This window comes from Acetobacterium sp. KB-1 (genome assembly GCF_003260995.1).
Lineage (GTDB): Bacteria > Bacillota > Clostridia > Eubacteriales > Eubacteriaceae > Acetobacterium > Acetobacterium carbinolicum.
In genome coordinates this window covers 1,499,286-1,556,956 of record NZ_CP030040.1, presented here as the reverse complement: position 1 = coordinate 1,556,956, position 57,671 = coordinate 1,499,286, and the positions used below count along the sequence as shown (strand labels likewise).

52 protein-coding genes, 1 riboswitch and 1 other annotated feature (2 of these 54 cut by a window edge) are annotated in these 57,671 nt (G+C 42.7%); of the genes, 48 read left to right on the top strand and 4 right to left on the bottom strand.

Annotated elements, in window-relative coordinates:
• From DOZ58_RS07155 to DOZ58_RS07145, 3 genes are all read left to right on the top strand, one after another.
• A protein-coding gene (locus DOZ58_RS07155; protein ID WP_111887683.1) for a PolC-type DNA polymerase III crosses the window boundary here: on the top strand, positions 1 to 2,850 show its 3' portion. It extends 1,416 nt beyond the left edge of the window; the window shows 2,850 of its 4,266 coding nt (coding positions 1,417-4,266); its start codon lies off the left edge, out of view; the stop codon is at positions 2,848 to 2,850.
• A 127-nt stretch (positions 2,851 to 2,977) separates the two neighbouring features.
• A complete protein-coding gene (locus tag DOZ58_RS07150) occupies positions 2,978 to 3,649 on the top strand; it encodes a TetR/AcrR family transcriptional regulator (RefSeq protein WP_111887682.1) in 672 nt (223 codons plus the stop codon).
• Positions 3,650 to 4,094: 445 nt separating this feature from the next.
• The gene (locus DOZ58_RS07145) at positions 4,095 to 5,306 is read left to right on the top strand and encodes an MFS transporter (protein ID WP_242988630.1); all 1,212 of its coding nucleotides are present in this window, start codon (positions 4,095 to 4,097) and stop codon (positions 5,304 to 5,306) included.
• A 107-nt stretch (positions 5,307 to 5,413) separates the two neighbouring features.
• On the opposite strand, the gene DOZ58_RS07140 is transcribed toward DOZ58_RS07145, so the two are convergent.
• Positions 5,414 to 6,565 (bottom strand): 1-deoxy-D-xylulose-5-phosphate reductoisomerase, encoded by a 1,152-nt coding sequence (locus DOZ58_RS07140; RefSeq protein WP_204355507.1) that lies wholly within the window; start codon positions 6,563 to 6,565, stop codon positions 5,414 to 5,416.
• A gap of 374 nt (positions 6,566 to 6,939) precedes the next feature.
• On the opposite strand from DOZ58_RS07140, the gene DOZ58_RS07135 reads away from it, so the two are divergent.
• The 11 genes from DOZ58_RS07135 (at position 6,940) to DOZ58_RS07085 (ending at position 22,096) form a co-directional block, all read left to right on the top strand.
• Positions 6,940 to 8,088 (top strand): iron-containing alcohol dehydrogenase, encoded by a 1,149-nt coding sequence (locus DOZ58_RS07135; RefSeq protein ID WP_111887680.1) that lies wholly within the window; start codon positions 6,940 to 6,942, stop codon positions 8,086 to 8,088.
• A gap of 306 nt (positions 8,089 to 8,394) precedes the next feature.
• Complete coding sequence (locus DOZ58_RS07130) at positions 8,395 to 9,618, top strand: murein hydrolase activator EnvC (RefSeq protein ID WP_111887679.1); 1,224 nt, start codon at positions 8,395 to 8,397, stop codon at positions 9,616 to 9,618.
• Between the two features lie 398 nt (positions 9,619 to 10,016).
• Positions 10,017 to 10,706, top strand: coding sequence for a cell division ATP-binding protein FtsE (gene ftsE / locus DOZ58_RS07125; RefSeq protein ID WP_111887678.1), 690 nt, complete (start codon positions 10,017 to 10,019; stop codon positions 10,704 to 10,706).
• Positions 10,696 to 11,613 carry a permease-like cell division protein FtsX gene (gene ftsX / locus DOZ58_RS07120; RefSeq protein WP_111887677.1) on the top strand — a complete coding sequence of 306 codons (918 nt, stop codon included), beginning with the start codon at positions 10,696 to 10,698 and terminating at the stop codon, positions 11,611 to 11,613. The genes ftsE and ftsX overlap by 11 nt, the downstream gene beginning before the upstream one ends.
• Positions 11,614 to 11,649: 36 nt before the next feature.
• Positions 11,650 to 12,819 (top strand): murein hydrolase activator EnvC, encoded by a 1,170-nt coding sequence (locus DOZ58_RS07115; protein WP_111887676.1) that lies wholly within the window; start codon positions 11,650 to 11,652, stop codon positions 12,817 to 12,819.
• A gap of 103 nt (positions 12,820 to 12,922) precedes the next feature.
• Positions 12,923 to 14,122, top strand: coding sequence for a S41 family peptidase (locus DOZ58_RS07110; protein ID WP_111887675.1), 1,200 nt, complete (start codon positions 12,923 to 12,925; stop codon positions 14,120 to 14,122).
• A gap of 148 nt (positions 14,123 to 14,270) precedes the next feature.
• Positions 14,271 to 16,247 carry an excinuclease ABC subunit UvrB gene (gene uvrB, locus DOZ58_RS07105; RefSeq protein WP_305781830.1) on the top strand — a complete coding sequence of 659 codons (1,977 nt, stop codon included), beginning with the start codon at positions 14,271 to 14,273 and terminating at the stop codon, positions 16,245 to 16,247.
• Between the two features lie 21 nt (positions 16,248 to 16,268).
• Complete coding sequence (gene uvrA / locus DOZ58_RS07100; protein WP_111887674.1) at positions 16,269 to 19,076, top strand: excinuclease ABC subunit UvrA; 2,808 nt, start codon at positions 16,269 to 16,271, stop codon at positions 19,074 to 19,076.
• 454 nt (positions 19,077 to 19,530) lie between these two features.
• On the top strand, positions 19,531 to 19,755 hold the full coding sequence (locus DOZ58_RS07095) for a ferrous iron transport protein A (protein WP_111887673.1): 225 nt from the start codon (positions 19,531 to 19,533) through the stop codon (positions 19,753 to 19,755).
• Between the two features lie 86 nt (positions 19,756 to 19,841).
• Positions 19,842 to 21,863: a ferrous iron transport protein B gene (gene feoB, locus DOZ58_RS07090; RefSeq protein WP_111887672.1), complete on the top strand. Its 2,022-nt coding sequence runs from the start codon at positions 19,842 to 19,844 to the stop codon at positions 21,861 to 21,863.
• A 53-nt stretch (positions 21,864 to 21,916) separates the two neighbouring features.
• Complete coding sequence (locus DOZ58_RS07085; protein ID WP_111887671.1) at positions 21,917 to 22,096, top strand: FeoB-associated Cys-rich membrane protein; 180 nt, start codon at positions 21,917 to 21,919, stop codon at positions 22,094 to 22,096.
• A gap of 73 nt (positions 22,097 to 22,169) precedes the next feature.
• Here the strand turns inward: DOZ58_RS07085 and DOZ58_RS07080 are convergent, their stop codons facing one another.
• Positions 22,170 to 22,370 carry a cold-shock protein gene (locus DOZ58_RS07080; protein WP_014356887.1) on the bottom strand — a complete coding sequence of 67 codons (201 nt, stop codon included), beginning with the start codon at positions 22,368 to 22,370 and terminating at the stop codon, positions 22,170 to 22,172.
• 306 nt (positions 22,371 to 22,676) lie between these two features.
• The gene (locus tag DOZ58_RS07075) at positions 22,677 to 22,925 is read right to left on the bottom strand and encodes a hypothetical protein (protein ID WP_111887670.1); all 249 of its coding nucleotides are present in this window, start codon (positions 22,923 to 22,925) and stop codon (positions 22,677 to 22,679) included.
• 118 nt (positions 22,926 to 23,043) lie between these two features.
• On the opposite strand from DOZ58_RS07075, the gene uvrC reads away from it, so the two are divergent.
• The 6 genes from uvrC (at position 23,044) to DOZ58_RS07045 (ending at position 29,461) form a co-directional block, all read left to right on the top strand.
• A complete protein-coding gene (uvrC, locus tag DOZ58_RS07070) occupies positions 23,044 to 24,882 on the top strand; it encodes an excinuclease ABC subunit UvrC (protein ID WP_111887669.1) in 1,839 nt (612 codons plus the stop codon).
• 87 nt (positions 24,883 to 24,969) lie between these two features.
• Positions 24,970 to 25,923 (top strand): HPr(Ser) kinase/phosphatase, encoded by a 954-nt coding sequence (gene hprK, locus DOZ58_RS07065; protein ID WP_242988629.1) that lies wholly within the window; start codon positions 24,970 to 24,972, stop codon positions 25,921 to 25,923.
• Positions 25,924 to 25,981: 58 nt separating this feature from the next.
• Complete coding sequence (locus tag DOZ58_RS07060) at positions 25,982 to 26,749, top strand: phosphatase (RefSeq protein ID WP_111887667.1); 768 nt, start codon at positions 25,982 to 25,984, stop codon at positions 26,747 to 26,749.
• A 48-nt stretch (positions 26,750 to 26,797) separates the two neighbouring features.
• Positions 26,798 to 27,673, top strand: coding sequence for a DegV family protein (locus DOZ58_RS07055; protein WP_111887666.1), 876 nt, complete (start codon positions 26,798 to 26,800; stop codon positions 27,671 to 27,673).
• 60 nt (positions 27,674 to 27,733) lie between these two features.
• On the top strand, positions 27,734 to 28,804 hold the full coding sequence (prfA, locus tag DOZ58_RS07050; protein ID WP_111887665.1) for a peptide chain release factor 1: 1,071 nt from the start codon (positions 27,734 to 27,736) through the stop codon (positions 28,802 to 28,804).
• Between the two features lie 267 nt (positions 28,805 to 29,071).
• Entirely contained in the window at positions 29,072 to 29,461 is a 390-nt protein-coding gene (locus DOZ58_RS07045) for a 4Fe-4S binding protein (protein WP_111887664.1), read from the top strand.
• Positions 29,462 to 29,771: 310 nt separating this feature from the next.
• Here the strand turns inward: DOZ58_RS07045 and DOZ58_RS07040 are convergent, their stop codons facing one another.
• The gene (locus tag DOZ58_RS07040; protein ID WP_111887663.1) at positions 29,772 to 31,166 is read right to left on the bottom strand and encodes a glycine--tRNA ligase; all 1,395 of its coding nucleotides are present in this window, start codon (positions 31,164 to 31,166) and stop codon (positions 29,772 to 29,774) included.
• 63 nt (positions 31,167 to 31,229) lie between these two features.
• Positions 31,230 to 31,445 (bottom strand) — a binding site (T-box leader).
• Between the two features lie 443 nt (positions 31,446 to 31,888).
• On the opposite strand from DOZ58_RS07040, the gene DOZ58_RS07035 reads away from it, so the two are divergent.
• The 28 genes from DOZ58_RS07035 to flgK form a co-directional block, all read left to right on the top strand.
• The gene (locus tag DOZ58_RS07035) at positions 31,889 to 33,625 is read left to right on the top strand and encodes a Na/Pi cotransporter family protein (protein WP_111887662.1); all 1,737 of its coding nucleotides are present in this window, start codon (positions 31,889 to 31,891) and stop codon (positions 33,623 to 33,625) included.
• A 131-nt stretch (positions 33,626 to 33,756) separates the two neighbouring features.
• Positions 33,757 to 33,841: riboswitch (cyclic di-GMP riboswitch) on the top strand.
• A 304-nt stretch (positions 33,842 to 34,145) separates the two neighbouring features.
• Positions 34,146 to 35,624 (top strand): flagellar hook-length control protein FliK, encoded by a 1,479-nt coding sequence (locus tag DOZ58_RS07030; protein WP_111887661.1) that lies wholly within the window; start codon positions 34,146 to 34,148, stop codon positions 35,622 to 35,624.
• Positions 35,625 to 35,648: 24 nt separating this feature from the next.
• Positions 35,649 to 36,071 (top strand): flagellar hook assembly protein FlgD, encoded by a 423-nt coding sequence (locus tag DOZ58_RS07025; protein WP_111887660.1) that lies wholly within the window; start codon positions 35,649 to 35,651, stop codon positions 36,069 to 36,071.
• Positions 36,072 to 36,119: 48 nt separating this feature from the next.
• Entirely contained in the window at positions 36,120 to 36,527 is a 408-nt protein-coding gene (locus tag DOZ58_RS07020) for a TIGR02530 family flagellar biosynthesis protein (RefSeq protein WP_111887659.1), read from the top strand.
• Between the two features lie 72 nt (positions 36,528 to 36,599).
• On the top strand, positions 36,600 to 38,111 hold the full coding sequence (locus DOZ58_RS18880) for a flagellar hook-basal body complex protein (protein ID WP_242988628.1): 1,512 nt from the start codon (positions 36,600 to 36,602) through the stop codon (positions 38,109 to 38,111).
• A gap of 180 nt (positions 38,112 to 38,291) precedes the next feature.
• Positions 38,292 to 38,486: a flagellar FlbD family protein gene (locus tag DOZ58_RS07010; RefSeq protein WP_026395967.1), complete on the top strand. Its 195-nt coding sequence runs from the start codon at positions 38,292 to 38,294 to the stop codon at positions 38,484 to 38,486.
• Positions 38,487 to 38,516: 30 nt separating this feature from the next.
• Complete coding sequence (locus DOZ58_RS07005; protein ID WP_111887658.1) at positions 38,517 to 39,380, top strand: motility protein A; 864 nt, start codon at positions 38,517 to 38,519, stop codon at positions 39,378 to 39,380.
• A gap of 17 nt (positions 39,381 to 39,397) precedes the next feature.
• The gene (locus tag DOZ58_RS07000) at positions 39,398 to 40,144 is read left to right on the top strand and encodes a flagellar motor protein MotB (RefSeq protein ID WP_111887657.1); all 747 of its coding nucleotides are present in this window, start codon (positions 39,398 to 39,400) and stop codon (positions 40,142 to 40,144) included.
• A gap of 35 nt (positions 40,145 to 40,179) precedes the next feature.
• Positions 40,180 to 41,193 (top strand): flagellar motor switch protein FliM, encoded by a 1,014-nt coding sequence (locus tag DOZ58_RS06995; RefSeq protein ID WP_111887656.1) that lies wholly within the window; start codon positions 40,180 to 40,182, stop codon positions 41,191 to 41,193.
• Positions 41,190 to 42,311 (top strand): flagellar motor switch phosphatase FliY, encoded by a 1,122-nt coding sequence (gene fliY, locus DOZ58_RS06990; protein WP_111887655.1) that lies wholly within the window; start codon positions 41,190 to 41,192, stop codon positions 42,309 to 42,311. Before DOZ58_RS06995 ends, fliY begins: the two co-directional genes overlap by 4 nt.
• Before the next feature lie 50 nt (positions 42,312 to 42,361).
• Positions 42,362 to 42,724 (top strand): response regulator, encoded by a 363-nt coding sequence (locus DOZ58_RS06985; RefSeq protein WP_111887654.1) that lies wholly within the window; start codon positions 42,362 to 42,364, stop codon positions 42,722 to 42,724.
• A gap of 17 nt (positions 42,725 to 42,741) precedes the next feature.
• On the top strand, positions 42,742 to 43,098 hold the full coding sequence (locus DOZ58_RS06980; protein WP_162624462.1) for a flagellar biosynthetic protein FliO: 357 nt from the start codon (positions 42,742 to 42,744) through the stop codon (positions 43,096 to 43,098).
• Complete coding sequence (gene fliP, locus DOZ58_RS06975) at positions 43,091 to 43,882, top strand: flagellar type III secretion system pore protein FliP (RefSeq protein ID WP_242988627.1); 792 nt, start codon at positions 43,091 to 43,093, stop codon at positions 43,880 to 43,882. The genes DOZ58_RS06980 and fliP overlap by 8 nt, the downstream gene beginning before the upstream one ends.
• A gap of 17 nt (positions 43,883 to 43,899) precedes the next feature.
• Positions 43,900 to 44,166, top strand: coding sequence for a flagellar biosynthesis protein FliQ (gene fliQ / locus DOZ58_RS06970; RefSeq protein ID WP_111887652.1), 267 nt, complete (start codon positions 43,900 to 43,902; stop codon positions 44,164 to 44,166).
• Between the two features lie 95 nt (positions 44,167 to 44,261).
• On the top strand, positions 44,262 to 45,029 hold the full coding sequence (gene fliR / locus DOZ58_RS06965; protein ID WP_111887651.1) for a flagellar biosynthetic protein FliR: 768 nt from the start codon (positions 44,262 to 44,264) through the stop codon (positions 45,027 to 45,029).
• A 103-nt stretch (positions 45,030 to 45,132) separates the two neighbouring features.
• Positions 45,133 to 46,200: a flagellar biosynthesis protein FlhB gene (flhB, locus tag DOZ58_RS06960; protein WP_111887650.1), complete on the top strand. Its 1,068-nt coding sequence runs from the start codon at positions 45,133 to 45,135 to the stop codon at positions 46,198 to 46,200.
• Positions 46,197 to 48,257: a flagellar biosynthesis protein FlhA gene (flhA, locus tag DOZ58_RS06955; RefSeq protein WP_111887649.1), complete on the top strand. Its 2,061-nt coding sequence runs from the start codon at positions 46,197 to 46,199 to the stop codon at positions 48,255 to 48,257. Before flhB ends, flhA begins: the two co-directional genes overlap by 4 nt.
• A 36-nt stretch (positions 48,258 to 48,293) precedes the next feature.
• Positions 48,294 to 49,130 carry a sigma-70 family RNA polymerase sigma factor gene (locus DOZ58_RS06950; RefSeq protein WP_111887648.1) on the top strand — a complete coding sequence of 279 codons (837 nt, stop codon included), beginning with the start codon at positions 48,294 to 48,296 and terminating at the stop codon, positions 49,128 to 49,130.
• A gap of 14 nt (positions 49,131 to 49,144) precedes the next feature.
• On the top strand, positions 49,145 to 49,906 hold the full coding sequence (locus DOZ58_RS06945; protein ID WP_111887647.1) for a flagellar hook-basal body protein: 762 nt from the start codon (positions 49,145 to 49,147) through the stop codon (positions 49,904 to 49,906).
• 22 nt (positions 49,907 to 49,928) lie between these two features.
• Positions 49,929 to 50,630, top strand: coding sequence for a flagellar hook-basal body protein (locus DOZ58_RS06940; protein WP_111887646.1), 702 nt, complete (start codon positions 49,929 to 49,931; stop codon positions 50,628 to 50,630).
• Between the two features lie 58 nt (positions 50,631 to 50,688).
• On the top strand, positions 50,689 to 52,128 hold the full coding sequence (locus DOZ58_RS06935; RefSeq protein ID WP_111887645.1) for a DUF342 domain-containing protein: 1,440 nt from the start codon (positions 50,689 to 50,691) through the stop codon (positions 52,126 to 52,128).
• Positions 52,129 to 52,165: 37 nt separating this feature from the next.
• A complete protein-coding gene (locus DOZ58_RS06930) occupies positions 52,166 to 52,783 on the top strand; it encodes a chemotaxis protein CheC (RefSeq protein ID WP_111887644.1) in 618 nt (205 codons plus the stop codon).
• Positions 52,780 to 53,268, top strand: coding sequence for a chemotaxis protein CheD (locus tag DOZ58_RS06925; protein WP_111887643.1), 489 nt, complete (start codon positions 52,780 to 52,782; stop codon positions 53,266 to 53,268). The genes DOZ58_RS06930 and DOZ58_RS06925 overlap by 4 nt, the downstream gene beginning before the upstream one ends.
• A gap of 204 nt (positions 53,269 to 53,472) precedes the next feature.
• Positions 53,473 to 53,976, top strand: coding sequence for a chemotaxis protein CheW (locus tag DOZ58_RS06920; RefSeq protein ID WP_111887642.1), 504 nt, complete (start codon positions 53,473 to 53,475; stop codon positions 53,974 to 53,976).
• 14 nt (positions 53,977 to 53,990) lie between these two features.
• The gene (locus tag DOZ58_RS06915; protein WP_111887641.1) at positions 53,991 to 55,022 is read left to right on the top strand and encodes a chemotaxis response regulator protein-glutamate methylesterase; all 1,032 of its coding nucleotides are present in this window, start codon (positions 53,991 to 53,993) and stop codon (positions 55,020 to 55,022) included.
• 408 nt (positions 55,023 to 55,430) lie between these two features.
• Positions 55,431 to 55,736: a flagellar biosynthesis anti-sigma factor FlgM gene (locus DOZ58_RS06910; protein WP_111887640.1), complete on the top strand. Its 306-nt coding sequence runs from the start codon at positions 55,431 to 55,433 to the stop codon at positions 55,734 to 55,736.
• A 31-nt stretch (positions 55,737 to 55,767) separates the two neighbouring features.
• Positions 55,768 to 56,265, top strand: coding sequence for a flagellar export chaperone FlgN (gene flgN / locus DOZ58_RS06905; RefSeq protein ID WP_111887639.1), 498 nt, complete (start codon positions 55,768 to 55,770; stop codon positions 56,263 to 56,265).
• 114 nt (positions 56,266 to 56,379) lie between these two features.
• Positions 56,380 to 57,671: the 5' portion of a flagellar hook-associated protein FlgK gene (flgK, locus tag DOZ58_RS06900; RefSeq protein ID WP_111887638.1), read on the top strand. 319 nt of this gene lie beyond the right edge of the window; 1,292 of the gene's 1,611 nt are visible here — the first part of the coding sequence; it begins with the start codon at positions 56,380 to 56,382; its stop codon lies off the right edge, out of view.

Sequence of the window (57,671 nt, the reverse complement as noted above, 5' to 3'; positions counted from 1 at the left end):
GAAGAGCGGGAGGCGTTGGAGCAGTTTCTGGAGTTTGCTGGCGAGACCATTCTGGTGGCCCACAATGCTGCTTTTGATATGAGCTTTTTAAACAAAGCTTTAGCCGACCACGGCATCAACCGTGAAAATACGGCCGTTGATACCCTGGCGATGTCCCGGTGTCTGCTAACCCAGATTACCCGGCATAACTTAAAAAAACTTTGCTCTTATTTTAAAATTGCGATTCAAAATCATCACCGGGCCCTTGATGACGCCGCCGCCTCGGCCAAGGTGTTTGTTAAGCTTCTGGATCTGGCTGAGAAAAAAGGTTGTACCTCGATCCAGACCCTTAACACCCTGTCCAGTCGGGAACGAAGTATTCGCCTTAATGCCACAAATCATATTATTATTTATGCCAAAAATCAGGCAGGAATCAAGGATTTGTATCGCCTCGTTTCCGAATCACATCTGAATTATTTTTATAAAAAACCGCGTATTCCTAAGTCTTTACTGGCGGAAAACCGCGAAAACCTCTTGTTGGGCTCGGCCTGCGAAGCGGGAGAATTGTATTCAGCCCTGGTTCATAACAAGTCGCAGGATGAAATTCAGCAAATCGCCAGCTTTTATGACTATCTGGAAATCCAACCACTGGGAAACAATCAGTACCTGATTGACAATAACAGTGTGCCGGATCAGGAGGCTTTAAAAAAAATTAATCTGCGGATTATTGAGCTTGGCAAAAGTTTGAATAAGCCGGTAGTGGCGACGGGCGACGTCCATTTTGTCAATCAGGAAGATTCCCTTTACCGGGAAATTTTGATGACCGGTCAAGGTTTCAAGGATGCCAGCAAACAGCCGCCGCTTTATTATCGGACCACCCAGGAAATGCTTAATGAATTTGACTACCTGGATGAGAAAACCGCCCGCGAAGTGGTGATTGATAATCCCCGCATAATTGGTACGATGATTGAAGAAGTGCTACCGATTCCTGATGGCACCTATCCGCCAGTCATTGAAGGGTCCGACGAAGAAATCCGTGAAATGGTGGAAGGTCGGGCCAGAGAGCTTTTTGGTCAACCGCTGCCTGAACTGGTCGAAAAACGGATTAAAAAAGAATTGGATTCGATTATCGGAAACGGCTACTCGGTTCTTTATCTGATTGCCCAGAAGCTGGTTTACCATTCCATGGAAGACGGCTATCTGGTGGGCTCCCGGGGTTCGGTGGGGTCTTCCTTTGTGGCCACCCTGTGCGGAATTACGGAGGTGAATCCGCTAGCCCCTCACTACCGTTGCCCCAGTTGTAAACATTCCGAGTTTTTCAACAGCACCGAGGTTGGGGTGGGACCGGATTTAAAAGATGCCAATTGTCCCCATTGTGGTGCCAAGCTTGATAAAGATGGCTTCGATATTCCCTTTGAAACCTTCTTGGGCTTTGAAGGTGATAAAGAACCCGATATCGACCTTAATTTTTCCGGCGAGAACCAGGCTGAAGCGCATCGCTATACTGAGGTACTCTTTGGCAAGGGCAAGGTTTTTCGGGCCGGAACGATTTCCACCATTGCTGAAAAGACCGCCTTTGGGTTTGTCAAAAACTACTATGACGAAAAAGAAATCAAAGCGACCCGAGCCGAACTGGAACGGGTGATTTCGTGCTGTGCGGGAGTCAAAAAAACCACAGGTCAGCATCCCGGGGGGATTATGGTCGTGCCAACCTATAAGGATATCTATGATTTCTGCCCAGTACAACGTCCGGCAGATGATACCGAAAGCGATACCGTTACCACCCATTTTGCCTACGAGTCGATCAGTGGCCGTTTGCTAAAGCTAGATATTCTGGGCCATGATGATCCCACCATGCTCAAAATGCTTAAGGATTTTACCGGCATCGATCCGGTTGGGATTCCTCTGGACGACGAAAGAACGATGAGCTTATTCACCTCCACCAAAGCTCTGGATTTAAAAGATAATGATTTTGAGTCACCATTGGGGGTTTGTGGGATTCCTGAATTTGGGACCAGTTTTGTTCGGGAAATGCTTTTAGACACCAAACCGACAGCCTTTTCTGATCTGATCCGGATTTCCGGATTATCCCATGGAACCGATGTGTGGTTAAATAACGCTCAGGACTTGATAAGGGATAAGAAGGCTACCATCAAAGAGGCCATTTGTACCCGCGATGATATTATGATTTATCTGATTTATGCCGGGTTAGAAGCCAAAACCGCCTTTACGATTATGGAAGCGGTGCGTAAAGGGAAGGGACTAAAGCCAGAATGGGAAGATGACATGAAAAAGAACAAGGTGCCGGGGTGGTATATTGATTCTTGTAAAAAAATCAAGTACATGTTTCCCAAGGCTCATGCAGCCGCTTATGTTACAATGGCTTTTCGGATTGCCTGGTACAAGGTTTATTACCCGCTGGCCTATTATGCCACCTACTTTTCAGTACGGGCCAGTGAGTTTGATGCTCAGCTCACCAGTCAGGGAAAAGGTGTGATTGTGGATCGGATGAATCAGATTAAAGAACTGGGGACGAAGGCCTCCAACAAAGAAAAGTCACTCTTAACGGTGCTGGAGATTGCCCATGAAATGATGTGCCGCGGCTACAGCTTTAAAAATGTCGATGTCTACGAGTCCCATTTTAACCAGTTTCGGATCATTGGCGATACGTTGCTGCCACCACTCAACGCCCTGGAAGGGATTGGCGACAAGGCCGCCCAGCGCATTTATGAAGAAGCTCAACTTCGCCCCTACATGTCCCGGGAGGACTTGCAGAACCGCACCAAGATCAGCAAATCGGTCATTGAAACGCTGGAAAAACAGGGGTGCTTAAATCAGTTGCCGGCGTCAAATCAGATTGCTTTTTTCTAGTAAAGCGATATTGTCGGACTTAAGAAATAATAAAAGAATAAAGATAGCAGTTTTGCTGGAATCAGGGTTGGGCAAAATCTGTTTTTATGCTAAAATAAGTTAACTATTGGAGAGCGAGGAAAAAGATTTGGCTAACTACAAGACTGGGCTGGAAACTAAGCATAAAATTTATGTAACAGCAAAACAATTATTCTATGAGTATGGGTTTGTTAAAACAACTTTAGCAGATATTGCCAAAGCGTCGGGAACAAATAAGGCGATGGTGGCCTATTATTTTAATAACAAAAATAATCTGGCACTTGAGGTTTATAATGAATACATGGTGGCGAATAAAGTCAAAACGCAAAAAGCCATCGATGAAAAGTATCCCGGTTGTAATGCGGTGATAAAAACGGCAATCGAATATCGGGTTCAGAATCGTAACTGTCGCTTAAATCGCCATTTGAATCAATTTTATCATGAATTGTGCGATACTAATATATTGATGAAAACAGAAAGTGCCTCGGTTGGATTTGTCGAAAACATCAACCGGTCTTACAAACTGGGACTTGATCGGCTGGAAGTGAAGGCATTAGCCCTTGCAAACTTGGCCGTGGTTCATGGGCTCCACGTCTCCTGGGGGGGTGGGTATCTGGATTGCAGCAGCGAATATCTGGCCGAGTTGGAAATTCGTTTGCTGTTTCAGAGCCTGCGGTTTGATAATGATTTTATTGACCAGTGTATAAAAGAGTCGCGGGGAATGATTGGTGCAATTAACCTTAGGGTTGAAAAAAACTTTACAGTGGTAGTTGCAGCATAATAGCTTCAATACCGTAATTAAATAGGGAATGATGGTAAAAAGATCAGTTCGATTGCTAAAAACGGCAATTGTATTGATCTTTTTTTAATGTCAAAATCAGAAATGCTCAGATCGCACTACGCGTGTCAGCTTCTTTGTCGGCGTGTATGAACGGACAACAATAAATATGATTAATAATAGTTTAAACAAGGATAATCTCTTTGTAATGCTAACGTTTAAAAAGATAATAGATAAAAAAATACGATAATAATGGATTACATCAAGCGAATAAAGTCTTAATTATAGTAAAATAAAATAAATAACAAAAAATGCGAATAAAATGAGTGACAAATAAATCAGATGATGGTAATATAATCTCAACAAACCAAACGCGATTAATATTTGAAAGGCGGTCCAAATCGTATTGTACAAGCAGTCAAAAAACTATTTTTAAAGGAGTGAAAAAATGAGTGAACAAATGAGCGGACAAAAAAACAGTAATGTGTGGGTCCAGATAGCGGCCTTGTCGGTTGCCTTGCTGATGTACACAACCAGCATGACGACTCCAGCCCTGGGTGAAATCGCAAAAGCGTTTCCAGATGCGGCCCCAGAGACCATTAAGTTATTATCCACAATTCCTTCTCTGATGATGGTGGTCTTCGCATTGGTCGCTGGTAAACTAACCCAGTACATCAGCATCAAAAAGATTATCTCTATTGCTATGATCCTGATGTTCGTCGGCGGGATTCCATCTGCCTTTGTTGGCGATCTGCAATTTATGATCGTGATGCGATTTGTCTTCGGTGCTGGATATGGTTTAGTCTTCCCGATGGCATCGGCAGTTGTCGCAGACCTCTTTACTGGACAGCAGCAGAACAAACTGATGGGCTTCAGAAGTGCCGTTGGGGCGGCGGCAGGTGTCGTGTTCCAGATGATGGGCGGAATCCTGGCAGCCTATAACTGGCGCTATTCTTTTCTGGGTTTTCTACTCATCATCCCGATTGCCCTACTAATCTGGTTTAAATTACCGGATACGGGTGTTAAGAAACCAGAAAAAACGCCTGAATCCGGCATAAAAGAAAAGAAAGTGACATCAATTTCGTTTATTCTGGCGTTCGTCTGTTTATTGGTAAATGTTGTTCAATTCAGTTTTATGACCAATATTGCCATGGTTATTCAGTCTGATGGGCTTGGCAACGCAGCCCAAGCGGCCACCGTCTTAACGGTTTTTACGGGTGCTGCCTTTGTATTGGGACTTTTGTTTGGAAACACCGCAAAACTACTAAAACAATTCACGGTTCCATTTGCTGTCTTAACAGTGGGTCTGGCATTTGTCGTGTTAATATTTGCAAACAGTATGACAATGCTGATTGTTGGCGCAGTCATTTTTGGGATGGGTTTTGGTACCTTTAATCCGGCCATTACAATTGCGGTTGCAAAAAGCGCGGCAAAGCCCAAATACGCAGCGGTTGCGATCTCTATTTATGTCAGTGCAACCGGGATTGGACAATTTATCTCACCTTATGTACTGAAATTCACACGTGAAACCCTGAATTTAACGGCTACCCGGGCGGACTGGCAAATTGCCGCGGCAACCTTAATTGTTGGTAGTGTGGTTTCAATGGTATTGGTTGGGATGTATAGTAAAAAAAGCGATGAAGTCAAGCAGACGGTGTAACATCACCATGTAAAAAAAGACAACCGTAAAACGCGGCGCGAGATACGGTTGTCTTTTTTTGATTATGAGAAGAATAGAAAACAGTAACGCATTAAAGCTTGACTTCGTTAGATCCGTTTTGCTACTGCTCGGGCCCAGGCATCCACAGCCAGCACATCACCAAGGTCTGGATTTGAAATGACCGAGTGTTTTTCCATCACCAGCCGGTTAATTCGGGGAATATCTAAAAAAGTAATCCTCTGATTTAAAAATCGGGCCACCGATATCTCATTGGCGGCATTGAGGGCGCAAGCCATGGTTCCGCCAATATCAAGGGCGTCGTAGGCCAGTTGTAAACAGGGAAAAGTAATCAGATCCGGCGCTTCAAAGCTAAGTTCCCTAACCTTTCCAAAATCCAGAGCCTGGCGGTTATTAGCGATCCGATCCGGATAGAAAAAGGCGATTTGAATCGGCAGCGCCATGTCCGGCATTCCCAATTGGGCGATGGTGGAATGGTCGATGAACTCCACCATCGAATGAATGATACTCTGGGGATGCACCACCACATCAATTTGATCATTTTTCAGATTAAATAGCCATTTGGCTTCAATGACTTCCAAACCCTTATTCATCAGGGTTGCTGAATCAATGGTAATTTTTTTGCCCATCGACCAGTTAGGGTGTTTCAGAGCCTGGGCTAAGGTAACGGATTGCAGTTGTTCCCGTGTTTGGCCCCGGAAAGGCCCACCGGAAGCCGTGATGATGACCCGGTTTATTTCTTCATGCTTGTTTCCCATCAGACATTGAAAGATGGCACTGTGTTCACTGTCCACCGGTAGTAGTGAAACCCCTGCTGCTGCCACTGCATCGATGATGATCTGACCACCGGCTACCAGGGTTTCTTTATTGGCCAGGGCAATATCAATGCCGGCACTGATGGCAGCCAGGGTCGGCTTAAGCCCAATCATACCCGAAACCGCAGTGAGGAGCAGATCGTTTTCTGATGCCGTTGAAACCGCGATGAGCCCCTCTAAACCGGTGACCACTTCCACCTCCGAGCCCTTTTGCTTCATCCGTTTTTCCAGCAACAGTGCGGCGTCTCCATCCATCACACAAACCAGGCGGGGAGCATAGATATCAATTTGTTTTTCCAGCAAATCAATGCGGGTGTTCGTGGTTAAACCGACAATATTTAAAGTGTCACTGTTTTGTGAAACGACTTCCAGAGCCTGGGTTCCAATTGAACCAGTCGACCCAAGGATACTGATATTTTTCATAATTACCTCTTTCACACGCTTAATTCTACAAATAATTACTAAAATCATATAATATAATTCTTAAAAATAAAAGACAAATTAAGCAGATGGAATTGTATTAGAATGAAAGCAGTACCGACAATTATTACATCATGTTGTATGCATCAAGGCGGTCACGGTAAAGCCTGTCCGAGCTTGCCGCATACAACAGATTAATAATTGATCGTACGGGATCTTCAAATTGCTTGAAAGCCGTTTAGTATTAGTTGTGTTTGGTTTATTCCATGTCACTTACCAGTCATTTCAATAATGTATCTCAAACAAGAGAAAATTTCCATTTATTCAGCCATTTCTATGGCATATAATCATGTAAACGAATAAAATTTGGAGGTATTCTTATGGCAAAAACCTATTATTTTCCACCAGTCGTCATTATGGGACCGGGTGCAATTGAACTGATTACACCTGAGATCAAACGGCTGAACGTGAAAAAAGCTTTAGTTGTAACCGATAAAGTACTTGTAGAAGCCGGTATTGTAAAAGACGTACTTGATGTATTAGATGGAGCAAAAGTTCCTTATACTGTTTTTTCAGAAGTTAGACCCAATCCAACGGTTGCCAATGTAAACGCTGGTCTTTTAGTACTACAAGACAACGAATGTGATTTTGTAGTGAGCGTTGGTGGCGGATCACCTCAGGATACCGCCAAGGGGATTGCTATTCTGGCAACCAACCCCGGGGACCTCAGAGATTACGAAGGCGTTGGCAAAACAGCTAATAAATCATTGCCGATTGTGGCGATTAACACCACCGCCGGCACCGCCAGTGAAGCGACGATTAACTATGTCATCACCGACGAAGCGCGTAAACTGAAAATGGTTATTGTTGATCCTAACTGTTTGGCTACTGTCGCGGTCAATGACCCGGTTTTAATGCTGAAAATGCCAAAATCATTAACTGCAGCAACTGGTATGGATGCCTTAACCCATGCGATCGAAGGCTACACCACTGCCGGTGCCTCCCGATTTACGGATCTCTTTAATTTAGAAGCCATCAAAGCCATTTCCGGCAGCTTAAGACAAGCGGTTGAAGACGGTGACGATCTGGATGCCCGTGATGTCATGGCCTATGGTCAGTTTGTCACTGGTTTGGGCTTTTCCAACGCGGGGTTGGGAATCGTTCACTCCATGGCGCACCAGTTAGGCGGCTTCTATGACCTGCCTCATGGTGTTTGCAATGCCATTTTGCTTCCTTATGTAACGGCGTTTAATGCCGATGCCGTCGGTGATCGGTTAAAAGACGTGGCTCAGGCGATGGGTGTCGACACCAGCCGTCGGGAGCCAAAAGAAATTAATATCATGGCCATTGATGCCATCAAAAAACTGTCCAAAGATGTCGGTATACCGACGGGACTCAAAGAAATCGGTGTTAAAGAAGAGGACTTTGGCGAATTGGCAGATCTGGCCCTGGCCGATATCTGTACCGGTGGAAATCCCAAATGCCCAACCAAAGAAGATGTAATATCTATTTATAAAGCGGCTTTTTGAGACCTCTATTTTAGGGCAGTATAAGGCTTATACGCGTCAATGCGAATAATTCGTCTCAAACAGTCATAAAAAAGACATTAAAAAAGATATTCCTAATTTTGGGAGTGTCTTTTTTCTTTGGAATACTAAAATACGTCGCATTTATCTTCCTTTTATACAAAATACTTTCAAGTTATTTTATTATTTTTGTTTTAATTGAAACATGAATATGGTATAATACAACCGTTACAAAAACAATAAAAATTTAAAGTAAACGTAACAACAAATAGACAGGGTCACAATTTTAGATTGTGGGAAAGGGGAAAAATGAAAAAACATCGAATTATAGCAGGAATCGTAACGGGTTCCATGGTTTTGGCATTTTTAACAGCACCCGTCAATGCGGCTTCATTAACCGAGCAGTTAGCAGAAAGCAATGCTCGACAGGCAGCGGCAAGATATCAGGTTGACATGACTCAAAACACCATTAATGGGATTGAAGAAGAAATTACTAAGGTTAATGAAGAGGTTGATCGAATCAGTGGGGTGATTAGCACAATCAATGCCGAAATCGCAGCCATTGAAGTCAATATTGCTAAAAAGCAGGAAGAGCTGAAAATAGCTGAGGCCAAAAAGCTGGAGCAGGAAGAATCGATGAGCGATCGGGTTCGGGCGATGTACATGTACGGTAACGGCAGCGTCATGGAATTTATTTTCTCAGCTTCAGATTTCTCGGATTTTGTTACGAAATTAGATATGTCCCGCTACATCATGAGTGCGGACAAGGGCTCCCTGAATGCTCTGGATGAAACGAAAAAAGTGATCGATGAGAAAAAACTCGGTATTGAGGCAGATCGATTAAAAACTGTTGAGAAGAAAACGGAACAGGAAGTGGTTTTGACACAGCAGGAAGAGATACTGGCTCAAAAAGATCAATTATTGGCCCAAAATCAAGCTGCCCTCAACGAGTATAAAGCCATTGAAGAGGCTGAAGCAGCAACCTCTGCTGATATTGAAGGTCAATTACAAGCCTATTATGAACAACAGCGGGCTGCTGCCGAACAAGCCGCGGCCCAGGCGGCCCAAGCCCAAAGCAGTGGAGACGCTGAAAGCTCCGATGGTTCCACTGGCGGAGATAGCTCAGGTGGTGGTTCAACCGCACCCCCGGTTTATTCCAGCTCTTATGTCTGGCCGTGTTATGGAGAGATCACCAGTCCATTTGGCTGGAGAACCCATCCCATTTGGGGCGATACTCGTTTTCATGCCGGTATTGATATTGGTGCGTCTTCAGGTACTCCGGTAGCTGTTGCTGGTAACGGCACGGTGATCTCGGCTGGTTGGAACGGCGGTTACGGAAACTGTGTCATCGTGGATATCGGTAATGGCTTATCGGCGGTCTATGCCCATTTAAGTGCAATTTATGTCTCATCAGGTGAAACCGTCAGTGCCGGTCAGACCGTTGGTGCCGTTGGCAGTACCGGAGATTCAACCGGAGCGCATCTTCATTATGAAGTACGATTGTATGGGTCGCCAATCGACCCCCATATCTAAAGAAATCTTAATCAATTAAAATAAAAGGAGAAAAGATTTGTGAATTAACAGTCTTTTCTCTTTTATTTTGCAAAAAATTGAATGGTCGGTTGGAAGACGGGATAACATCATAAAAAAGACGAAAACAGATAAATTTAGATACATTTGTTACAAAAAATTTATTTTTTTAATGAAATTATTTGAAAAGTATGCTAAAATAAATTCAGTGATACACGAAGACTCCTCAGAAGGTCAAAAAAGCTCAAAACTTGACTGATATCCAGACGTCTCGGACATTCTCTAGTTAATTAATTATCTTAACTTATCAATAAACACTTAAGAAGAAAATAGGACCATGCATGTTAAAATGGCACGTCAAAGCGATTAAAATGATAAGTAATTTAGGAGTGGCTTAAAATATGATAGAATTTAAAAATGTAACCAAGGGTTATGATAAAAATAAGAGCGATGCCCTTAAAAATGTGAGTCTCTTTATTGATAAGGGTGAGTTCGTCTTTCTTGTGGGTAGAAGTGGTGCGGGGAAATCCACATTCATTAAACTTCTCTTAAGAGAGATTGAAGCGACCGAAGGATCGGTCTATATTAATAACTTTAATGTGTCAAAATTATCAAAAAAGGAAATTCCCTTTTTAAGACGAAAAATGGGAATTGTATTTCAGGACTTTCGTCTATTGGAAAACAAAAGTGTCTACGAAAATGTGGCCTATGCCATGGAAATTATTGGAAAATCTGAGAAGCAGATTCAAAAGCGGGTGCCCCTGGCTCTGGATATGGTGGGCTTATCCCATCGAATGAACCATTATCCCCATGAGTTATCCGGGGGTGAACAACAAAGAGTGGTCATCGCCCGGGCCATCATTAATAATCCATCTATTTTGATTTGCGATGAGCCCACCGGGAACCTTGACCCGGAAACATCGTATGAAATTATCAGTATTTTAGAAGAAATCAACCGCAGAGGGACGACCATTCTGGTTGTAACCCATGACCGGGAAATTGTGGATACCATGAAAAAACGGGTTTTGACATTGGAAGATGGTGTCCTTAAGGTAGATGATGCGACAGGCAGGTATGGATATGAAGTTTAGTAGCATCAAAACAATGCCTAAAAATGTTGTTCGAGACACGGTTAAAAGTATCGAGCGAAACAACCTGATGAGTGCCGCTTCGGTGCTTTCGGTGATCGCTGCTTTAATTATTCTGGGTATTTTTCTGATTTTAACCATCAATGTTCAGGAAGTGACCAAGGATGTGGAATCAAAACTGGAACTCAAGATATTTCTACAGTCAGACTTTACCGACACTCAGGGAAAAACGATTCAACAGGCCCTTGAAAAAAGTGATCTGATTGAAAGTGTTACCTATGAAAGCGCTGAGGAAGCGTTGGAAAAATTTACGGTTAGTCTGGAAGATTATGCACCACTGCTCAGTGGCTATAATTCTGAAAACAACCCGATGCCGGCCTCCTTTGTTGTTCGGGTAACCGACCCGGAGGATATGGACGAGGTTCAAAAACTGGCGATGTCGTTTAGTGGCAACGGCGTTGAATATGTCCGCTATGGACAGGAATATGTAGAAGCACTAGTAAGTTTTAACAAATTTACCAACACCTTGAGTCTTGTCGTGCTGGTGGTGCTGTCGATGATTTCTATTTTTATTATCTACAATACCATTAAATTAACGGTGTTTGCAAGACGTCGGGAAATTGGAATTATGAAATATGTGGGGGCTACCAACGCCTATATACGGGCACCTTTTATTCTGGAAGGAACCCTGCTTGGTTTAATGGGAGCCATTGTGGCATTCCTGATTATCCGAATTACCTACTATTATATATTAGGTTTAGTTGGCGGAAATCTCTTTCTACCGGTTGATGCCACCCTGGCGCCTCCGGACGCCGTGATGGGACAGCTGATGTTTTTCTTCCTGATTTATGGAGGATTTATTGGTGCAGTGGGCAGTATATTTGCAATTCGCAAATTCTTGGATGTATAAATGATTAGACTGGGTCAAAAACAGGAGGATTGTCGGATGACAAAAAAACAAATTATTTCAGGCATTGTGGGTGTAGTTGTCACACTGGGGATTCTAATATCACCAGCTAATGCAGCATCCCTGACCGAACAACTGGCGGAAAGCAATGAAAAACAGGCAGCAGCTCAATATCAAATCGATATGACACAAAATACCATTGCCGGAATTGAGACTGAAATTGGCAAAGCTAACGACGAAATGAGCCGAATTAACGGTGTCATTGATACAATCAATGCTGAAATTGCAACATTGGAAGCGAATATCGCCAAAACACAGCAGGAATTGGATATTGCCGAAGCCAAACGAAAAGAGCAGGAAGAGTCCATGAATGAGCGTGTGCGTACCATGTACATGTACGGAAATGGCAGTATGCTTGAATTTTTATTTACTTCCAATGACTTTGCCGATTTTGTTACCAAGGTTGACATGTCCCGTTACATTATTGAATCGGATAAGGGATCACTAAACGCTTTGGCGGAAACAAAAAAAGTTATCGATGAGAAAAAAGCAAAAATTGAAGCAGATCGTCTGTTGACAATTTCTAAAAAAGCCGAGCAGGAAGCAGCACTAGCGCAACAAGAAGAAATTAAGGCTCAAAAAGATAGTTTACTCGCTCAAAACCAGGCCATTGTAGCTGAATACCAGGCCATTGTAGCTGCCGAGGCTGCCAATGCAGCGAGTATCGAAGCTCAGGTACGGGAAATGATGGCCGCTCAGGCGGCCGCCTCCGGCGGTTCAACCACGGGAGGAAGCTCAAGCTTTGTGCCATCAAACGGAACCTATCAATGGCCCTGCCCGGGTTATTACCCGATCTATGATGATGATTACTTCGGTACCCGACTCCATCCAATCTGGGGCGATTATCGAACCCATTATGGGGTTGATATGGGCGCGCCATCGGGAACACCAATTATGGCCATGGGTAACGGATCGGTTATCTCAGCAGGCTGGAATGGCGGTTATGGAAACTGTGTGATCATAGATTTAGGTAATGGCCTACAAGCCATGTATGCCCATATGAGTGACTTTGCAGTATCATCAGGGCAAACGGTCAATAAAGGGGATGTGGTTGGTTACGTCGGCTCAACCGGGGATTCTACCGGTGCCCATTTACACTTTGGCGTTCTTTCCGGAGGATCATTTGTCGATCCTTTAGGATATTTTTAAGCGAACCGTTGTAGAATAGAACAAAAGAACAGGAGAAAAGAATCATGATTCTTTTCTCCTGTTCTTTTTGCAGTCAAAAAAATTTAGAATACAGGTGAAGACAATGGAAAATAAACAAAATAAAACAAAGCTTGTCGTGATAATAGTGGTGCTGATCATCACAAACATGATCACCTTTGCAGTAGCAACAACCAGTAATGTACTCCTGGGGAATAAGATGATTATAACTGTCGACAGCAACGAAACAGCGGCCGGTATTAAAAAACTTCTGGTGCTTAAGGAACAGATCGCCTCAGAATATTATCAGGACGTGAATAACACCACCCTGATTGATGGCGCCATTAAAGGGATGTTCGAGAGTTTGGGTGATCCCTATAGCACTTATTATACCTCTGAGGAATTCAGTAAATACATGGAAATGGCCACTGGCTCCTATGAAGGCATTGGGGTGGTGGTAGCAGAGGACGAACAGGGCTATACCTATGTGATTGCACCTCAGAAAGGCACCCCGGCAGATGATGCTGGGATTAAAACCGGTGACAAGATTATTAAGGTAGATGGTGAGGATGTCAGCACCATTGGAGCAGATGCGGTTGTCGCAAAGGTGAAGGGTCCGGCGGATAGTATGGTGAACATTACCATTGCCAGAGGTGAGGAAATCATTGAAATGGAATTGGTGCGAAAAACCATTGAAGCCGTAACCGTGAGATCCCGGGTGATTGGCGATAAAGGTTATATTCAAATCAGCGAGTTTACCGATAAAACAGCAGACGATTTCGAAACCCAGATTAATGAGCTGATGGCCCAAAACATTACCGGCCTGGTCATTGATTTACGTAGTAATCCCGGTGGCGGGGTAAAAGAAGCGGTGGAAATCGCTGACCGTATTCTGGGGCAAACCGTGGTTGTTTATACGGTTGACAAAAAAGGCAATAAGACAGATTACACCTCCGATGGGGAAGAACAGCTTAGTTTACCAATGGTGGCTCTGGTCGATGGAGGAACCGCCAGCTCGGCAGAAATATTAGCTGGTGCTCTGCAGGATACGGGAGCGGCACAATTAGTGGGAACCAAGACATTCGGCAAAGGAATTGTGCAGGAAGTCATCAGCCTCACTGATGGTGGCGGGTTTAAGGTAACAAATTCTGAATACTTCACGCCTAATGGCAATAATATTCACGAAAAAGGACTGGAACCGAATATTGTCATTGAGGCGACTGATTTTATGATGAATAATATTTTCACGGACGAAGAAGATGTCCAACTTCAAAAAGCCCTGGAAGTACTAGGCGTAACCAATTAATTTTTCAAGCATGCCATGATGGTATGCTTTTTCAATGCGATAAAAAATTTAAGATTTTATTAAATCAGAAGGATTATTGATTGCCATTAAAAAAAAGCTATGGTAAAATAATAGAACGAATGTTCATCATAATGATTGGAGAGTGCTGATGAAAGAAATGAAGCATGCTTTTAAGGTTGTCTCGGAATACGAACCCAAGGGCGATCAGGGACCGGCTATAAAAAAAATAGTGCAGGGGATCCAGGATGGTTTGCGATATCAGACCTTATTGGGGGTAACCGGGTCAGGAAAAACCTATACCATGGCCAAGGTTATCGAGGCGGTCCAAAAACCAACGCTTGTGATTGCCCATAATAAGACCCTGGCGGCCCAACTGACCAATGAATTCCGGAGTTTTTTTCCGGATAATGCAGTGGAGTATTTTGTTAGTTATTATGATTATTATCAGCCCGAAGCCTATGTACCTCATTCGGATCTGTTTATTGAAAAAGATTCATCGATTAATGATGAAATAGATAAATTACGTCACTCCGCCACGGCCGCCCTGTTTGAACGAAGGGATGTGATTGTGGTTGCCAGTGTATCCTGTATTTATGGACTGGGAAGTCCCTTTGATTATGAAAACATGATGCTTTCTTTGCGTCCGGGGATGGAAAAAGATCGGGATACGATCATCCGAAAACTGGTGGAAATCCAGTTCACCCGCAACGATATCGCCTTTGAGCGGAACAATTTTCGGGTCAGAGGGGATATTCTGGAGATCTTTCCATCGGCCTCATCAAACAAAGCCATCCGCCTGGAATTCTTCGGTGACGAAATTGAGCGCATTACGGAGATTGATACCTTAACCGGTGAGATATATGGGGAGCTCAACCATGTCTCGATTTTCCCGGCCTCTCACCACACGACCACCCCAGAAAATCTGGAACGGGCGATTTCGGGGATACAGAAAGAACTGCGGCTGCGCTATGACGAATATACACGTAACAATCGTTTAGTAGAAGCCCAGCGAATTCTTCAGCGGACGAATTACGATATTGAAATGCTCCGGGAAATGGGGTATTGCAACGGCATTGAAAATTACACCCGTTACATTAACGGATTGCCCCCGGGATCACCGCCTTATACCCTGATTGACTATTTTCCCAAGGACTTTCTAATCGTTGCCGATGAATCGCACGTATCCATTCCCCAGATTGGCGGGATGTACGCCGGGGATAAGGCCCGAAAAAGCAATCTGGTCGACTATGGTTTTCGTCTGCCTTCGGCCTATGATAACCGGCCGCTGAATTTTTCTGAATTCGAGAGTAAGATTAATCAGATCGTTTTCACCACCGCCACGCCCAGCAAATATGAAAAAGAACACAGTCAGAATACGGTTGAACTAATCATTCGACCCACTGGTCTGATTGATCCCGAGATAACGGTTCGCCCGGTTGCCGGTCAGATTGACGACCTGTTGGGAGAAATAAAACTAACAACCGACAAGGGGAATCGGGTATTGGTCACCACCTTAACGAAGAAAATGGCCGAGGATCTTACTGATTACCTGAAAGAAAATGGGATTCTGGTGAATTATCTGCATTCAGATGTGGATACGATTGAGCGGATGAAAATTCTCAGGGATTTACGCTTAGGCACCTTTGACGTGCTGGTGGGGATCAATCTGCTCCGGGAAGGGCTTGATTTACCGGAAGTTGGTCTGGTCGCGATTTTGGATGCCGATAAAGAAGGCTTCCTCAGATCAGAGACCTCCCTGATTCAAACCGTTGGTCGGGCCGCCCGTAACTTAGAAGGTCATGTCATTATGTATGCCGATAAGATCACCCCCTCCATGGATCGGGCGATTAGCGAAACGAATCGTCGCCGGGCCATTCAAACGGCCCATAATGAAGCCCATCACATTACCCCCAGCTCCGTTAAAAAAGATATCCATTCAATCATTGAGGCAACCAAGGTGGCTGAAGCGTCGGATACCTATGTAATTGGTGATGAAGCAGTGGATATTGATGTTAAAATTAAAGAGTTGGAACTGGAGATGCTGACCGCTGCGGAAGCCCTAGAATTTGAACGGGCTGCCAAACTAAGAGACGAAATCCACCATCTTAAAAATTATCGAAGATAAGTGACAAAAATAAGGAGAAACATGAAGTACATCGAAATAAAAGGTGCTAAGGAGCACAATTTAAAAAACATAAACCTAAAAATCCCCCGGGATCAGCTCGTCGTCTTTACTGGGCTCAGCGGATCGGGGAAGTCGTCGCTGGCCTTTGATACGATTTACGCCGAAGGACAGCGCCGTTACATGGAGTCCCTCTCCTCCTATGCCCGGCAGTTTTTGGGCCAGTCTCAAAAACCCAATGTGGAGAGCATTGACGGTTTGTCTCCGGCGATATCGATTGACCAGAAAACGACCAATCGTAATCCCCGCTCCACCGTTGGCACAGTTACCGAGATTTATGATTATCTGCGGTTGCTCTACGCCCGGATTGGGATTCCCCATTGCCCCAAATGCGGAAAAGTGGTGGAATCCCAGTCCGTCGATCAGATTGTTGATCGGATCATGACCCTTCCGGAAAAAACAAAATTCCAGATCCTGGCACCAGTTGTTAGGCGGGAAAAGGGGCAGCACAAAAAAACCATTGATCACATCAAAAAAGAAGGGTTCGTTCGGATCATTGTCGATGGCGAGCCGATGGAAGTCACCGACGAAATCAATCTGGATAAAAATAAGAAGCATACCATCGAAGTGGTGGTGGATCGTCTGGTCGCCAAGGATAACCTCGGAAAACGGCTCTCCGATTCATTAGAAATTGCCCTGAAACTTTCCGGTGGACTGGTCATTTGTGATGTGATCGGCGGTGAACAGGAGCTTTTCAGTGAAAAACTGGCCTGTGCCGATTGTGGCATTGCCATGGATGCCTTGGAACCGCGCACCTTTTCCTTTAATAATCCTTTTGGAATGTGTCCGGATTGCCATGGCTTGGGCTTTCATCAGGAAGTCGATCCGGATTTACTGATCCCCGATAAAAGCTTGTCTATTTCGAGTGGGGCGATCAAATTTTTTGGATTAAAAAGTGATTCCAAATACTATTATAATTTAATCAAGGCACTGGCCGAAAAGCATCAGTTTTCGATTGAGACACCGCTGGAAGAGGCCAGTGAGGCATTTTTGCATGCCCTCTTATACGGCAGTGATGAGGTGTTAGAAATTGCCTATGAAGGCAAGTTTTCGGGAACCTATAGCTCAACCTTTGAGGGGCTCATTAAAAATATGGAACGGCGCTATCTGGAAACCACCTCCGAACGGATGCGGTCGCTAATTGAGCGCTATATGTCAGAAACACCTTGTCCTACCTGTCACGGGAAGCGGCTAAACCCTGGCAGTCTGGCTGTTACCATTCATGACCGCAACATTATTGAAATCACAGATATGTCGATTGGTCTGTTGATTGATTTTTTCAAAAATCTGAAAATGAGCGAGCGGGAAATGCTAATTGGTGAGTCGATTTTTAGAGAAATAAATGCCCGGCTGAATTTTCTAAAAAATGTCGGGCTGGAATATTTAACCCTATCCCGGAACGCCGGCACCTTGTCTGGCGGTGAGTCCCAACGGATCCGCTTGGCCACCCAGATTGGCTCGGGTCTGGTGGGGGTTCTCTATGTCCTGGACGAACCCAGTATCGGACTGCATCAACGGGATAATCAAAGACTCTTAGAAACATTGCGGCGGTTAACCGATTTGGGAAATTCGCTGATTGTGGTCGAACATGACGAAGAAACCATGGAAGCCGCTGATTATATTGTCGATATTGGCCCCGGTCCCGGGGTTCACGGCGGCGAAATCGTTGCTCAGGGCAGTTTGGAAGAAATCATGGCGGTTCCCGAGTCTGTTACCGGTCAGTATTTCAGTGGTCGGCGGTTTATCCCAATCCCGGAAAAGCGACGGGAAGGCACTGGCGACACGATTAAAATTATTGGTGCCCGGGAAAATAATTTAAAAAATCTGGATGTTGATTTCCCACTGGGAAAATTTATCTGTGTGACCGGCGTTTCCGGATCGGGGAAAAGTACCCTGATCAATGAAATTTTATACAAGGGGATTTCTCAAAAGCTCTACCGCAGTTTGAGAAAACCGGGGAAATATACTCATATCCAGGGTGTCGAATTCATTGACAAGGTCATTGATATCGATCAGTCTCCAATTGGCCGAACCCCTCGCTCCAATCCGGCCACCTACACCGGCGTGTTTGATCTGGTTCGAGATCTTTTTGCCAAAACCCCGGAAGCCAAAGCCAGAGGTTATCAGAAGGGGCGGTTTAGTTTTAATGTCAAGGGTGGTCGCTGCGAAAAATGCAGCGGCGACGGGATCATCAAAATTGAAATGCACTTTCTGCCAGATGTCTATGTTCCCTGTGAGGTCTGTGGAGGCAAGCGCTATAATCGGGAAACACTGGAAGTCAAATACAAGGGCAAAAATATTGCCGATGTACTGGAGATGACCGTGGAAGAAGCCCTGGAATTTTTTAACAATATTCCCAAAATCAAAGATAAGCTCCAAACCTTATACGACGTGGGTCTCAGTTATGTGCGCCTGGGCCAGCCCTCAACTCAGCTATCGGGGGGAGAAGCCCAACGGGTTAAACTGGCGACGGAATTAAGCAAACGCAATACCGGGAAAACCCTCTATGTACTGGACGAGCCGACCACCGGTTTGCATATTGCCGATGTCCATCAACTGATTACCGTGATCCAGCGATTGGCTGACAGTGGCAGCACGGTAGTTGTCATTGAGCACCAGTTGGATATGATCAAGGTGGCCGACCACATTATCGATCTGGGTCCGGAAGGCGGCGACGGCGGCGGCACCATCATTGCCATTGGAACCCCGGAAGAAATCGCCCAGGTCCCTGAATCTTACACCGGCCAGTATCTCAAGAAAATCTTAAAGTGATAGAATAAAAGATACCTAGTACCGACCATTGTTACATCATGTTGTACGCATCAAGGCAGACCTGGCGATAGCCTGTCCGAGCTTGTGGCGAACAACCGATTAACAATTAGTCGGTACAGTATTTTCTGCCGATATTAAGTAGGGGCGATCCGTGATCGCCTGCACACTGCACAATTACAGTCAATTTGCAAAATTCTTTAAGCCAAAACGTATATGTCAAGAAAGCAGATTTCAGCTTTCTTTTTTGATGTGTTTAAATAAAACTTAAAGCCATAAAAAGTTTTAGTCTCTAATTGACAATGAGTTTCAATTAGAGTATAATAAAACTAACAAAAAAGAAAGTCATCATTAACAATTGGTTGGCACGGGAGTTTTTCAACAACCGCAGTCATCATTAGCTAATTTTGGCAGATTCCATTTATGAATTTAAACCATATGAATAGAAGGTGTGCTTATGTTTACTTTAAAAGATTTAAGACCAGGCCAAAAAGCCTGCGTTGGCTCGATCGCCGTTGAAGGATTAATGCGACGTAAACTTATGGATATGGGTGTAACACCAGGTGTAGAGATAGAAGTTAACAAAACGGCGCCATTTGGGGATCCCATCGAAGTTCGTTTAAGGGGATATTCCCTCAGCCTCCGAAAAAAAGATGCTGAAAATATTTTAATGGTTCAGTAATAAACCAGAAACCACCTGTATAGGTGGTTTCGTTGTTTATAATATTCATCAGGACAGTCTGACATCTATGGAAATGAGGAGTAAAAATGAAATATAAGATCGCATTGGTGGGCAACCCTAACTCAGGGAAGACCACACTTTTTAATTGTCTCACGGGCAGTAATCTCTATGTCGGAAATTGGCCCGGTGTAACGGTTGAAAAAAAAGAAGGAGACTTAAGAGACACCGATAAGGAGATTACTTTAGTGGATTTGCCGGGTATTTATTCGCTGGCGCCTTATTCCATGGATGAGATTGTGTCCCGTAATTTTTTGTTGGAAGAACGGCCGGATCTGATCATCAATATAATTGACGCCTCCAATATCGAGCGAAATCTTTATTTAAGCACCCAACTGATGGAGCTGAATTGTCCCATGGTCGGCGCTTTAAACATGATGGATGTGGTTAAAAAGACCGGGGTGGAAATTGACGTCGGAGAGATGGAAAAGATCTTTGGCTATCCTTTTATTGAAATATCGGCCCAAAAAGAAACGGGCATTGACGAATTGATCAAACTGGTTGAAAAAACGGTTGGTATTAAAAAATTAAAAGACTTTCCCGAGATTTTTCCCGCGGAGATAAGGGACTTATTCAATGAATTTGATAGTTTGATTGGAAGTAAGTATCCGGACGTTTTGTCAGATTATCCCCACCTTTTTCGGGCGATCAAACTCATTGAAAAAGATGAAGAAGTGTTGCTAAAGATTCATGAAAAAATCGATTTGTTAAAAGATATTGATGACATCAGAAAAAAAATAGAGACCGTGTCTCATCATGATGTAGATAGTGCGATTGCTGATTATCGATATCGCTTTATTACCGAAGGGATCACCAGGGCCACTAAAAAGACGAAAGATAATGCCATTCAATTTCAGGATAAACTGGATAAAGTCTTGATGAATCGGTATGCAGCGCTACCGATATTCTTTTTCTTTATGTTTGTTATCTATTATGTCTCAATCACTCTGGTAGGGGAGATTACCATCGGTGGCATTGAGTGGTTTATCAATGATGTGTTGATGGTTGCGGTTGAAAGAGGTTTGGGGAGTCTTGGTGCTGCGGGCTGGATCATCGCCCTTATTAATGATGGCATTATTACCGGAGTTGGTGCGGTACTGACCTTTATTCCCCAACTGGTGGTGCTCTTTGTTTTTATTTCGATTCTGGAAGACAGTGGCTATATGGCAAGGGTTGCCTTTATTATGGACCGGATTTTCAGACATTTTGGGTTATCGGGAAAATCATTTATTCCCATGGTAGTGGGGTTGGGATGTTCAGTTCCCGGAATTATGGCGACCCGGACCCTGGAAAATGAACGGGAACGCAAGCTAACGGCGGTATTGACGCCATTCATTTCCTGCGGTGCCAAAATGCCAATTTATGTCTTGATGGCTTCGGTGTTTTTCGCGCAGTATCAGACAGTGCTGGTTTTTTCACTCTATCTGGTCAGCTTAACCGTGGTTTTCACCTCAGGATTTGTGCTTTCAAAAACCTGGTTTAAGGGTGCTGATTCCGGTTACCTACTGGAAATTCCGCCATTACGATTGCCAAAGCTCAAAAATACAGCGACTCAGGTCTGGCAACGGACGAAAGAATTTATCGTTCGGGCCGGCACTATTATCTTTGCAGCATCGGTGGTACTGTGGTTTTTACAAAGCTTTGATCTAAGCTTTCAGATGACCCAAACGCCAGACGAAAGTATTTTAGCGATGTTTGGCAAAATTATCGCTCCAATTTTTGTGCCCTTAGGTTTTGGCAATTGGGTAGCTTCCGTGGCTTTACTGACGGGTGTTACAGCCAAAGAAATGATTATCAGCACCATGAGTGTTCTTTTATCGGGACAGGATGGCAGTTTCACCGTTGCCATCAGTCAGGTTTTTACCCCGGTATCTGCCTATAGTTTTGTCGTCTTTATTTTATTGGCATCACCTTGTATGGCAGCCATTGCCACGATGAAAAAGGAATTGGGAAACTGGCGGGATTTTATATTCGCCCTGGTTTATCAAATTGGTTTGGCTTATGGGGTTGCCTTTGTGATTTATCAAGTTGGCAGTCGGATTGTGGGTTGAAATTCAACCGATTATATTCAATGCATTATATATAGAAGAAAGAAGGAAAAAAGATGATTACCTGGATTCTGGCAGCATTAATTTTAGGTGCGGCAGGCTATGTTATATTTAAGAAAGTAAGAAAAATGAAATCAGGCGATTTTTCCTGTGAAGGCTGCAAAGGCGGTGACAACTGCCCGGGCTGCCATGTCAGCAATAAAGCGCCAGTGGAAGATCATAAAAAAAACAATTGATAGTAGATAATTGTCGGTACGGTAGCCAAAAAGCCCCACCAGCAAAGCTGGTGGGGCTTTAAAAAAGACTTAATTATGCAATAAAAACGTTTGTCGCCTGTAAGCCACGGTCCGTTTTTTCGGTATCAAAAGTTACGCGTTGTCCTTCAACAAGGTTTTTACGACCATCAGCAATAATTGCTGAGAAGTGTACAAATACATCTTCGCCGCCATCGACTGAAATAAAACCAAATCCTTTTTCCTCGTTAAACCATTTTACTGTACCATTATTCATTTTAGGTACCTCCTAGATATTATTATAAATCGTGATGCAAAAACAAAAAACACATATTTTTGCAAATCATCTAAACGTAAAAATGACTTGCAAAAATATGTGAAATCAATAAATACACTTTAATTCCATTTCATTATACACCCAGCAAGGGTAGATGTCAAATTATTTAAAAAACACTTTAAATAGTTTAAAGAAAAGATCGGCATTATTACAACCGCTTAGGGATAACAGGCTAAACACAAAGCCAAAATAGATCCATCTCAGGGATCGGGGTTGAGATGGATCAAAAAAAGCTGAACTCAAGGTTTATGTGGTACAATAATTGTTGAAATCAATGGACTCATATTTTCGTTTTAATAGCTCTTTAGCTTCCTTTAGGACTTCCTTCTCCGAAAGCGGAAGTCTTATCTCACGTATTTCGATGATTTTAAAGGGGTTGTCTTTAATTGATTTTGTCAGAGTAAATCCACCATAAATTTTCGGAACAATCTTCACTTCAAAATTGCCGAAAGAAATCAGGGTGTTATGACCATCTGTAGTTATTTTTTCAAACATGGTAACACTTCCTTTCTGTATAATAATCTGATGTTTAAAAAAGTATTATTATTATACCAAAATTAGGTGGCGAATAAACAAAAAATTCCAAAAAAATATTTATTTAAGGTTGACCAGTATGTATGATAAAGAAAAATTAAAAGATCTGCCCCAAAACCCCGGGGTCTATATCATGAGAAACAAAAATAGCGAGATTATTTATGTGGGTAAAGCCATTAATCTGCGCAATCGGGTACGGCAGTATTTTCATAGTGCCAGTCAGTTAACCGCTAAAACGGTGGTTTTGGTATCTCATATCGAAACAATTGAGACGATTGTAACCGATTCGGAAATGGAAGCGCTGATTTTAGAATGTAATCTGATTAAGACGCATCATCCGCGCTATAATATTTTACTAAAAGATGATAAAAGCTATCCCTGGATACGGCTGACCGTTCAGGAAGAATATCCGCGGCTACTGATGACCCGGGAATATAAAAAAGACGGCGCCAAGTACTTTGGTCCGTTTACCAGCTCCTATGCAGTAAAAAATACCATTGAAGCTATTTTAAAGATTTACCCGCTAAAAACCTGCAACCGTCAGGTTGCTTATGGAAAAAAGACCGGTCGGCCTTGTCTTAACTATCATATTGGTCAGTGTCAGGCACCCTGCCAGGGAAATGTGTCCAAAGAAAAGTATGCCAAAGATATTGCGTCAGTTTTGGATATTTTAAACGGCCGCCATCCCGATCTACTTAAAAATATCAATGATAAAATGACTGTTGCCGCCATGAATCAGAATTATGAAGAAGCGGCTAAATACCGCGATCAGATTTCCGGCATTGCGCATATCGTTGAAAAGCAGAAAATCAGCTCCAGTGCTAAACAGGATCAGGACTTTATCGGTTTTGCCAAAAGTGATGGATTGGGATGTGTCCAGGTTTTTCATGTACGAGAAGGCAAGCTGATGGGGCGGGATCATTTCTTTCTTGAAGAAGTTGAGGGTGTGAGTTCAAGAGAAGTGCAAGAAAGTTTTGTTAAACAGTATTATGCCAGCTGCGGGTTTATTCCCCGGGAGATTATTTTAAAAGAGCCATTGGAAGATAAAAAAGTTATTGAAGAATGGCTGGGGGATCTGGCTGGTAAAAAAATTGAGGTTCACGCACCAAAGCGGGGACAAAAAATAAAAATGCTGGAAATGGTGACCGATAACGCTGACCTGGCACTTAAACAGAAATTAATGGAAAAACGAGAAAAAGAGATCCGCTCCAAAAGCCGTTTGGATGGATTACAGGATTTATTGGGATTGGCGCAGCGTCCCGTTCGGATTGAGGCTTATGATATTTCTAATATCAGCGGCACCAATAACGTTGGCGGAATGGTGGTTTTTGACGAGGGTAAACTAAATCGGAAAGCCTGTCGTCGCTTTAAAATTAAATCGGTGGAAGGTCAGAACGATTATGCCAGCATGCAAGAAATGATCTTCAGACGGATGGAACGGGCCATGAAAGCTCCGGAAGGCAATAATTTCTTGCCATTACCGGAAGTGATGATGATCGATGGCGGTGTCGGTCACGTGAATGCGGCACAGAGTATTGTTTCTTTGTATCCAACCGTTGCGATTGAGGTGTGTGGATTGGTCAAAGATGATCACCATCGGCTGCGGGGGATTTTTCATCAAGGTACCGAATATCCAATCAAAAAAGCGACCCCACTCGGGGTTTTTCTATCCGAAATTTCGGAAGAGGTCCATCGTTATACCCTGGGCTATCATCAGATTTTAAGAAAAAAAGAAATGCTGGTCTCCCAGCTTGAGGAAATCCCCGGCGTCGGAAAAAAACGTCGCGAAGCCTTAATGGCTCACTTTGGCCAAGTGGATAAAATCAAAAAAGCTACCATCGAAGAACTACAGTCAGTCCCCGGGATGCAGATTAAAACGGCCCAGGCCGTATTTGAACATTTTCGCAACAAGTCGTGAAAAAAACTTTTAACAACGGAAACTTTGAGGTAGAATAACTTGAGTAAACTAATTAGTAGTAAATCAATGAAAAGAGATAACAAAAGAATGAATGGGAAAGTAAATTTAGACGATTTTTGTAAAGATATCAAACTTGAAAAAATTTATTATCAGTCAGCGGATTTGAACCTGGTCAACAGTGGGATCAATCGTCCGGGATTACAGCTTCATGGGTACTATGAGCATTTTGATTCGAATCGGGTGCAGGTGATTGGTAAGGTGGAAGTTTCCTATCTGCTGGATCTGGATCCTGAGGTTCGCGAGAAAAAGATCGACGATTTTTTTTCCTATGAATTTCCCTGTTTTATTGTATGTTGGGATTTGGAGGAGACTCATCTGTTTGAAGATGCGGCCAGGAAATACGGACGGACCCTGTTAAAAAGTAAGGAAAATACAACCACATTGTTTTATGATCTGGTTAACTATATTGATCAGCTGTCGGCACCACGGATCAGTTTGCACGGGGTATTAGTTGAGGTTTTTGGAGTCGGTGTGTTGATTACCGGGCCCAGTGGCATTGGCAAAAGTGAAACGGCATTAGAAATTGTCAAGCGTGGTCATTGTCTCATCGCGGATGATGTGGTTGAGGTGAAACGGATCCGAGACGGTCATTTAATGGGAACAGCCCCGGTACTGCTCGAACATTTTATGGAAATTCGGGGAATTGGTATCATAGACGTTAAAACCCTTTATGGTGCCAGAGCCGTTAAAAGAGATGTTGAAATTGACATGGTCATCCGTCTGGAAAATTGGGATGAACGATCACCCTATGATCGCCTGGGTCTTGATGAACAAACGCTGGATATCTTGGGGGTCGAAATTCCGGAAGTGATGATCCCCGTTTCAGGCGGCAGAAATTTGGCCTGCATCATCGAAACGGCGGCGATCAACAATCGTACCAAACAGTATGGTTATCACTCAGCCCAGGTCTTTTGCGACCGTGTCGCTCACCAGAATGATCTCGACACACAAAAACGGGAGCTACAGAAAAAACAGGATTAATCAAATCGGCTAGATGTTTGAGCGTTGACGAATCGTCAATTGAGAAGGAGAAAATAACATGAGAAATTACGTTTTAGATGCCCACACCCATACCATTGCCTGCGGACATGCCTACAATACTATCCAGGAGTTAGTTGATGCCGCCGCAAAAAAGAATTTGGAGATGATCTGCATCACCGAACATGGTCCGGCTTTACCGGGAGCACCAACGCCTTTGTTCTTTGCTAATTATCGGGTGATTCCCGGAAAAATAAACAATGTCAGAGTCCTCAAAGGAATCGAGAGCAACATCATGGACGCCGACGGAAATACCGATATCCCGATGGATTTTATTAAATCTCTGGAAATCATTTCGGCATCGCTCCACACTCCGACCTTTAAACCGCAGACAAAATCTGTCAATACCAGCGCCGTCCTGGGGGCTATTGCCAATCCCGATATTGACTTTATCTGTCATTTGGGGAATCCCACCTATGAGCTGGATTATGAAGCCATCCTTCAGGATGCCAAAAAAAACAACACCCTGATTGAAATAAATAACGGTTCTTTCTTTATTAGAAGAGGTTCAAAACCCAACTGCGAATGGATTGCCAATCGCTGTAAAGAACTGGAAATACCGATTATCATTGGCAGTGATACCCACTTTGCGACCGATATTGGTGATTTCCCCTACGTTGATCAGGTTTTGGATGCGATTGATTTCCCCGACGAATTGATTATCAACCTGGATTACAATCGGTTAATTAATTATCTCGAAAGCAAGGGAAGGGTGTTGTTTGCTGATCCTCGCGATTATGCCCAAGAATTGTTTTTGAAAAATGACTAAACTGTGATAAAATGAGTTTCTTAAAATCAAGTAGGAAAGGACAGAAAAATGACGATAAAGATCATAACCGATTCTGCCTGTGATATAGAAAAAACGGATCAGCAAGAATTTAATATTGAAATCATGCCAGTTTATGTAGTCGAAAATGAAAAAACCTATCGTGACGGTATTGATATATCATCTGAAGAAGTTTGTGAGAATATGCGACAGGGTACACGTTATAAAACGTCTCAGATTCCTTACGGGGATTTTTATAAACGGTTTGAAGACTTAATCTTAGAAAATAAACCTTTTATTTATCTGGCTTTTTCCAGTGGACTGTCGGGAACCTATCAGGCTGCCGCGCTGGCGAAACGGGATTTAAGAGAAAAATATCCCGATGCGGTCTTTGAAGTTGTTGATACCAAAGCTGTCTGCTATGGACTGGGGCATATTGTCTATGGTGCCGCCAGAGTCGCTGCAGCAGGCTGTGACATGGAGACGCTGATCAAACAAATCAGCTATCATATTGATCATGTCAAACATGTTTTCACGGTGACTGACCTTCAATACCTGTATCGGGGTGGCCGATTAAATAAGGGGACCGCCATCATCGGAAATATGCTGCATATCAATCCGTTGCTTGACGTAAACAAAAGTGGTGAACTTCAACAGATTGATAAGGTCAGAGGCGAAAAAAAACTGGTTAAGAAAATGGTGGATTACCTGGAAACAAACGGTGATCAGCTTGAGAAGCAAGTGATTGGTATTAGCCATGCCGATAATCCAGAGCTGGTGGAGCTATTTGTAAAAATGGCGGGTAAGCGATTAAATATCAAGCGGTTTAAAATCGTGCCATTAGGGCCAACTGTTTTAACCCACTCCGGACCCGGAACGCTGGCTGTTTTTTTCTTTGACGAATGGAAAGAAGCGTATCAGTTTTAATCATTGCAAGGCAGATATAAACAAATTCGAATTACTAATTAAAAAAAATTAAGGAGTATTATGTTAGATAAGTTAGATTTTTTAGCCCAAAAATATGCTGATTTAAACGAAAAGATTAGCGACCCCGAGATCATTGGGGATCAAAATCAGTGGCGAAAGCTGATGAAAGAACAGTCCCACATTGAACCGATCATTCAAAAATACAATCAGTTCTCAGAGACCTTATCAGCCATTGATGATACTAAAGAAATGCTGGCCGATAAAGAATTGGAAAAAGATTTTAAAGAAATGGCTGAGGCGGAACTGGAGGAATTAACAAAAAAGAAGATCGAACAGGAAGAAGAATTAAGAATTTTACTGTTGCCCAAAGATGTTAATGATGACAAAAATGTTATTGTCGAAATTCGGGCTGGTGCCGGCGGCAGTGAGGCGGCCTTATTCGCTGGCGATCTCTTTCGAATGTTGACCCGTTATGCCGAACGTCAGGGTTGGAAAAGTGAAATTATGAGTTCCAGTATACCCGATATCGGGGGGATTAAGGAAATCATTTTTTCGATTGAAGGCAACGGGGTTTACAGTCGTCTGAAATATGAAAGCGGCGTTCATCGGGTACAGCGAATCCCCAGTACTGAATCAGGCGGACGGATCCATACCTCAACCGCCACGGTAGCAGTCTTGCCGGAAGCCGAGGATGTTGAAATTGAAATTGGTGCGAATGACCTGAGGGTTGACGTGTACCGATCATCCGGTAATGGTGGCCAAAGTGTTAACACCACCGATTCCGCGGTTCGAATTACCCATATCCCCACCGGGATGGTGGTGACCTGTCAGGATGAGAAGTCGCAGCTTAAAAATAAAGACAAGGCGTTAAAAATATTAAAGGCCAGGCTTTACGAAATCGAACAGCAAAAACAGCAAAGTGAAATTGCCGAAAACCGCAAAAGTCAGGTTGGTACCGGGGACCGCAGTGAGCGTATCCGGACCTACAATTTCCCCCAGGGGCGTATTTCTGATCACCGCATCAACATGACTGTTTATCAACTGGAAGCTTTCCTGGATGGTGACATCGATGAAATGATCAATGCCCTGGTCACCAGTGACCAGGCCGAAAAACTTAAACAACATTCTTAAACGCGAAAGAGCTTTCCAATTCTGGAGAGCTTTTTTAATGTCAGGAAATAATGGATAAAAATTTAACCGTATTTAGAAAGAATTCCAGCAGGGTACTAAGAAATAGTATCAGGGTTGGCTTTATTGTGGGGGATGGGTGAGAAGTAGCTGTAAAAATTCCGTATTATGTTGACAATTATCGGCTTTAAAAGTAGAATAAAAATCAGTTGTTAAAATTTAAACAAAAATTTGATCATCTGATCAAATTGTCCTTAAGGAGGAGTAACAATGAAAAAAGTAATCGTAGCAGATCAGGCCGCATGTGTTAACTGTTTGACATGTGAACTAGCATGTTCAACCGCATTTTACAAGGAACCTGTTTCAGAATTGTCATGTGTTAAAATTACCACAAAAGATGATGGCAGTTTAAAAACATTGGTATGTGTACAATGTGGTAAATGTGCAAAAGTATGTGAAGCCGGTGCAATCACAAAAAATGCCAAAGGCGTCTTTATGATTAGTAAAAAACTATGTGTAAACTGCGGTAAATGTGTCGAAGCATGTCCATTCGGAGTGCTGGTTAAATCAGAAGACCGGGATGTTCCATCAAAATGTATTTCATGTGGAATCTGTGTTGAAGCATGTCCACAGAACGTATTGGCGATCAAAGAAGCCTAAGTCGTCTTTAAAAATTTATCACTTAAAAACTGCCCCTGTTCGAACGGGTTTCGAACGGGGGCGGTTTTTTTGTTATGATAATGAATTTTGGATAGGCGTACTGGAAACTCCGTACCGATCAATTATTAATCTGTTGTTTGCTGCGGAATCGGACACTGATAAGAAATTAAAAATTTCTTATCAGTCGTGGGCAGTCGCCAACTACAAGCCTGCTTGTGATTGGCTCGTTGCCTCCACGCAGGCTATCGCCATGTCCGCTCCGATGCAAACAACATGATGTAATAATTGTCGGTACTACTTAATTAGCAAATTAAAAATCAATCCGCTTAGCAATATAATCAACGACCTCAGCAATAGGAACCCGAACCTGGTCCATGGTATCGCGGTCTCTTAGGGTGACACATTCGTCTTCCAGGGTGTCAAAATCTACAGTGACGCAGAACGGTGTGCCGATTTCGTCCTGGCGGCGGTAACGCTTGCCAATGCTACCCGCTTCATCATATTCAATCATAAAGTGTTTAGACAACAGGGTGAAAAGTTCTCCGGCCTTGTCGCTTAACTTTTTAGACAGTGGTAAAACTGCGGCCTTGTATGCCGAAAGGAAGGGATGAATCCGCATCACATTTCGTTCTTCAACTTTGTCACCATTGGTAATGGTTTCTTTTTCCATGGCATTGCAAAGGAAGGCCAGAAAAACCCGGTCGGCACCTAAGGAGGGCTCGATACAATACGGGATATATTTTTCGTTGGTAACCGGGTCGGTATATTTCATGTCTTTCCCGGAGTGATTCTGGTGCTGGGTTAAGTCGAAATCGGTACGGTCAGCAATCCCCCAAAGCTCGCCCCAGCCAAAAGGAAAGCGGAATTCCACATCGGTGGTGGCATTACTGTAATGGGATAGTTCTTCCTGATCATGATCCCGGAAACGGATATTTTCGTCCTTCATACCCAGGTCGAACAGCCATTTTTTACAGAAAGCTTTCCAGTAGTCAAACCATTCCAAATCCGTGCCAGGGGCGCAGAAAAATTCCAGTTCCATTTGTTCAAATTCCCGGATTCGGAAAATGAAGTTCCCCGGCGTAATCTCATTACGAAAGGATTTACCGACCTGGGCAATCCCAAATGGTATTTTTTTACGGGTGGTGCGCTGAACATTTTTAAAATTGACAAAAATACCCTGGGCAGTTTCTGGCCGCAGGAAGATTTCGCTGGCGGTATCTTCATTGACACCCTGAAAGGTTTTAAACATCAGATTAAACTGGCGGATATCGGTAAAATCCATTTTTCCACATTCGGGACAGGCAATCTGATGTTCCTCGATAAAAGCCTTCATCTCGTCATTTGACCAGGCATCGACGATCACATCTTCGCCTTTTTCAAAGTAGTAATCGGCAATCAGCTTATCGGCCCGGAAGCGCGACTGACAGGCTTTGCAATCCATCAACGGATCGTTAAAGCCACCCACGTGTCCGGAGGCGACCCAGGTTTTAGGGTTCATTAGGATAGCGGCATCCAGACCCACATTAAAAGGTGATTCCTGAACGAATTTTTTCCACCAGGCCTTTTTAACATTATTTTTCATTTCAACGCCGAGTGGGCCGTAATCCCAACTGTTGGCAAGACCATCATAAATTTCTGAACCGGGGAAGACAATTCCCCTCATTTTTGCGAGACTGACAATTTCAGCCATTGTAAATTCTGACATTTTTTCCTCCTGCTTAATTAAATTTTTAGTATCTAAACTAAAAAAACCGCCCCTTGCATTAAAACAAGGGACGGTATAACCGCGGTTCCACCCAAGTTGCTTGCCACTGCTGGCAAACCACCTTACTCTTATAACGATTTTCACGTCAACCACTTAATCGAAAGCAGTGGTTGCAGCTCAAAAAGTGCCACTCATAGGGTTTGATTACAGATCTTACACCATCATCTGCTCGCTTTTAAACCATTGGCCCTCTGATTATTCTTTTCTCAATGCCTTTGCTATTAAGTTAAGTACTTCTTAATAAATCCTAAACTAAGATGAAGAATATCAAAAAGACAAGCTGCTGTCAAGTTTAATTTTTAGCGGTCAAGTTTTAATTTCGATTCGGACAACATTGAAATGGGTTACAACGATAAACCAGGGTAACGATAATGTGCGTTTTGCCTCGATTTAAATAAATAATTCATAAAAAAAATGAAAAAAAAGATTCTCATTATGTAAACTTAGTGTTAAAATGTCGTTAACAAATGATTAAGGAAAAAGAAAAGCAAGAAAAGATAGTTATCCTGGTGAATCAAGAAAACGAAAAGATTAGGCCCACTATGGTCTAATCTTTAATTATGAAGGGCGACAATTTGGTTAATCCCAATTTTTTGAGGGTCGTCTAGTTTCTTCCTTGGCTGGAGTACTATCTTAATTTTTGATGTTTTTTGGAGGAAAAAATGACGTTAGAAATGCTGATTGGTCTCTTTGGAGGCTTGGGGTTATTCGTTTTTGGAATGCACATGATGAGCGACGGATTAAAAACGGTTGCTGGCACAAAGATGAAAAAACTTCTGGAAGTATTAACCAACAATAAGATTAAAGCCATCCTGGTTGGGACGGTTGTAACGATGATTGTCCAAAGTTCCAGTACCACCACGGTGATGGTGGTCGGCTTTGTTAACGCCGCCCTGATGACCTTGACCCAGGCAGCAGGAGTTATTTTAGGAGCTAATATTGGAACCACCGTCACGGCCCAGTTGATCGCGTTTAATGTCACTGAGTTGGCACCGATTTTTATTGGTATTGGTGCAATGATGGCTCTATTTAGCACCAAGAAAAAGAATAAAGATCTGGGGAGTATTATTCTTGGTTTTGGGATTCTTTTTTATGGGATTGCGGCCATGTCAACAGCCATGAAACCGCTTAGAGAAAGTGAAGAATTTATTTACCTGCTCTCAACCTATGGAACAAATCCACTGCTTGGTGTGCTGATTGGAACCCTGATTACCGCTGTGATTCAAAGCAGTAGTGCTTCTATCGGTTTGCTCCAGGCGCTGGCCCTTTCTGGGGTTTTTGTCAGTATTGGGGGAACTGGAGCAATCCAGATTTGTTTACCGATTCTTATTGGTACTAATATTGGTACCTGCGTCACGGCATTGCTTTCCTGTATCGGAACCTCCACAGCAGCAAAAAAAGCAGCTTTTATCCATCTTTTTGTCAATATTTTTGGTGCTGTCTGGGTGATGATCTTATTAACCATCATGAATAATTTAGTGGCTGTCAATCCGGTTTATGAATTCATCGTTACTATTTCAGGCTCATTGATTAACGGTGGCGGTGATATGGTGCCCAATGTGGCCCGTCAAATCGCGATGGCGCACACCCTTTTTAATGTTGCAAATACGATTGTATTACTCCCGATCATCGGCTATTTTGTTAGCTTTCTGGACCGCGTCTACCCGGAGAAAGAGGAAGACAAGGGGTTGCAGTTGGATGACCGGTTGTTTAATAATCCTTCCATTGCTTTGGGACAGGTGGTCAGAGAAACGAATCGACTGGCAAAAATGAGTTTTAAAAATTTCAGAGTCGCCTGCGAATCGATCATGGATGGCAATGAAAAGCTGGTTGAAAAAATTGTTAAGCGGGAAGAACGCATTGATGAATTTCAACAGGGAATTGTCGAATATTCCGTTAAATTGTCCAATGAAAACATGTCAGAAGAAGAGAATGAACGCCTGGCCTTCATCCTTAAAGGAAGCCATGATTTAGAAAGAATTGGTGATCATGCCATGAACATTGGTGAATTGGCAGAAATGCGGGCCACCAATAAGATCGTCTTTAGTGATATTGCCAATCAAGAAGTGTTAAATTTAATCAGTTTAACTACCAATACGCTTCGGGATATGGTAGAATTAATGGAAACAGAAGAGACAGATCTGTGTTATAAGATTCTTGATGAAGAAGAAGAAATAGACGAAATGACTGAAAAATTAAAAGATGATCATATTCGCCGTCTTAATGAAGGAATCTGTAATCCTTATGCTGGCGTCATATTTCTGGACTTGTTAACAAATATCGAACGGGTTGGCGATCATGCCTCAAATATAGCCCATGGGATACTGGGATTGAAGCTTCATCAGGGGCTCATTTCCCAGCGCGAGTTTGACAGCGAAACAAAGGTTGAACACGCTTAGAATTAAAACGGATAAAGGGTGGACTTGACACCGGTAAGCACAGCTAAACCGCGGTTATTACAAGTTTTAAAGCTTTAAGGAATGGATAATTTTCATTGACAGTTGGTCGTAGATGGAGTAATGTTATAACAACATAATATTGGCATACTTATTGAAAAGTAAGGGCGCAAAACTATAGGGTCTAAATACAGTGTTATATGACAGCCAGTTGCAAAAAAGTAATCACAAAATGTGATGACATTTAAAAGCAACGGCAGAGTCGTTGCTTTTTTGTTTGAATGGTTTAGGCATATCGTTTAGTGAGTACTTTATTTTGAGATCAGTAGTTGAGATTACCCGGAAATTAAAAACACTTAAATGAGTTGCGTCGCATTAAAGTAGTGATATATAATAAAAAATAAATACGGTTATATCAGTCCGTTGGATTGTGATATAATGCTCGAACACTTTATTGTGCTCGAGTTAGCTCCAAGACAATTATGTTTTGGAGAAGAATTAATTTAACGAAGGGAGGTAGACAATGAATTTAGAGTTTCAATCGGCAACAAAGCCGACACTCAATGGGGTTCGGGGGATTAGTATAAATGCTGAGAACGCGTCAACCCAACACACAAAAGGCCAGGAAAGAAGTGCCCAGTTTAGAGATCTGCTTAATCAGTCAAAACAGGAAATCAAGCAGGCGGATCGTCAATTGGAGAAAACACGGGAAAATCGCAAAGCATCAGAGTCAACGGCACAAAGTAATCAACGGGAAAAAGAACAGTCGTTGTCAGATGGCGTTTCAGATGATCGTGAAGTTCGATCTGACGAGAGTCCATCTGGAAAAGTAGAGGAACTCAAGGATGAGGGAAGTCAGGTAAACGATTTGATACCAACACTTGATCCGTCTTTACTGATTGGTATACAAAATGTTCAAGGTGACAAAAAGACAGCCGTAACGGGTCTTGGCCTGAACTTAGGGCAAGAAGAAACGACGCCAGCAGATCTTATCAGTCAAGAACAAGTGATTCCGATAATCGACAGCAGTAAGAAAGCGCAAGATGTATCTGTTTTAAAAGGTGTTGCTGAGTTAGAGCAAATGGGAAATATTAAGGTTTTGTCACAAAACTCCGACAAAGTAGAAAATCAGGAAACCGAAGACCTTTTAGAGGTGTTAAGCGGGACCAAACCGGAGGAGGAAGTAACAAAAGAAGTGAGTAGTAAAGTTGATTTTTCAAAACAACCCGTAGGTAAAACAAACCTAAACGATGACACAAAACAGCAGACTGCTCAAGGTATTGAACCAATGGAAGAGAATCAAATTGCGACAGAAAAAGCAGCTACCGTTGTCAACGGAAAGGCCGATTCTGATTTAGCAAAAGAGACGGGTTTGGGACAAACAAAAACAGTGGATGTTCAGAAAAGCGCAATCAACCAGACCGAAAACCAGAATCCCGGTGAACGCGGCGTTCAGGATCTTAGTTCAATGGGCGTCAGCTCAAATAAAGGACCTGAAGTTGGGCATAGTGCCAAGGTAGAGGTCGCGCAACAGGTCGAGCAGAAGATTATCCAGAATTTCGAACCAGCTAAACCAATGACATTACAGATGACACTGTCTCCGGATAACTTGGGTGATATTGATATTAAGCTGAGTTATAATCAGGGGAAACTCATTATTGACATTATGGCAGCAAGCAGCGAAACCCAAAAACTATTGGGAAATCAAATCAATCAATTGGTGCGTGGCTTAGCTCTGCAAAATGTCCAGGTGGAAACGGTCCACTTGAATACACCAGTGGAAGCGACTGAAAATGGTGAAAGCATGGGTTCTCTTTTAAATGATGGCTCACAGTTTTCACAGCAGCAAAACAATGCACCCTTAAAAGAACAATTTTTAAGCAAAGGAACCATTCAAAATAATCCTTTTAGTAATGGTGCTCAAGACAGCAATGATGAACTGATTAGTCTAGCCCAGAATCTTCAGTACAATGGACAGCGAAGGATTAATTACTTAGTATAAAATGAGTATAAGGAAGGAAAAATCATGGCAATCGATGGAATTAACAATTATTTAAGTACGTCAGCAACAGCAGCAACAACGACAGCTGCGCAAACTAAAAAAGCGGGCACATCTCTGGATATGGATGACTTTTTAAAACTGATGGTCGCTCAGCTTCAGAATCAGGATATGAACAACACCGCCGATACATCCCAATATACCGCCCAGATGGCACAGTTTTCGATGGTTCAGGCATTAACGGAGCTTAATGAGATGACCAAAACGACGTATTCGATGAGTTTGATTGGCAAAGATGTTACGCTGGCGGAAAATGCTGCGGACGGTTCACTTCATGTTGTTGCAGGGACGGTACAAGGTGTTAATTTATATGATGGTGAAGCACAAGTTATTGTCAATGGTGTTTCATATCCAGTCAGCAGCATCATGGAAGTTGCTCAGGCAAAATAGAAGATTTAACAGCTTGATTTAACGGCCTGTTAATAAAGAGGTGATAAAATGGCAGACACAATCACTGGCAATTATTATCGCTTAAATGACGCAATAATTCGCCAGGCAGAAAAAATAAAAGATACCAGTCAGCAACAAGTGGTCAATGATTCGCAAAAAAGCGAAACCAGTTTCAAGGATCTGCTCGATTTGCAGATTAAGAACACCGTCACATTTACCAAACATGCCAGTATCAGAAAAGAACAGCGCAACATTGCAGTGACACAAACTGATCTGGAAAAATTGGGCGATGCCTGTGACAAAGCCCAGGAAAAAGGGATTGAGAATGCGCTAATTATGATGGATAACTCAGCATTTATTGTAAATGCAGTGGACAAGCGGGTTATCACCGTCATGGACAAAAACGAAATGAAAAATAAACTATTCAATGATATTGATGGTGCTGTATTTATATAGTTGGACCTCGATGAGGAAACTATGAAGCTTTGACCGACAGATAAGCTTCAAACGGCACAGAAAGGATTACAAATGATCAGATCTTTATACTCAGGAATTTCAGGGATGGCTGCCCATCAAACCAAGCTAAACGTTATTGGTAATAATATTGCCAATGTTAATACTTATGGTTTCAAAGCCAGCCGCGTCGTCTTTAGCGATGTATTATATCAAAATTTATCAACCGCTACTGGAGCAACTGCCACCACTGGAGGTACAAATGCCAGTCAGTTGGGTTACGGCGCGAAGGTTGGTAGTATTGACATGCTTAATAGCATTTCATCCGGAGCATCTACTGGCCGAGCATTGGATGTCTATATTGCCGGCGAAGGTTATTTGGTTGTGCAACCGACGGTTGGCGCCAACCGTTATACTCGGGTTGGTAATTTAAAATTTGATGCCGAAGGTAATCTGACCGATGGCTCTGGTAGCAAAGTTATGGGAATCGGCCTGGATGCTGATGGTAACCCTGTTTTAAACCCCAATGGTACATTAGGGATTGAAGAACTGCAGGCAATTAATGTTGACCCGGCAGAACTGGAAAAATACACTGGTATTACCATTGGTAAGTCCGGTGAGATCACTGGAATTAAAGCCGGCGATCCGGAATTCACAAAAGCAGCTGGAATTAGCTGGTTAAACGGGATAACGCTTCCGGTGGATTCCAATTATACTGGAGATGTACAATTGGCAGTTGGTGATATGGTAGGCTTTGATCCAGATCCAGCAACGACTCTAGAAATTGCGGCCCTCACAATTGCACCAACGGCAAATATTTTAGGTTCTTTGACATTGACAAAAACTGGAGATGTATACTCATTGGCGGGTGGTCTTACTGATAAAGATGCTGTTGAACTTGATAGTCCAGCCGGGTCTGGAAATTATGGAACAGCAACAGTGTCTTCATCAGGCATTCTGACATTTGCAAATCTGCCGGGACTTAAAATCGATACAACAAAGTTAGTGTCAACAGATGCGGACTTAGCAAGTGGTGTGACTATTGGTGATATTGCCCAAGATGGCTATACTTCAGTGGTTGCAGCCGTTAAAAACCAGGGTGGTGTAACAGAGTACCTAAAAACGCCTGACACTTATACTTTTGATCCTGCGGATCCAAGTGTTGCTTTGACAAATCCATTAACAGGTGGATCACTTACGTTGGCGGTAGATGGGGCACAATTTGATACTATTTTTAATACCGATGGGGTTTTAGCGAACACCACCATCGGTAAAGTGGAAACTGGCAGTGACAAACCCGTTACCTTAGGTTACCTGGCCCTTGCAAAATTTGCCAACACCGACGGATTGCTTCAAGATGGCAACGGCTATTTCATGGAATCCGCCAACTCCGGCGAACCGATTGCTGCAAAAGCCGGCACCAACGGCACTGGCGGGACTGAGTCAGCGAACTTGGAAATGTCAAATGTCGATTTGTCTCAGGAATTTACCGACATGATTGTCGCCCAACGTGGTTTCCAGGCAAACTCCAGAATTATCACGGTTTCTGATTCTATTTTGGAAGAATTGATTAATTTAAAACGATAGTTTAAATACTAATTGTTCACCCGAAGGAGAAAACTCCTTCGGGTAGAACTTTTTATCCTGGTCAGTCACCAAATGGGTGTTCCACCCATTTGGTGACTGACTGCTGACTGACAGAATAAATTTAAAAAGTTCTGATCAGTTGAAAACCAATTAATAAAAACTATATTTTAAGGTGGAAATATGATAGAATTGACAAGATTGAACAAACAAAAGAATGAAAAATTTCTGCTGAATTGTGAGATCATTGAAATCATTGAAGAAAAACCGGATACAACCATTCGATTGATGAACGGTAAACACTACGTGGTTACAGAGAGTTCAGCGCAAGTCCTTTCAAAGATCATTGCCTATAAACGAAGTATTTTTAGTCGTTAACCACTAAATTCTGACAGGAAGTATATATTTATGGAAATTACAACAATCATTGCCTATGTCTTAGTCGTCTTCACCATGTTTTTTGGGATGACATTTGGAGCATCTGGGTTTAATATTGGTGCACTTGGCAACTTTATTAACGTTCAGAGTATTTTCATCACGGTTGGTGGAACATTCTTTGTTTTGCTGGCCGCATTTCCCATCAAATCTTTTACGCATATCCCAAAACATTTAAAGATGATTCTTTTTAAAAACAAACAAGACCCAGCCGAATACGTCGAAATTTTGACGGAGCTTTCTAAAGAGGCCAGGCGGAAAGGATTGTTGGCACTCGAAGCCAAAGCCGCTGATATTCAGGACGAGTTTTTAAAGGAAAGTGTCTTGCGGATTGTTGATGCCATTGAGCCGGACAAGTTACGGTCCTGGTTCGACCAGAAATTGGATTATATTTCGGCGAGAAACGATGAAGAACGAAAACTTTATGATATGGGCGCTGCCCTGGGACCGGCCTTTGGGATGATTGGTACGCTGATCGGTTTGATTAATATGTTAAAAAATATGAGTTTTGAAGGCGGCGCCAGTACCTTGGGCTCCGATATGTCGGTGGCACTGATTACCACCCTCTATGGCTCAATTCTTGCCAAAACCTTGTTTATGCCGATATCGAATAAGCTTGAAATAGCCCAGGAACGTGACCTGCTTATTAAAGAACTGGTGATTGAAGGGGTGGTCGCGATAAAAGAAGGCGAGAATCCTAAATATATTCAGGATAAACTGATGAACTTCTTAACCGAGGCCGAGATCAAAAAAGCAAATGGAGAAGAACCAACAAAGGGCGGAAAAGCAAAAGGTGGAAAAGCAAAAGCTAAAAAAGGAAAAGATGTTGAAAGCTAAAAATAGGGGTATATAATATGGCAAAGCGTAGTAAAAATAAAAAACCGGTCAATAAAGACGCCTGGCTGAATACCTATGCAGATATGATCACCCTGATTTTAGTTTTTTTCATTCTGCTTTTTTCCATGTCAACAATCGATGTCGAAAAGTACAAAAAACTGGTTGAAATCTTCAATCCGGCGGCCGTTTTTGAAACAACCGGAAGTGCCGCCGAGTCAGATGCGGCGACGTCACCCAATGAAGATATTACCGTGGAAGAGATTGTTGATCTGGAAGATCTGTACCAATATTTGAGTCAATATACCAAAGAAAATGGCTTAGAAGATGCCGTCAGCATCGAAAAGCATGACAAAGCGGTTGCAATTAAGTTTATGTCATCGATCTTCTTTGAGCCGGATAGTGCCCGGATAAAAGCGGGCGGCCAGCAAATTTTAGCGGATATCGGTCTGGCTTTTAGGGCCGTGGAACCGACTGTTAGGTCGATTCGGATTGATGGTCACACAGCCCAGGCCGATTCGCCGGTGGATGATCGCGATTTATCCAGTGATCGTGCCAATGAGGTTCTTCGTTTTTTTCAAAATGGTTATATCAGTGATCCCTCAAAATTGTTGTCAGTAGGATTTGGCCAGTATCGGCCAGTCGCACCAAATGATACAGAAGAAAACAGAGCTAAGAATCGTCGGGTTGAAATTATTATTTCTGAAACTGATGATTTCTTCAGTGATATTGCGGAAGGAAACGATACCGCAGTAGTTGTACAATAAAAGAGTAATAAAAGACAATAACGAGGAGAACAAACATGGCAGAAATTCTTTCGCAAAGTCAAATTGATAGCCTTTTAAGCAGCCTAATCAGCGGTAAAGACGAACCGGAAGCGCCAAGCACCAGTTCGGGTAAAAAGGTTAAAGACTATGATTTTAGAAGACCCAAGCTTTTCACAAGAGAGCAGCTTAAACATCTTTTTGGTATCTATGAAAATTATGCCAGGCTGGTGTCTTCTCATATAACAGGAGTTCTGCAAACTTATAGTTTAGTAGAAATTATTGAAGTGGAAGAACAGCAGTACTATGAATTTAATAATGCGCTTCCTGATTCGGTATTGATGGGCCTCATCGATTTTGATATAAAAGACAGTGAAGATGAAGAAGATCTGGTCATTATGGACCTTTCCAAGGACGTCGGTTTTAGTTGTTTTGACCGACTATTGGGTGGCTCGGGAAAGCCGCTAAAGGAAGACCGCGAATTTACTGAAATAGAAATCGGCGTAATGGAATATTTTTATCGCGGGATGATTAACCTGATGAAAAATGTCTGGTTTGATTATCTGGAGATTGCTCCAAGACTGATGAAAATTGAAACCAATTCGCGGATTTTACAGGGCGTTGGGGCTGATGAGAATGTGGTTATCATTGTCATGAGCATCAAGGTAAATGAAACACAGGGGAAAATAAATATTTGTATTCCGGCAACGACCTTGGATATGCTCTTCAAAAAGAAGATGTCTCAGACCAAGAAAAATATAAAAAGAGGAGATCATCTGGCAGAGGAAAAAAGACGACTAAATATTATCAATGAAATTAGAAAAACTGAATTGGAAATTAAAGGTGTATTAGGTGATACCGAAGTTATCTCCCAGGATATTTACGAACTGGAAGTGGGCGATATAATTAAGCTAAACAAACCGGCAAATTCCCTGGTGGATGTTGTTGTCAATGACGAGGTCTGGTTTAGAGGCGAAATGGGCGATTACAAGAAAAAAAGAGCAATACAGATAAAAGAGCTTAATGAGAGAGGAAGTGAACTATTCATATGACAGACGTAGTAGAGAATCCAGAAGCACTGTCCAGCATGGAAATTGATGTCATCGGTGAAGTGATGAACATTAGTATGGGGACAGCGGCAACTGCGATGTCCACCATATTAAATACTAAAGTAAACATTACCACCCCAAGAATTGAAACAATCGGCGTAGACGCCTTTGAGTTCGCTTACCTTGAACCGGTAATTGGTGTATTAATCAATTATGTCGAAGGCATTGAGGGTGCCAATGTCCTGTTGCTCCAAGAGTCAGACATGAAAAAGATCTTGTCGCAGCTATTTGACATGGAAACCAGCGATGATATCGAGTTTGATGAGATCAGCAAGAGTGCGATTGGCGAAATCATGAACCAGATGATGGGGGCAGCGGCTGGGGCCCTGGCATCATTTTTGGGAAAGGTGGTCAACATTTCACCACCAATCCTTCTGGATACTACCAATAAGTCCAGTATTCGCGAGTTGTTTTCGCTCAAGGGTGAAAACCTGGTCAGCATAAAGTTTAACTTAAGCATTGAAGGACTGGTTGAGAGTGAATTTATTAGCGCCATGGAACCGAATCTTGCCCGGGAGATTGTATCCATGTCCATGGGTGCAAGCGGTATGGGTGATGAGGAAGAAGAAGCACCTCCACCTCCACCGGTTCAGCCCCCACCCGTTCAGCAGGCGCCGGTTCAACCGGAAGCGGCATATCAGCCACCGCCCCAAGCACCCCAAGCACCCCAAGCAGAACCAACCCGGGTGGTTAGAAATGACCCGCCACCGGCAGCCTATGCGCCGCCGCAGCAACCGGTACAGGTAAACCCTTACGAGTATCGTCAGTTAGGGGTCGATCATAACGTCAACATACCCGGAGATAATTTGGATTTGCTGATGTCTGTCCCCATCCAGATTACGGTTGAACTCGGTAAAACCAGAAAAAAAATAAAAGACATTGCCGAATTAACCCTGGGAAACATCATTGAGCTGGATCGACAGGCCGGAGATCAGGTGGATGTTATCGCCAACGGACGATTAATCGCCCGAGGGGATGTGGTGGTTGTGGATGACAACTATAGTGTTAAAATAACCGAGATCATAAAAGTCAGAGAAAATCCAGACCCCCAAAATAGCTAAGAATTATAAAGACAAAAATAAATGAGAAGAATGGATAAAAGGAGAACAAAATGAGTAAAATTTTAATTGTAGACGATGCGGCCTTTATGCGGATGATGATCAAGGACAGTTTAAAAAAAGGTGGCTTTAGTGATTTTATTGAAGCAGAAAATGGCGAAATCGCACTGGCGGAGTATAAGGAAAACCGTCCCGATCTGGTGCTTTTAGATATCACCATGCCAGTGATGGATGGAATCCAGGCGCTCCAGGCCATTAAGGGTTATGAACCACAATCAAAAGTGATTATGTGTTCAGCCATGGGTCAGGAAGGAATGGTTGTTGAAGCGATTAAAAATGGCGCCCTTGATTTCATTGTTAAGCCATTTAAGGCAGACCGTCTGATCCAAACCGTTAAAAGCGCCCTTGGCGAGTAATAAAAAGCAGGTCCAAGGTGTTTACCAGTGATGCATTTTCGATTTTTCTGGCACTATTGGGGACCGTGGGTGTCATTGTTTTAACCTATTATGGCAGTCGATGGTATGTTGAGCGCTTTATCAAAAGACCGGGATCATTGTCCGGCGGCCACCATATTCAGGTAATTGAAAGACTGATTGTCGGGAAAAGCGGTTCAATTATCATCATTGACGTGCAGGGCGTCCAGTACCTGGTTGGGGTAACTGAACAACAGATCCAAATTTTATCACAACTGGATCAACCAATTTCATTTCAAAAAAAGCAGGAACTATCGAAAGAGAGCTTTTTGAGTATGGTCAAATCATTTTCTCAAAAGGAAAAACAGAATGAATAAAAAAGTTATGACACATAATAAAAACAGCAACAGCATTTTAAAAAAAGCATCGATCATCATGCCGATGCTGGTCATTTTGTTTTTTCTGACGGCGGCAACAGCCCATGGCGCAGAACTGACGGTAGAAGGTTTTTTAGCCGGAGAAAGTTCGGATACGGTAAAAATTATCGTCTTAATGACCTTGATTGCGATTGTACCGACCCTGCTACTAATGATGACATGCTTTGGCAGAATTATTATTGTCTTATCATTTTTGAGAAATGCCCTAGGTACCCAGCAAACACCACCCAATCAGATCCTGGTGGGATTAGCTTTGGCAATTACATTTTTTGTGATGTCACCGGTATTAACTGAAATTAACACGGTTGCATTGCAGCCCTATAATGCCGGAACCATCGACTCCCAGCAATTCCTCGATCAAGCAGTTGATCCCATTAAAGAATGGATGCTAAAGCAAACCACCGCAATGGATGTCGATTTGTTTAAAAGTTTATCGGTTCAGGCGGGTCAGCAGGGCATTGAAAATCTGGCACCCCAGGAACTACCGCTGACCATTGTCATTCCAGCCTTTATCATCAGTGAGCTGAAGCGGGCTTTTCTGATTGGTTTTTTAATCTTTATTCCATTCTTACTCATCGATATGATTGTTTCAAGTGTGCTGATGTCGATGGGGATGATGATGCTCCCGCCGGTTATGATTTCCCTGCCATTTAAGATCATGTTATTTGTAGTGGTGGATGGATGGGGTCTATTGGTAAAAACCTTGATCATGACCTATAATTAAGTAGAAGGGAACAGCATATGGGTATTGGCGATTTAATTGGAGTTTTTAGAGATGCAGTATTTACCGGGATGAAGGTCGCAGGGCCAATCCTTTTAATTAGTATGTTAGTGGGGCTGGTGATCTCAATTATTCAAGCCGCCACCTCAATCAACGAACAAACCATGACCTTTGTGCCCAAACTGATCATCACAGCCCTGCTGATGGTTATTACAGGGGGATGGATGTTGCAGCAGATGATGGATCTGTTCTTTCGGATATTTGAACTCATTGCGACAAAGATCTAATGCGTAGATCAAAATTCATGGATCAAATGGATGAATCTAAACGATGGTGCTAAAATATCCGGAGATAGTAGAAAAAATAAGCATGGGTGATAAAGATGACCTTTGACATGAATCAGTATCTGATTTTTCTTTTAGCCAGCTGCCGGACAGCGGGAGTTATTTTTTTTAATCCCATCTTTGGCAGACGAGGGGTTCCCACTATTCTGAAGGTGGGATTATCGCTGGCGCTTGCCCTATTTGCCGTTTTTGAGTTTAGTGCCGTCCAAGTGATCAACTATTCCGCGATCGAATTTATCGGGGCGATGCTTCAGGGATTTATCATTGGGATGGTCATAGGCTTTATCATGCAGATGTTTCTATCAGTATTCCAGATGGGTGGAGAGCACATCGATATGCAAATGGGTTTGAGTATGGCTTCGATGTATGATCCCTCCACCCAGGCAAACGTCACCGTCACCGGAAATTTATTGACAGCCATGTATGTCCTGATCTTTTTTGTCTCAAACGCTCACCTGGCATTATTTTCGGTGGTGATCCAATCATTTCAGGTGATTCCGCTAGGCTTAGGCAATATCAGTGACCGGGTCGGCGTCTATATCATTGAGCTGATGTATTATATTTTTATCTACGCCATCCAGGTAGCTATTCCGATTATTGTCACCGAGCTCATTTCTGAATTTGCTGTCGGCATTTTAATGCGACTGGTACCCAATATCAATGTCTTCGTTATCAATATTCAAATTAAGGTGATGATTGGTTTAATTGTAATTTTTACCTTGATACCGGCGTTAGCAAATTTTATGACCCGAATGAATTTGCTGATGATGGAAAAGATCACTCAGGTATTAACTTTTTTTATTTGATTTATAACTTTCTCATAACGTAATTATAGTGTTCTTAGATCGTCTTTTATACGATTTTTGGATAATCTACCGATGCATAATCAAAACCTAATCGGAGAAAAAAATGGCAGGATCAGAAAAAACAGAAAAGGCGACCCCAAAAAAAAGAAAAGACGAACGAAAAAAGGGTAATACCTTTCAAAGCATAGACGTTGTCAGTGTGGTGTTGCTGTTTATGGCATTTTTTATGCTTAACCTGATGGTGCCGTTCATTTACCAACAGCTGAAAAAGAACTATCACGGGCAAATGGATAAGGTAGCAAGCATGGATACCCTAACCGTAACCAGTGTCGGCCAGCTTTTTAGGGAGGCAGCCTTGGTATATTTTGTTTCGGTACTACCGGTAGCGGTTGTAATTATGATCATCGCCATTATTATGTCAGGAGTGCAGACTGGCTTTCTGGTAGCTGCTGATGGATTAAAACCTAAATTTAATCGGATCAATCCCTTATCCGGTATCAAAAGAATGGTATCAATACGATCAGTCGTTGAACTGCTTAAATCGATGGCCAAGGTGGCCTTAATCATTGGGGTTATTTACACCACGATTTTAAGCATTATTCCGATGACACCCGATATGTTGGCTACAAAATTGGACGCGAATCTGATATTTATGAACGATCAGATTATCTCGATGGTGCAAACCGTCTGTCTGATTTTTTCAGTGGTGGCAATTCTCGACTACGCCTACCAGCGCTATGATTATGAAAAAAAATTAAAAATGACCAAACAGGAAGTTAAGGACGAGTATAAGCAAACCGAAGGAAATCCTGAAATTAAAGGCAAGATCAGACAAAAACAACGTGAAATGAGTATGAGCCGGATGATGCAAATGGTGCCTCAGGCCGATGTGATCGTCAGAAACCCGACCCATTACGCAGTCGCTTTAAAATATGATATGGATCATGATGTCGCCCCGTTAGTACTCGCCAAGGGCAAAGACCATATCGCGATGAGAATTGTCAGCGTCGCAGCAGAAAACAAGATCCTGATTAAGGAGAACAAGGCACTAGCTAGAGGTCTTTATGAATCTGTCGAGATCAATGACTATATACCCGCTGAACTCTACAAAGCTGTGGCAGAATTAATGGCATGGGTTTACAGCCATAAAAAGAAGGAAAATGTCAAATGAAAATTATCCAAAACCTTGTTGTTGTCTTTGTCATTCTGACAATTGCTCTAATTATTATCCCGTTACCACCGTTTATTCTGGACTTCATGTTTATTTTAAATATAGCCATATCACTCATTATCCTGTTAACCACCATGTATATCAAAGGGCCTCTGGATTTTTCCATCTTTCCATCAATGCTCTTGATTACTACCTTGTTAAGGCTGGCCTTGAATATTTCTTCAACCCGTCTGATTCTTTCAAATGGTGGGAAAGCCGGGGCCGTCATTGAAACCTTTGGTTCCTTTGTTCTGGGTGGTAATGCTGTCGTTGGGTTTGTTGTCTTTATTATCATCGTTATTGTACAGTTTATTGTTATCACTAAGGGCGCCGAACGAATTTCAGAAGTTTCCGCCCGATTCACCCTGGATGCGATGCCGGGAAAGCAAATGTCCATTGATGCCGATCTGAGTTCCGGTGCAATTACCGATATTGAGGCCAAGGAAAGACGGCTAAAAATTCAAACCGAAGCTGAGTTCTATGGTTCCATGGATGGGGCCACCAAGTTGGTAAAAGGTGATGCGGTCGCATCAATGATCATTGCCGTTATTAATCTTGTCGGCGGAATGATAATTGGGATGCTGCAGGGCGGCATGGCCCTTGCAGAGGTCGTTTCAGTCTATACGATTGCTACCGTCGGGGATGGTCTGGTCAGTCAGGTACCGGGATTGATGATTTCTGTTGCCACCGCGATGATTGTTACACGGGCAGCGTCCGAAAACAACCTGAATGTGGATGTCAAAAACCAGTTTTTATCGCAACCCCAGGTTTTAGTCATTGCCGGTATTGTTATCGCTTCAATGGCACTTATTCCCGGAGCGCCGGCATTCCAGATTTTGTCTTTGGCAGTACTGCTCAGCGGGTTTGGCTTATTACTGATTCGTCGCTCCAACGTCAAAGTGGTAGTGGATGAAGCCGAACAAATGACCCAATTGGTCCAGGAAGAAAGCAGTGAAGTTGACTTCTACCGAAACATCGACAACGTTTACAATGTTATTGGCGTTGAGCCAATTGAAATGGAATTTGGTTATTCGCTATTGCCGATGGTCGATGAAGGCAGCTCTGGTAATTTTATCGACCGTATTGTTATTTTTAGAAAACAATTTGCTGTTGACATGGGGGTGGTAATTCCGACTGTTCGGTTAAGAGATAATGGACTTATCAACCCCAATCAGTATATAATAAAAATTAAAGGGGAAGAGATTGCCAAAGGTGAAGTACTGGTAGGCTATTATCTGGCCCTTGACCCGTCAAACACCAGTGAGCCCATTGACGGGATCGAAACCATTGAGCCGGCCTATGGCATCAAGGGGAAATGGATCACCGAGAATGAAAAGGAATTGGCTGAAGTTTATGGCTATACGGTTATTGATGCCCTGTCTGTTATTGTGACCCATATGTCAGAAGTGATTAAAAAGCACATGCATGAGCTGTTAAGTCGGCAGGATATCAACACCTTGCTGGAAAATGTATCAAAGTCAAATCCGGCCATTGTTGACGATGTTATCCCAAATATTATTTCGATTGCCGACTTCCAAAAGATACTCATAAATCTCTTAAATGAAGGGATTCCCATCAGAGACTTGGAAAGTATCTTAGAAACCCTGGGTGATCATGGCATGAATATTAAAGACACCGACATGCTCACTGAGTATGTCAGGCAGAAGCTCAAACGAACCATTACCAGAAAATACACCGATGGCAATAGCATCAAGGTCATTGCTCTGGATCAGGAAATAGAGAACATTATCCTTAATTCGGCTAAGAAAAATGAACACGGCACCTACCTTGCTATTGATCCCCAGGTGGTGCAGACCATTGTCGAGAAGGTAACCGAGCAAATCGAAAAGCTAAAAGAAATTATTGACCATTCGATTATTCTCACCTCCCCCATCGTGCGTATTTATTTTAAGCGATTAATAGAACAATTTCTGGCAGATTTAACCGTCCTTTCTTTTAATGAAATAGATACAAATATTCAGATTCAAGTGATCGGAATGATAAAGCTGGAAAATTAATCTACGCAAATCCTTTGAAGTATAAGGAGTGTCAAAATGAATGTTGCAGAAAAAAATAACGAAGATAAGAGCTTAGAAACGAAGCCAGACAAACAACCAAGAGAAAAAACGCTGGAGGAAAAGAAGACTGAAGAAAAGATCATGGTGCTCTGGCAATTATATAAAGAACAGCGGACAACCGAGGTTCGTAATGAAATTGTGCTGCAATATACTGGTCTGGTCAAGAAAATTGTGTTACGGTTTAAGGGAAGTTACAATAATTTTGGACAACTGGACGATATGGTCAATCAGGGGATGATTGTGTTAATTGACGCGGTAGAGAAGTTCAATCCGGATTTGGGCAATAAATTTGAAACCTTTGCGACGCTAAAGATAAGAGGTTCAGTTGTCGATTTTATGCGAAAACAGGACTGGGTGCCGCGGAGCCAACGGAGTCTTTCCAAGGTGCTAGAAGAAACCTACGGTGAATTATATGCTTCACTGGAAAGAGAGCCTTCAGAAGCAGAAATTGCCGCAAAAATGGGAATCTCCGAGGCAAACCTGCAAAAGATCTTACAGCAGCGGCACAACGCCATTGTCCTTTCCTATGAAGAGGCGATTAATGAAAAAATGATGGAGGTATCCCCGCTGATAACGGAAGAGAAATCCGACGATTCACCAGAATCACGAATGCTCTATAATGAACTAAAAGAAAAGCTGGGGGAAGCGGTCGATCAGTTAAAAGAAAAAGAGCGGCTGGTGGTATCGCTTTACTACTATGAAAACCTAAAATTAAAAGAAATTGCTGAGGTGCTGGGGGTGACCGAGTCAAGGGTGTCGCAGATCCATTCCCAGGCCATGATTAAAATGAGAAATCGCTTAAAAAACTATTAACAGGAGGTGTTACCATGGATAGAGGATCATACGCAGCAGCAGCTGGCATGTTCTCCGGACAAAAAGCAATCAATGTATTGGCTAACAATGTGGCAAATGTCACCACGGCAGGCTATAAAAGTCAATCCACAGTCCAGTCAACCTTTGCCGAATATATGATTTCACGAATGAGTACAAACCCAAGAATCGCTGAGGCCGAAATTGGAGCGGGCGCTTACATTACGGTTAATGATGGGCAATTCACCGATTTTACCCAGGGTATTTTTGAAACAACCAATCGCACCGTGGATATGGCCATTCAGGGACAGGGCTTCTATGTGATTCAAAACGCTAATTTTGGCCAGGTGCTCACCCGTAATGGCCAGTTTGAACTGGATGCGCAAGGCTTTTTAACCTTGCCGGGGGTGGGCCAGGTGCTCAACAATGGTGGGCAACCGATTCAACTGACGGGTAGCGAATTTACCGTCAATCCCAACGGTACTATCATTCAAAATGGCGCTCAGGTAGCCGTTCTGAATATTTCAACAGTCGCAAATGGGGATGAACTCACCCAGGTTGGTGAGGGTTACTTTCAAGCCGAAAACGGCTTTCAGCCAGCGCAAGCAGGAAGTTTCAGTCTACTGCAGGGAATTCTTGAAAAATCCAACGTTAATATGACCGATCAAATGAGTGACATGATTGCCAGGCAAAACAATTTTACCTCATGTACCCAGATGCTTAAGATCTTTGATAAAATCAGTGAAATTGCGTCGAATACCATCGGTAGAGTCGGATAATTAAAAAAGAAGGAGTACGATTATGATAAGAGGATTTTACGCTTCAAAACTTGGTATGATCGCGCAACAGAATAATCTTAATACCATTGCTAACAATGTGGCTAATATTAATACCGTTGGATTTAAACCTCAGAATACGGCATTCTCGGCATTATTATACGAAAATATTGATGGTGGCGGCGGCGTTGAAATCAGCACCGGTCATGGTGTTAAGGTTCAAAAAATCGGTATCGATTTTACCCAGGGGTTTCTTAAACCAACCGGACGAACCCTGGATTGTGCCATTGAAGGGCCGGGATTTTTTGCCATACAAAACAGAGAAACCAATACCACAACATACACCAGAGATGGGGTATTTCACATCAGTGTTGAAGGTGAACAAAATTTTTTAGTTGATGCCAGAGGAAACTACGTCCTGGGACAGGACGGAAACACCATCAATATTACCGATGGCTTTGATGCCACGACCCTGGGGGTTTTTGCTTTTGATAATCCCTATGGTCTGACCTTATTAGGAAACAATCAATTCGCAGTATCGGATTTATCGGGTCAGCCTGAGGCGGATGCGCAAAGTACCATAAGAACCGGCTATCTGGAATCATCAGCTACCGATTCGGCCACGGAAATGGTTAAAATGCTGGAATCAAACCGGGCTTTTTCGTTTAATTCCAGAATTGTTCAATCTACCGATGAAATGGAAAAGACAGTCAACCAGTTAAGATAGACATTGTTTAGAGTGGACGTGTGAGTTAAGAAAATGTTTATGGAAAAGGGGATGGATTATGAGTGAGGAGAATGCAAAAACAGAAAATGTAAACTTGATTGAGGTCAGTATCAGTGACGATAAAAGACAAGGCTTCATCAAGCTGGAAAAGCAGGAAGAAGGTAACACCGTTTTTACAAAAGAAGCGTTACTTACGGCCCTGGCGGAAAAACAAATTGAGCATGGCATCATCGACAGTGCGGTACAAAAACTGGCTCAACGGCCAATTTTTAATATTCGCATTAAAGTAGCAGAAGCGACGGCTCCTGTTGATGGCAAAGATGGCGTCGTTAAGCTGTTCGTGAAAAAAGATGCCGATTATAAACCGGAATACAGTGAAGACGAAACGGTTGATTATAAGAATCTTGACTATTTCCAGATGGCCCAAAAAGGTCAGGTTCTTTGCGAGATCGAAAAAGAAACAGCGGGAATAGCGGGGAAGGATCTTTATGGACAGCCAATTCCTGCCTACAAAGGCCGAAAGCCGCAGGTGCCAGCCGGAAAGAACACCAGTTTGAACGAAGATGAATCAAAGCTGATGGCCGACTGTGATGGCATTATAAAATTTGTTAGCACAATCAATATTGATGAAATGATGCATATCCGCAGCAATATCGATTTTTCAACCGGAAATATCAATTTTCCTGGCGACGTTACCATTGATGGCGATGTCAGCAGCGGGTTTAGCGTTAAAGCCGGGGGAAACCTGATTATAAAAGGCGTGGTAGAAGATGCGGTCATCGAATCAGCCGGAAATCTGGTAATCGCCAAAGGGATTTATGGTGGAACGGCTGGCGAAGTGACGGCCGGAAAAGACCTCCGTTGTAATTACATTGAAAATGCCAGTTTAAATGTAAAAGGTGATATCACCGTGGACTACATCATCGACGGAAAAATAACCTGCGATGGTAATATTCACCTGTCCGGATCAAAGGAACTCGTAATCGGGGGAGAAATAAAGCTTCGGGGAGAGCTTGTGGCCAGAAACATTGGAAACGAACGGGAATATCCCACGGTGATTCGTATCCTGGGAGAAAAAGCCGTTGATCAGGCTGAACTCGACCGATTAGAACTAAAAAAAGAAGAAGCAAAACTGCAACTCGAAGAAAATAAAGCAAAAGAAGCGCAGATCAATGGATTGCTTTTGACACAGGAAAAGAACAGTATTTTAAGCCGCAATCATAAAAGTCCTGGAATGGAGCAAGTCAAAACCCTGAAAAAACAAATTGACAGACAGTTTATGCTACTTAAAAAAGAACTCAAAGAAATTGAGAACGCCATTGGCTATGTGAAGAATCAGGGGATTGTCAATTATTTTGGTTCCGTATCAGTAAAACGAAAACTGTATCAGGGAACTCGGATCTACTTTGGTGATATGCTCTTTTCATTTGAAGTTGACAGTTTGGAACATTGCAAAATTTATTGGGATCAGGATGATATTGTCAACGGGATGATGTGATGTTAAGAAACTAGATTAGTTAGAAAGAGGTAAAAATTTGTTCGAGAACTACGATGAACTAAATGAAATGCAAATTGATATGCTCCGGGAAATTGGGAATATCGGAGCTGGGAATGCAGCGACCGCCTTAGCCACCATCTTAGATGAAAAAGTAGATATGAGTGTTCCCAGTGTACGCATCACCGGTTTTGATGAAGCAGTTGAAAACTTGGGTGGGGCAGAAACCATGACCGTGGCGGTGCTGGTCAATTTTAGCGGTGATGCCCATGGTATGATCATGTTTTTACTGAACGTGGAAGACGCTAAGAGCATCATGGATATTTTAGTTGGCGAAGATGAAAGTGATGAAGAACTGAGTGAAATGAAAATTTCAGGGATCAAAGAAATCGGTAATATTTTGGCATCATCCTATGTCAATGCGATTTCAGCATTAACCGGACTAACCATTGAAGTCTCCGTTCCTTATGTCGCCATCGATATGGTTGGTGCTCTGATGAGTGTGCCAATTATTGAGTTTGGGGCAATTGGTGACAAACTGATGTTTATTGAAGAAAACTTCCTGGGTGAAACCAACGATTTAAAAAGTAATATGATCATGTTTGCCGAAATCAATACCTTAAAAACGATTATGCAAAAACTTGGACTCGAAATATGAGCAAGTCGATTGTAATTGGAATATCAGATTATAAATTAGCGAAGGGCCCGGAGGTACTCGTCACCTACGCTTTGGGTTCCTGTGTGGGAGTATGCTTATACGACAAGGTTTCAAAAGTTGGGGGATTGTCGCATATTATGCTGCCGGACAGCACTAATTTTTCAAATAAAGATATAAATCGCAAAAAATTTGCGGATACCGCTATTGTTGATCTGGTTGATGAAATGAAGCGAGCCGGATGCGGCAATAACCGCATTGTAGCAAAAATTGCTGGCGGCGCCCAGATGTTTGCGGTTCAGCCGGGCAGTAAGCTGGGTGCCATCGGTGAACGCAATATAATCTGCGTCAAGCAGGTGTTAAACCAGCTTCGGATTCCCATTCTGGCAGAAGATACCGGACTGAATTTTGGACGAACCCAATATTTTGATCTGGCAACCGGCATCATGAAAATCCAGTCACTCAATCGGAAAATTGAAGAGTTCTGATCTTTAAACCGTGTCCGTTGCTGAGCATTTCATGCCCAGCTTTTTTATTAAATTGAATTAAGGTTTAAAAGTCGTTTATTCGGGTAGAAAAAGAACAAGAATTTTACTAATGAGATGAATAAATTAGGGTGTACCTTTTTAAACGTTTCAAGTATAATGGTAACAACGAAAACTTTAAAAAAATATTTAAAGAGGAGATTTATAATGGCAGAGAATGTTGTAGATAATTATAATCTGGAAGAAGATACCCAGCACGGTAGATTTCTAACCTTTTCATTAGAGGAAGAAGTATTTGGCATTGAAATAAAATATGTTACTGAAATCATTGGGATGCAGTCGATTACCAAAGTCCCGGAAGTGCCAACCTATATCAAGGGAATCATCAATCTGCGTGGAAAGATTATTCCGGTTCTTGACGTAAGACTACAGTTTGGTAAAGAACCCGTGGATTATAACGACCGCACCTGTATTGTGGTCATTGACATTGAAGCAGTCTCTGTGGGACTGATTGTCGACAACGTAGAGGAAGTCTTAACCATCGACGACGAAGAAATTGCACCACCACCATCAAACAAAACCGGTTTTGAAAATCGTTTTATGAAAGGGATTGGCAAGGCCGGCGGTAAGGTTCAATTGCTTTTGGACTGCGAACGGTTGTTAAAAAATGAAGAAATAGAAGTGATTGAAGAATTACTTGAAGAAAAATAGTAAGGGGAGCCGTGATGAGACTTAAGCAGAGAATTAAGGTGCTGATCGTAGACGATTCCCTGGTCTTTCGTGAGTCTCTATCAAGGGAAATATCGAAAGATCCCGACATTGAAGTCGTCGGAACAGCAACTGACCCCTATATGGCCAGAGATTTGATTATCAAATTAAAGCCTGACGTATTGACCCTGGATGTTGAAATGCCGAAGATGAATGGCATCGAATTTTTAAAAAAACTGATGCCCCAATACCCTTTGCCGGTTATTGTGGTCAGTTCGGTTTCTAAGAATGTCCTGGACGCCCTTGATGCCGGTGCCGTAGAATTTGTTACCAAGCCCAATGTTTCAAGGCCGGGTGGCATGGCTTCGTTTGTCAATGAGTTAATCATCAAAATTAAAATTGCCTCCACGGCTAAGGTTGGCAACCGTAAAAGTGATTATACCCCCAGCCATCCCATTGCCAATCAGGGGATTGACACCCAAAGCAGAATCATAGCTATCGGCGCCTCAACCGGCGGAACCGACGCTATTCATACTGTTATCTCCGGGTTGCCCAGGGATATGCCCCCGATTATTATTGTTCAGCATATGCCGCCGGTGTTTACCAAGCTCTATGCCGAACGGTTAAATAATACCTGCGAGCTGGAAGTTAAAGAAGCAGCGGACGGAGATGATTTAAGACCAGGTCGGGTTTTAATTGCCCCCGGCAGCTACCAGATGCGGCTGGCTAAAAGAGGACCCGGTTATAGTGTTAAGTGTACCCAGGAAGAAAAGGTTAGCGGCCATTGCCCATCGGTTGACGTTCTTTTCGATTCTGTGGCTGATGTGGCTGGAAAACAGTCGCTTGGCGTCATTCTTACCGGCATGGGCCGGGATGGTGCTAACGGTCTGCTTAAGATGCATAAAAAGGGTGCCTACACCATTGGCCAGGATGAAAAATCCTCGATTGTTTATGGCATGCCAATGGTTGCCTACAACATCGGCGCCGTGGACAAACAATTGTCCCTGGAGCGCATCGCCGACGAAATCATCCGGTTCTTATCAAAATAGTTTTATCACTAGACACGGGCGGGTACTACCCGCCCCTACGAATAGAAACAAACCAACGCAATAAACACTAACGTAATGCATTAGCCCGTAGGGGCGATTATCAATCGCCCGCATGCGAAATGTAACAAAATAATTTACAGGAACCTAACGAATTAGCCGGTAGGGGCAAGGGTCTGACCCCTAGGTCATTATCAATCGCTTGGAAAATCGCTAGTCCCCCAATAATCCAGACATCACCACAGATGATGCTTGGATTATTTGTATATCTTCCCCCCCTTCCCCCCAATTATTTTCTATCTTTTTCTAAAGTATTCCTTTATAATGACGATATGTATAACAAGAGATAAAATAAAGATTAATCAGCAAAAATAAATAAACGTATTGTATAATAAAGAAGGAGGTTTAGTCATGAAAATTTTATCAAGCAATAATCTCGCAGTTCAATCCAAAACAGGTCAGGATACAGCAGCAGAATCGAGCCGTCGTCTGGATTCGCAGAAAAAAGACATCGGCAAGAATAAACAAGACAGCAGCAGTATTTCAAACAGCCGTAGTGCGTCCTTTGAAGACAATCGCGTATCTACCGCCAAATCAGCGATCCTATACGATGTTACCGTCAAAGAATCAAGTCGTTTGGGTGAATTAAAAGAAGCCGTTAAAAACGGAACCTATCACGTACCAACCGATGCGTTGGTTGATGCGCTTCTAAAATAAGAAAATATAAAATTCTCGAGGAGGCTTAACTATGCCTGAAACAATAAAATATAAACAAACTTTAGATAGTTTTTATGACTATCTTTTCGGGGTTATTAAGCTTCATCGTGATACCATACCCAAGCTTAAAGATGAGCTGATGCTGATTCAGAGTAACAGCATCGATGAGCTAAGTGATAACCTCAATCACCAGCAGATCTTTCTGTATCAGATTAAGAACTTTGATCAGGATGTTGCCGATTATATGGAAAAATTGGGCGTTAGTGGTAAAAACATTAGTGAAGTAATCGGTCATTTTCCCAAAGAAGAGCAAGAACGATTTGCAAAACTGCTGACAGAATTTAAAGAAGTCGCTAAAGAAATAGAGTTTTATAAAGATAAATGTCAGACTCTTCTGCAAACAAAATTGCATATGGTCAACAAGAATATTGCGCAATTTGAAGCAAAACAGGAAAAAACAACCTATGGAGAAGATGGCAAAGAAGAGGGTGGTGTCAAACTTCCCAGTGCTTTTGAAAAGAGTGTTTAGTATATGTGCTCGGGGGTCAGATCCTCCTAAATCGTATAATGTAGGGGCGATTATCAATCGCCCGGGGGTCAGACCCTCGCCCGCAAACAGGGATCAGAGTAAAAGGAGAAAATAATGGCTGCAACATTTGTATCATATAATATCGCCAGCAGAGCCATGGAGGCCAGTCAGGCAAGTATCAACGTTGTTGGGAACAACATTTCCAACATTAAAACAGAAGGCTATACCAGACAACGGGTGGATGTTGTCTCCGTAACAAATAGTGGCATGGTTCAAAAATACGCTAATCCACAAATTTCTTCCGGGTTGGGCGCAAAAGCCACCGGAACAACCCAACTCAGAGATCCGTATATCGATGCCCGGTACCGTAACCAGAATTCAGAAAATAGTCGCTACGAAACCATGGTCAAAGGGCTTACCAATTTAGAAGATGTCTTTGATGAAGCGTCAGCGCAAGCCCTGATGGGAGAGTTTTCCAGCTTTGTTCTAGATCTCAATAGTTTGGCACAAACGCCAGGCACCTCGGATATTGCTCAGGTTGTGCGTTCGGCAGCAGAAAAAATAACTCAAATGATGAACATGTATGCCAATCAGCTTGACGAGATTCGAACCGAGCAGACTGAAAACCTTGAAGTAACGGTCGACAGCGAATTTAATACCTTTGTTAAGAATATCGCGGCATTAAATGAACAGATTCAACGGGAAGAAATCTACGGCAACACCCCCAACGAGCTCTACGATCAGCGTAACCTGCTTATTGATAAATTATCGGGAATTGCGAATATCAAAGTCAGCATGACGCCAGCCGATGTGATCTCGGAAAATCTTTCCATCCCTCATTATCGCATTACCATGGAAAATCCGAGCGGCGGCGAACCGATTATGATTGTCGATAATGGCAAATATGGTGAGATGAGTCTGGATGCAAAAACAGACCCCCTCAATGTTAAATTATCAGTGGTAGACACAAAAGGTAACCTAAGGGATGATGCCAACGATTTGATTAGTGATGGTAAGCTTTATGGCTATTTGAGTATTATAAATGGTAAAGGCACCTTTGCAAGTGCGACTGAAAATAGTGCCAAAGGCATTTATTATTATAACGAGAAAATAAACATCATGGCAAAACAGTTTGCCGAAGAGTTTAATTCAATAAACAGTGATATTTTTGTAGAAGACACGACGGATCTGGTAAACGGTTATAAACTAAATACGGAACCGTTAAATCTTTTTACCGATGATTCCGGATCGACAACAGCGAACTTAACAGCCCGAAATATTCAGGTATCAACAGAATGGTTAAAAAACCCGTCCTACATTAACACGACCAAAAAACCATTTATTGAGGGTCTGCCTGCGACGACTGATTATAAGTCAACGCCAACAGAACCGGATAATGTTCTGCG

Excerpts from the sequence above, each read along its gene's own strand:
- DOZ58_RS07145 (WP_242988630.1), top strand. The coding sequence starts at position 4,095 with ATGAGTGAACAAATGAGCGGACAAAAAAACAGTAATGTGTGGGTCCAG.
- DOZ58_RS07135 (WP_111887680.1), top strand. The coding sequence starts at position 6,940 with ATGGCAAAAACCTATTATTTTCCACCAGTCGTCATTATGGGACCGGGT.
- DOZ58_RS07130 (WP_111887679.1), top strand. The coding sequence starts at position 8,395 with ATGAAAAAACATCGAATTATAGCAGGAATCGTAACGGGTTCCATGGTT.
- ftsE (WP_111887678.1), top strand. The coding sequence starts at position 10,017 with ATGATAGAATTTAAAAATGTAACCAAGGGTTATGATAAAAATAAGAGC.
- ftsX (WP_111887677.1), top strand. The coding sequence starts at position 10,696 with ATGAAGTTTAGTAGCATCAAAACAATGCCTAAAAATGTTGTTCGAGAC.
- DOZ58_RS07115 (WP_111887676.1), top strand. The coding sequence starts at position 11,650 with ATGACAAAAAAACAAATTATTTCAGGCATTGTGGGTGTAGTTGTCACA.
- DOZ58_RS07110 (WP_111887675.1), top strand. The coding sequence starts at position 12,923 with ATGGAAAATAAACAAAATAAAACAAAGCTTGTCGTGATAATAGTGGTG.
- uvrB (WP_305781830.1), top strand. The coding sequence starts at position 14,271 with ATGAAAGAAATGAAGCATGCTTTTAAGGTTGTCTCGGAATACGAACCC.
- uvrA (WP_111887674.1), top strand. The coding sequence starts at position 16,269 with ATGAAGTACATCGAAATAAAAGGTGCTAAGGAGCACAATTTAAAAAAC.
- DOZ58_RS07095 (WP_111887673.1), top strand. The coding sequence starts at position 19,531 with ATGTTTACTTTAAAAGATTTAAGACCAGGCCAAAAAGCCTGCGTTGGC.
- feoB (WP_111887672.1), top strand. The coding sequence starts at position 19,842 with ATGAAATATAAGATCGCATTGGTGGGCAACCCTAACTCAGGGAAGACC.
- DOZ58_RS07085 (WP_111887671.1), top strand. The coding sequence starts at position 21,917 with ATGATTACCTGGATTCTGGCAGCATTAATTTTAGGTGCGGCAGGCTAT.
- DOZ58_RS07080 (WP_014356887.1), bottom strand. The coding sequence starts at position 22,370 with ATGAATAATGGTACAGTAAAATGGTTTAACGAGGAAAAAGGATTTGGT.
- DOZ58_RS07075 (WP_111887670.1), bottom strand. The coding sequence starts at position 22,925 with ATGTTTGAAAAAATAACTACAGATGGTCATAACACCCTGATTTCTTTC.
- uvrC (WP_111887669.1), top strand. The coding sequence starts at position 23,044 with ATGTATGATAAAGAAAAATTAAAAGATCTGCCCCAAAACCCCGGGGTC.
- hprK (WP_242988629.1), top strand. The coding sequence starts at position 24,970 with ATGAATGGGAAAGTAAATTTAGACGATTTTTGTAAAGATATCAAACTT.
- DOZ58_RS07060 (WP_111887667.1), top strand. The coding sequence starts at position 25,982 with ATGAGAAATTACGTTTTAGATGCCCACACCCATACCATTGCCTGCGGA.
- DOZ58_RS07055 (WP_111887666.1), top strand. The coding sequence starts at position 26,798 with ATGACGATAAAGATCATAACCGATTCTGCCTGTGATATAGAAAAAACG.
- prfA (WP_111887665.1), top strand. The coding sequence starts at position 27,734 with ATGTTAGATAAGTTAGATTTTTTAGCCCAAAAATATGCTGATTTAAAC.
- DOZ58_RS07045 (WP_111887664.1), top strand. The coding sequence starts at position 29,072 with ATGAAAAAAGTAATCGTAGCAGATCAGGCCGCATGTGTTAACTGTTTG.
- DOZ58_RS07040 (WP_111887663.1), bottom strand. The coding sequence starts at position 31,166 with ATGTCAGAATTTACAATGGCTGAAATTGTCAGTCTCGCAAAAATGAGG.
- DOZ58_RS07035 (WP_111887662.1), top strand. The coding sequence starts at position 31,889 with ATGACGTTAGAAATGCTGATTGGTCTCTTTGGAGGCTTGGGGTTATTC.
- DOZ58_RS07030 (WP_111887661.1), top strand. The coding sequence starts at position 34,146 with ATGAATTTAGAGTTTCAATCGGCAACAAAGCCGACACTCAATGGGGTT.
- DOZ58_RS07025 (WP_111887660.1), top strand. The coding sequence starts at position 35,649 with ATGGCAATCGATGGAATTAACAATTATTTAAGTACGTCAGCAACAGCA.
- DOZ58_RS07020 (WP_111887659.1), top strand. The coding sequence starts at position 36,120 with ATGGCAGACACAATCACTGGCAATTATTATCGCTTAAATGACGCAATA.
- DOZ58_RS18880 (WP_242988628.1), top strand. The coding sequence starts at position 36,600 with ATGATCAGATCTTTATACTCAGGAATTTCAGGGATGGCTGCCCATCAA.
- DOZ58_RS07010 (WP_026395967.1), top strand. The coding sequence starts at position 38,292 with ATGATAGAATTGACAAGATTGAACAAACAAAAGAATGAAAAATTTCTG.
- DOZ58_RS07005 (WP_111887658.1), top strand. The coding sequence starts at position 38,517 with ATGGAAATTACAACAATCATTGCCTATGTCTTAGTCGTCTTCACCATG.
- DOZ58_RS07000 (WP_111887657.1), top strand. The coding sequence starts at position 39,398 with ATGGCAAAGCGTAGTAAAAATAAAAAACCGGTCAATAAAGACGCCTGG.
- DOZ58_RS06995 (WP_111887656.1), top strand. The coding sequence starts at position 40,180 with ATGGCAGAAATTCTTTCGCAAAGTCAAATTGATAGCCTTTTAAGCAGC.
- fliY (WP_111887655.1), top strand. The coding sequence starts at position 41,190 with ATGACAGACGTAGTAGAGAATCCAGAAGCACTGTCCAGCATGGAAATT.
- DOZ58_RS06985 (WP_111887654.1), top strand. The coding sequence starts at position 42,362 with ATGAGTAAAATTTTAATTGTAGACGATGCGGCCTTTATGCGGATGATG.
- fliP (WP_242988627.1), top strand. The coding sequence starts at position 43,091 with ATGAATAAAAAAGTTATGACACATAATAAAAACAGCAACAGCATTTTA.
- fliQ (WP_111887652.1), top strand. The coding sequence starts at position 43,900 with ATGGGTATTGGCGATTTAATTGGAGTTTTTAGAGATGCAGTATTTACC.
- fliR (WP_111887651.1), top strand. The coding sequence starts at position 44,262 with ATGACCTTTGACATGAATCAGTATCTGATTTTTCTTTTAGCCAGCTGC.
- flhB (WP_111887650.1), top strand. The coding sequence starts at position 45,133 with ATGGCAGGATCAGAAAAAACAGAAAAGGCGACCCCAAAAAAAAGAAAA.
- flhA (WP_111887649.1), top strand. The coding sequence starts at position 46,197 with ATGAAAATTATCCAAAACCTTGTTGTTGTCTTTGTCATTCTGACAATT.
- DOZ58_RS06950 (WP_111887648.1), top strand. The coding sequence starts at position 48,294 with ATGAATGTTGCAGAAAAAAATAACGAAGATAAGAGCTTAGAAACGAAG.
- DOZ58_RS06945 (WP_111887647.1), top strand. The coding sequence starts at position 49,145 with ATGGATAGAGGATCATACGCAGCAGCAGCTGGCATGTTCTCCGGACAA.
- DOZ58_RS06940 (WP_111887646.1), top strand. The coding sequence starts at position 49,929 with ATGATAAGAGGATTTTACGCTTCAAAACTTGGTATGATCGCGCAACAG.
- DOZ58_RS06935 (WP_111887645.1), top strand. The coding sequence starts at position 50,689 with ATGAGTGAGGAGAATGCAAAAACAGAAAATGTAAACTTGATTGAGGTC.
- DOZ58_RS06925 (WP_111887643.1), top strand. The coding sequence starts at position 52,780 with ATGAGCAAGTCGATTGTAATTGGAATATCAGATTATAAATTAGCGAAG.
- DOZ58_RS06920 (WP_111887642.1), top strand. The coding sequence starts at position 53,473 with ATGGCAGAGAATGTTGTAGATAATTATAATCTGGAAGAAGATACCCAG.
- DOZ58_RS06915 (WP_111887641.1), top strand. The coding sequence starts at position 53,991 with ATGAGACTTAAGCAGAGAATTAAGGTGCTGATCGTAGACGATTCCCTG.
- DOZ58_RS06910 (WP_111887640.1), top strand. The coding sequence starts at position 55,431 with ATGAAAATTTTATCAAGCAATAATCTCGCAGTTCAATCCAAAACAGGT.
- flgN (WP_111887639.1), top strand. The coding sequence starts at position 55,768 with ATGCCTGAAACAATAAAATATAAACAAACTTTAGATAGTTTTTATGAC.